Source organism: Polyangium sorediatum (assembly GCF_029946465.1).
Lineage (GTDB): Bacteria > Myxococcota_A > Polyangia > Polyangiales > Polyangiaceae > Polyangium > Polyangium fumosum.
Genome location: NZ_JARZHI010000082.1, coordinates 1 through 42927, shown reverse-complemented (window position 1 = coordinate 42927; position 42927 = coordinate 1). Strand labels below are relative to the sequence as shown.

Below are 42927 nucleotides of genomic sequence, written 5' to 3'. Positions count from 1 at the left end.
GCGCGGGTGCGCGGCGCCGTCCCCGTCGCGTCGCAGAGCCAGGAGGCCGCGCGCTCCGCCCGCACGACCGCCGCCGCGGCCCCCGAGAGGCCCGGCGCGAGCGCGACCGCCGCGAGGCCGAGGGCGAGCGCGCCGATCGACGTGTCCGCATCGAGATCGTGTCCGCGGGCGGCGAGCGGGAGGATGAGCCCGGCGAGCGCCGCGAGCGCGAGCGCGCGCCCGAGGACCGCAGGTTCGCCGCGCAGGACGCCGAGCAGGTACGTCGAGGCGAGCGCGCCCAGCGGGGATCGGCCCCAAAACCCGCGGGCCGCCCCGGCCGACACCTCGGGCGCGCGGCGGAAAGCGGCCGGGACGGCCAGGCACGCCGCAACGAGGGCCGCCCCGAACGCGAGCGGCGGGAGGTGTCCAAAGACGGCGAGGCCCACGCCGGCCGCCGCCAGCGCCTCCGGCGCGCCCCACGGCCGCGTGGCGGCGAGCGCGTGCCCCGCGAGGGCCGCGAGCCCGGCCGTGGAGGCCGAGAGGAGGCCCTCGCCGCGCCCGAACAGGAGCATCCACGGCGCCTCGACGACGAGCGCGCACACGCCGCCCGCGAGGTGAAACACGAGGCGCGGCGCGGGCAACCATCGGAGATACGTCGCCGACGAAGGAACGAGCGCCGCGCGCGCGGCGGGCAGGCCGAGCACGAGCCACCCGGCCCAGAGGACGGTCATGAGCGTGGGGGAGGCGCGCATGACGGCGAGCGCCTCGGGCGGGCTCATCCCGTTCGGCCCGAAGAGGACGGTGGCGACGAGGAAGATGCCGAGCAGGAGCGGAGCGGCGAGGGGATAGGCCGCGCGCATCGAGAGGACGACGAGGATCTTCGCGAGAGCGAGGTGTCGCATTCGCACGCCCCTTCCGTGTGCGCGTGGGGGCAGGATACCGGGGAGCGCCGGGCGGGAGAAGCGCGGAGGCTCCGGGGTTCCGTTCGTCCGAGGATGCCGAGGGGGAGAGCGCCGGCCGCGCGGAGAGCGCGGCCGGCTTGGCGAGGTGGGATCAGGGGTTCGTGCAGAGGATCAGGGCCCAGTTCTGGAGCGGGCCGGTGATGGCGCCCGCGTCGTCCACGGCGTTGAGCTTCCAGTTGCCCTGCATGGACGTCCCGACGAGCGACGCGAAGGAGGCCTCGGGCGCGAAGCACCCGGTGTACGGCGGCGAGAAGCTCGTGTTCGTGATCAAGTTGGGGCAGGTCGAGTCGAAGACCGTGTTGATGAGGTCGTCGTTGCTGCTGCCGTTGTCGCTCGTCACGTCGAACGTGGTGTTGCCTGGCGAGATCAACGAGAGGTCCACGTCCGCCATGAAGTCGTGGTCCATGTTGACCAGGATCGCCGCGCGCGCGATCGTCCCCGTGGCGCCGACGTTGATGATGCTCGTGACGCCCGTGGTGTTGTTGTCCGGGATGCTGAGCGGGGTGTCGATCGACCGGTAGACGTGCAGCCTCTGCCCGGCGGCGCACGCGGGGAAGTAGGCCGGCAGCGTGCAGTTGGGATCCGCGGCGTCGATGAACCCGTTGCTGTTGTTGTCGATGCCGTCGTTGCAGAGCGTCTCGAAGGCGACGCACACGCTCGGGCTGCCGGTGCACTTGTACCCGGACTCCACGACGCAGGTCGACGAGCAGCCGTCGCCGCCGACCGTGTTGCCGTCGTCGCACGCGTCGACGCCGTCGACGACGCCGTTGCCGCAGCTCAGCGCGCAGACGCTGGGCGCGCCCGTGCACTTGTAGCCCTGCTCGACGACACAACTCGACGAGCAGCCGTCGCCGCTGTTCGTGTTGCCGTCGTCGCACGTCTCGCTGCCCGTGATCACGCCGTTGCCGCAGAGCGCGGTGAACGTCACCTGGAGCTGGTAGGCGCTGATGGCCGCGTTGTTTTGATATTCCTCCACGCGGACGTAGTACGTGCCCGGGGCGAGCTTGCGCGCCGCCGTGTCGGTCGTCGTCGTCGGATCGATCAGGGAGCAGCTATTGAGGCCGTCGTCGTCGTCCGTCATGATGATCGTCGTGCAGTTCGCCGCCCGGAGCTCGATGACCGTGTCGTTGCCCGTCGTGCAGGTGCCCACCGACGGGACGAAGGTCTCGATCCTCACGTCCGCGACTGCAGGCACGGTGAACGCGTAGTAGTCCTGGTCGCCGGCGGGGCTGATCTTGCCGGTGATCGCGAAGGGCGGCTTGAGCGGGCCGCTCGCGCTCGCGCACGCGGCGTTCGGCTCGGTCTCGACGAGGACGCAGGTGCTCGGCGTGCCGAAGCACACGTAGAACGGCTCGGATTGGCAGGTGGCGTTGCAGCCGTCGCCGGGCGTGTGGTTCCCGTCGTCGCAGGTCTCGGTCGCCACGTTCACGTAGCCGTCGCCGCAGGTCGCCACGATGCAGCCCGGGAGGCAGGCGTCGTCGTCGTTCATGTTGCCGTCGTCGCACGCCTCGGTGCCGGCCGGGATGCCGTCGCCGCAGACCGTCTTGCAGGCGCTCGGCTGGCCGGTGCACACGTACCCGAGCTCGGCCTTGCAGGTCGCGCTGCAGCCGTCGCCGGGGTTCGTGTTGCCGTCGTCGCAGGTCTCGGCGCCCTTCAGGACGCCGTCGCCGCAGTTCGGGGTGCAGGTGTTCGGCGTGCCCGTGCAGGCCCAGCCCACCTCGAGCGCGCACGCGGCGTCGCAGCCGTCGCCGGCCACGGCGTTGCCGTCGTCGCAGGTCTCGGCGCCCGTGAGGATGCCGTCGCCGCAAAGCGAGAGGACGCAGACGTTCCCCGCGCAGATGTTGCTCGTGCAGTCGCCGTTCGCGAGGCACGCCTTGCCGAGGTCGCAGGTCGGGCAGGTGCCGCCGCCGCAATCTGCGTCCGTCTCGGCTCCGTTCTTCACGGTATCCGTGCACGTCGGCACCTGGCAGAGGTTGCCCGTGCAGATGCCGCTCTGGCAATCGGTCGGCTGATTGCAGGCGAGGCCGTCGCCGCAGGGGCTGCAATCCGCGCCGCCGCAGTCGACGGCGGTCTCGGTCCCGTTCTGGACCTGGTCGGTGCAGTTCGAGGGCTGGCAGATGCCCGCCGTGCAGACCGTGCTCGCGCAATCCGAGTTCACCGCGCAAATGAGGCCGGCGGCGCAGGGCGAGCAGTTCGGGCCGCCGCAGTCGACGTCCGTCTCGTTGCGGTTCGTGACCTCGTCCGTGCAGGTCGGGAGGCAAATCGAGCCCGAGCAGGAGTCGCCCACGCAGTCGCTGTCCTGCGCGCAGCCGAGGCCGGGGCCGCAGGCGTTGCACGTCGCGCCGCCGCAATCGACGTCCGTCTCCTCGCCATTCTCGACGGTATCCGTGCACGTGGGCGCCTGGCAGACGCCGGCGTCGCACACGCTGCTCTGGCAATCGGAGACCGCCGCGCAGACGAGGCCGTCGGCGCAGGGGGCGCAGGTGCCGCCGCCGCAGTCGACGTCCGTCTCGGCGCCGTTCTTCACGGTGTCGCCGCACTCGGCGGGGACGCACATGTTGTTCGCGCAGACGTTTTCAGGGCAGTCGGCGGGCGCGAGGCACTCCACGCACGTGCCCGCGCCGTCGCAGAGCTTGCCCTCGTTCGAGGCGCAGGCGGCGCCGGCCGCGAGCGGATTGTTCCCAGGCTGCCCCGCATTGCAGACGTCCTCGGTGCAATCGTTCTGATCGTCGAGGACGTCGGTGTCGTCGTTCTCGAGCGTGAGCTTCCCTTGGCCGTCGCAAATTTCCCGGGCGCAGTCACCGGCCGTCTGCGCGTCGCTCGGGGTGCCCATGGGGGTGAGCTCTTCGCCGCAGACGCCCGCCGTGCAGGTGCGCGTCCGGCAGGCGGTGTCGGCGCCGGGGCAATCCTCGGGCGTCGTGCACGCGCCCATGCCGCCCGTCCCACCCGTCCCACCCGCACCGCCGGTGGACTGGTTGATGTCCGAGCGATCAGGCCGCGAGATAATCTCGCAGCCCGCGGAGGCGCTCATGCACGCCGCGAGGAGCGCGAAGGTCGCCGCGGCGTACCTCTTGATTCCCAAGCTTCTCCATCGACTCATGGGCGACATGCCCTTTCTCCCGATCGGCGCCATGCCGGCGCGAGGGACCACACGGCCCGCAGCCCCCGGGGACGCCGGCCTTTCCGGTTTGCCAACCCGAGACCTCACCACAGGCGAAAAACCCGGTCAAGGGGTAGATCGGCCCGGAAGCACCCTCGGACAGGCGTTTTCGGGGCTATGGCCGGCCTCGCCTTCGGGCGCATGCTCCCGCTTCGCGTCGACTCTGCGGTCTGCCCTACGCAACCCCGCGGTCTCGGTGGGGGAACACGCGCGTCGGATCAAGGCCGCGCGGGGGCGCCGGATTGTTTCTGCTTCAGGTAGAAGAAGTCCCGAGGTGCGGGCTTCGATACATATCCGGTCTTCGTGTATTCGACCTTTTCGATGAGCGTCGAGACGACCGCGGGCGGGGTCGAATGGTCGTACAGGAGGAACCGTGTATACGACCAGTTGATGTCGAGCTCCGCGGCGGACGCGGCGCCGGCCGATTTCATCGCCGCCGCGAGGTCACGCGCCCATACCCACTCGCCGATCGCGAAGAGCAGCGTCGTGCCGTCCTCGTGCAGGCCGATCGCCGTGCGGCGAATCTCGCGATCGCCGCCCTCGGCCGCGCCCCAGAGCCGCGCCGTGTCCTCGGCCGAAAGCCGCGGGTGCAGCGCGCCGCCCTCGATCAGGCAGGGCGGCGTCTGCCGGTAGGACCGGATCTCCGCGGTCAAGGGCGCGAGCGCCGGGAAGCTCGCGATGCGCACGGACCCGTCCCCGAGAAGCGCCACCGTGCAGCCGTCCTCCCGCGGCGCCAGAAAAACGTCGCCGTCGACCATCATCCCCCATTGGCCGTGCTTCGCCATGAACCCGCCATTGAACACCGCAATCAGCGAAGGCAGATCCGCCGCGGGGACGAGGCCGGGACGTCGATCTTTTGACACCCCCGTGGACGTGGGCTCTTCCGTGCCTGCGACGAGGCGCAGATCGACCCGGCGCAGATCGATCGCCACGAGGACGACGGAGGGGTGGGGTTTGATCCGGTGGGGGTGGACCGTGGCGCGCGCGAGCGCGCCGGTCCCGCGCGCGGCGCCCTCCTCGATCCGCGTGAAGACGCCGTCGCCGGGTTTGGCGGTGCGTGCGTGGGGCGGCGGGAACGCGGGGGGTGGAAAAGGAGGACCCGAATTCGTGGGAGCAGGAACCTTTGGTGCAGCAGCGGTCTCCGGAGGGCTCGGTTCCGCAGGCTTCGGCGGCGGCGCCATGACGGGCGGCGCCGCGGGGATCGCCGTGGATCGCGGCGGCGGCGCCGCAGGATCGAGGGGAGGGGGCGTCCCGCCGCACCCGCAGGCGAGGACCGAAAGGAACCACGGGAAGAACCGACGTACCATGCCCGGCCGCCATTAGCACAAGTCGCGCGCCTGGCACCTGAACTGCGAAAGAAAAGAAGCGCGGTGGGAATTTCCAAGCCGCGGTCGACGGAATCTTGCATCATCGTCCGAATACGTGTGGAGGCGCGCGGCGGCCCTCGGAGAGGCCATAACGTTCCGCGCAAATGTGCTTCCCTCTTTCGCGATAACCGAGTACGCCTAGCCCTTGCCCGTCTCTTGCCCACTTCCCTTTCGAGGGGCGAGAGCGTCTCCGTTGGTGGAGGATTCGATGAAGCGCTCCGTTCGTTGTCTCACCATGCTCACGGCGCTGGTCGGGGCTTCCTTCGCGCATGCGAAGGAGCTGCCGAACTTCGATGCTTATTATCGTGCGCAGCCGACGCCCGCCGGCGCACCGCGCGTCTCGCGGTCCCCCATCGGCGGACACGTCACCTCGGTGCATCCGCACTCGGGGGCTCCCACGTTCTTCTGGGCCGCGCGGGATCAGGCCGGCACGCAGGCGCTCGTGGCTTCCACGAAGCCCGACCTGGCCGCGCGCAAGGCGCTCGTCTCCGCGGCCGAGATGCTGAAGGTCCCCGAAGCCGCCATCCAGGCCACGGTGGTGCGTGAAATTCACGATCGCGGCGCGGGCGGCGTCGTCGTGCGCCTCGGCCAGGAGATCGACGGCGTCGAGGTCTTCCGCGGCGGCGCGAACGTCATGCTCGATCGGAGCCACCGCCTCGTGGCGGCCGCGAACAACCTCCACCCGGCCGGGTTTGCGGGGAACAAGCGGGTCCCGCGCACCTTCGTCGTGACCCCCCAGGGCGCCCTCGCCAGCGCGTTCCGGGATTTCCACGGGACCGACCTCGCCGCGGCGAACCTCGTCCCGCGCGGGGAAAAAGGCCGTTACCAGACCTTTGATCTCCTGCCCGCGCAGGGGCACGAGTTTGCCGGCCCTGCGCGCGTGAAAAAGGTGTATTTCCCGCTCCCGGATCGCCTCGTTCCCGCGTACTACCTCGAAATCCGCCCGCGCGAGGTGGGCCAGAAAGACGCGGGCCTTTACGCCTACGTGATCGCGGCCGACGACGGGCGTGTCCTCTCTCGGCAAAACCTTTCTCACGACGCGGTCTTCAATTACAGGGTATGGGCGGAAGCGAACGGCGACAAACGCCCCCTCGACGGCCCGCAGGCCGATTACACGCCGCACCCGACGGGCGAGCCCGACGGCTCCCAGCCCGACTTCATCGCGCCGGTGCTGGTGTCGATGGATGGATTCAACAAGAACCCCCAGGGCACGTTCGATCCGTGGCTGGCCTCCGGGGCGACCTCGACGTCGGGCAACAACGTCGACGCGTACGCCGACCACAACCAGCCGGACGGCTTCAACAATGGCGACACGCGCCCGAGCGTGACGGCGCCCGGCGTGTTCGATCGGACGTACGACGTGAACCTCGCGCCGACGGCGAACCCGAACCAGGTCATGGCCGCCGCCACGCAGCTCTTCTACGTGACGAACTGGCTGCACGATTACTGGTACGACTCGGGCTTCGACGAGGCCGCGGGCAACGCGCAGATGAGCAACTACGGCCGCGGCGGCCAGGAGGGCGATCCGATCCGCGCCGAGGCGCAGGACGACGCGTTCAACAACCAGAGCCGCAACAACGCGAACATGCAGACGCCTGCGGACGGCGAATCGCCGATCATGCAGATGTACCTCTGGTCGGGCGCGAGCGCGCGGAGCCTCACGACGAACCCCGGCGGCAAGAACCACAGCACCGACGTGGCCGAGTTCGGGCAGCAGACGTTCAACACGACCGGCGCCCTCTCGCTCGTCAACGACGAGTCCACGGCCACGACGAACGAGACGCCCGGCACGTTCGGTGATGGCTGCCAGGCCATCAAGAACAACGTGGCCGGAAAGATCGTCCTCATCGATCGCGGCTCCTGCACGTTCAAGCAGAAGGCCGTGAACGCGCAGGCCGCGGGCGCGATCGGCATGATCCTCGCGAACAACATCAACGAGCCGGCCCCGCCGTACATGCCGAACGGGCAGCCGAACGGGGCCGTGACGATCCCGGTCCTGTCCATCACGCTCGCGTCGGCCGCGGCGATCAAGCTGGCCATGGGCAGCGACGTGACGGCCACGATGGTCCGCTCGGCCGCGGGCGTCGAGCGCGATGGGACGATCGACAACCACATCGTCGCGCACGAGTGGGGCCACTACCTGCACAACCGGCTCGCGTACTGCGGCGCCAACATGTGCGGCGGCATGGGCGAGGGCTGGGGCGACACGGTCGCGCTCCACATGGCCCTGCGCGAGGGCGACGACCTCGACGGCGTCTTCGGCATGAGCGTCTACGCCACGGCGTCGCTCGGCGACAGCGGCTACTACGGCATCCGGCGTGTCCCGTACTCGACCGACATGACGAAGAACGGCCTGACCTACCGGCACATCGTGGACAACGAGGCGCTGCCGAGCCACCCGATGGCCGTGGTCCCCGCGCCGAACTCCGAGGTGCACAACGCCGGCGAGGTATGGGCGACGATGATGTTCGAGGCGACGATCGCGCTCCTCAAGCGCAGCCAGGAGCCGGGCGCCCCCTACGACTTCGAAGGGGCTCGCCGGCGCATGGCCGACTACATCGTCACGTCGCTGAAGATGGTCCCGCCGGACGCGACCTATCTCGAGCAGCGCGACGCGATCCTCATGGCCGCATCCTCGGTCGACCTGAAGGACATGGAGGTCCTCGCCAAGGCGTTCGCCAAGCGCGGCGCGGGCTCGTGCGCGGTCTCGCCGGAGCGCGACTCCGGCGACAACGTGGGCGTGGTCGAGAGCTTCGAGGTCAAGGCCTCGGTCTCCGATCTCGCGAGCGGGCTCGACGACGCCGTTCAGTCCTGCGACTCCGACGGGCGCCTCGACGCCCAGGAGTCGGGCCGCGTGACGATCGAGCTCCAGAACACGGGCGTCGCGCCGCTCACGGACGCGGTCGCGAGCGTGACGGCGCAGCAGGCGGGCATCTCGTTCCCGAAGGGCACGCAGGTGCAGTTCGGCACGGTCCCGCCCTTCGGGACGGCGAAGGCCACGATCGACGTGGCCCTCGACGGCTCGGTCGCCGGCATCAGCTCGGTGAAGCTCGACATCGCCGTGACGAGCGCGCAGACGTGCGAGCCCAAGTCGACGCTCGTCGAGGTGCCGTACATCAACTACGACAACGTGCCGGAATCGGCCACGATCGAGAGCGCCGAGAGCGACATCGAGACGTGGACGAAGTCGGGCGACGGCGCCGATCGGGTCTGGAGCCGCATCCAGAACGGCCCGCCGAACCACGTCTTCCACGGCGTGGACCTCGGCAGCATGAGCGACACCTCGTTCGAGTCGCCGCCGATCGTCGCGGGCCCGGGGCCGCTCACGATCACGATGAAGCACCGCCACGAGTTCGAGGTGGGCCCGTCGCCGCAGGGGGGCGGGAACGTCAACTACGACGGCGCGGTCCTCGAGATCTCGACGAACGGCGGGCAGAGCTGGCAGGACGCGAGCCAGTTCGTGAACGTGCCCTACACCGGCACGATCACGAACATCTCCGACAACCCGCTCGGCAACCGCCTGGGCTTCACGAACCGGAACGCGGCGTGGCCGGACTTCAGCACGATGACGCTGAACTTCGGCACCTCGCTCGCTGGCAAGACGTTCAAGCTGCGCTTCCGGATCGGCACCGATCCGGCGGCGGGCGCGTACGGCTGGGAGATCGACGACATCGACGTGCAGGGCGCGGCGAACAAGCCGTTCGCGTCGATCGTGGAGGACAGCACGAGCTGCGCGGGCCTGCCCGTGGCGAACGCCGGCGCGGACCTCGTGGTGTCGGGCGGGGAGCAGGTCGAGCTCGACGGTTCGAAGAGCAGCGATCCGGACGGCGACAAGCTCACGTTCAAGTGGACGCAGTCGGAAGGGCCCGAGGTCGCGCTCGTGGACGGCGACGGGCCGAAGCCGACGTTCGTCGCGCCGGACGTTCAGGCCGAGACGACGCTCACGTTCCAGCTCACCGTCTCCGACGGCAAGGGCCTGGCGAGCGACCTCGTGAAGGTGACCGTTCTGCCGGGCACGGGGAGCGGTGACAGCAGCGCGGGCGTCGGAGGGAACACGGGCGCCGGCCCGATCATCGTCGAAGACGGTGGTTGCGGCTGCGCGGTCGTGGGAGACGAGCAGAAGAGCCCGGCCCTGCCTGCGGCGGCGGCCCTCGGCCTGCTCGGCGCGGTGTTCGCGCGGCTGCGTCGCCGGAACCGCAACTGACCCGTCACGGGCTGGAGGCGGCGGCCCTCTGCGCTGCTGCCTCCAGCGCCTTCTGCCAGTCCCCCCGCATCGATGCGCTCACCGTATGCCCCACGCCGGGGTAGGTGGTGAGCTCCGCCGAAAAGCCCACCGCGACGAGCGCGCGTACGGTCTCGGTCGCGCCGGCGTGCGGCACCATCGTGTCCGCGTCGCCGTGGAACGCGTGGACGGGCGGGGCGACTTTCCCCATGGGCCACGCGCTCGGGTAGAGCGGCGGCGCGAGCAAGCCGGCGAGGGGGAGCGCTTCGCCGACGCGCTCGGGGTGTTTGACCGCGAGCGTGAAGCTCAGCATGCCTCCCTGGGAAAACCCCGTCACGATCGGCCGGCCGCGCGTCGGCCGTGTTCGTTCGAGCTCCTCCAGCATCGCCGCGAGCCCGTCGGCCGCGAGCGACGTGCCCTCCGCGAGTTTTGCCGGGTCGCGCCGCGCGAGCGGGAACCACGAGAAGCCGTCGCTGTAGGGCGAGGTCCCGTACGGAACGACGACCCGCATGCGGCCTTCGATCCGATCGAAGAGCCGAACGAACGACTCCGGACGATCGCCGAGCCCGTGGATCGCCACCACGAGCGGCAGCCGTTCGGTCGCGGCGGCGCCGCCCGTCACACGTTCGAGGTAGCGGATCCCGGCGGCTTCGGGCGGCCCGGATGTGGGCTTTGCCTCGGTCCGCGGGGCCGCGCTGCTCGGCGGGGGCTCCGGCGGCGTGTCTCGGCCGCACGCGGGCGCGAGCAACACGAGCGCGAGGAGGACGCGGCCCGTGGCGTGGATCATGCCGAGGCCAGGCGCGCGGCCCGCTCCCGTTCGAGCCGCGGCGGCGGCAGGATCGACGCGCCGAAGAGCACGCGCCGCGGCGCCTCGCCCGCGACCTCCTCGCGCCACGACAGGGCCCATTCGGCCCAGGGGATGTGCTGATCCCGGAACAGGATTTTTCGTAGATCGAGCGGCTTCGGGGGTGTCGCCGGGCGATCGCCGCGCACCGTCGGAGGTACGATCGGCCCGCTGAAGGCGGCGTCGAGCGGGTAGATCACCTCGGTCCGGTAGCCTTCGCCCGGCCAGAGCACGAGGCCCTCGTCGGCGATGTCGTACGGCACGTCGTCGCCGAGCGCGGCGCGGATCTGCTCGCGCACGAGATCCACGCCGGCCATGCGGTAAAATCCGGCGATCGCGTTCTCGAACAGGATCCGATCCGCGCCGTCGAGCGCGTCGACGAAGCCCGGCTCGGTCACGCTCGCCACGACGAGCCCGCTCTGCTCCTCGAACGCGATCACGGCCTTCGCCTTGGAGAGCGCGTCGCACGCGAGTTCGAGGCGCAGCCGGTTCGATCCGAGCTCGACGCTCTGCACGGTGATGGCGCCTGCGCGGAAGCGGGGGCAGGCGGCGAGCAGGCCACTCACCTCGCGATCGACGGCGCGACGCACGGTCTCGCGCAGATCGTCGAGCTGCTCCTGCAGGCCGCGCAACGAGCCGTGGCCGTGCTCGATGCCGCGGGACTCGTCGAGATCGGCGCGGCGCGCGGCGCGCCTCAGTTTTCCGTACAGCTTGGGCAACGTGCCCGAGTGAAAGCCGGGCCGCATCAGCGTGCCCACGGTCTCGCCCTGGTGGCCGATCGGCACGGGCCCCAGGTTTTTCGCGCGGTTCTCGCGGTAGAGGCGGAAGTTCTCCTTGAACTCCCACACGAGGAAGCCGAACACGCTCGGGAAGAGGAAGACCGTGGTCGCCGCGATCGTCCCGCCGATCACCGGGCCGAGCGGGGCGAGCGCGTGGTTCATGACCGTCAGCATCTCCGCGAGCTGCTGGATCAGCATCTTCTGCGCGACCGTGACCACCGGGAAGTGCTTCACCGGGTTGATCTCGGGCTCGATCAGCAGCGTGATGTAGAGCCGGATCACGTACGCCACCAAGAACCACACGAGCCCGAGAGCGGCCTTCAGCGGGATCGTGGCGCGCTTGTCGCCCTCCCGGAAGCGCAGGAATTCGTCGACCCGGTAGAGCGTGCGCTCCGAGAGTTCCAGCATCGCGCGGAAGATGCCCATCACGAGCCGCAAGAGCCCCGGCAGCGCGCGCCCCTTGAGCGCCTCCCAGCCGAGCGCGATCTGATCGAACACGACCTCCTGCGCGACGAGGCCCGCGCGTGTGTTGAGCAGGACGCTCGCCGCGACGAACACGCCGGCCGCGCCGAGGGGCCCGATCACGCCGGGCACGTCGCGCAGCGGCGTGGCCATGTAGAGGATCGCCGCGACCACGAGCGGCATCAGCACGTACCGCGCGAACGCCCGCGCGAGGCCGCTCTCCAGCACGCGCCGGATCGGCCCGAGGGAGAGGACCCACCGCGGCAGGCGCACGAAGACGGCGGCGAGCGCGTGGCCGAGCATCGACAGGAGCCGCATCACCCCCGCGCGCAGGGCCTCGCTGTGGATGAGCCCGAAGAGCACGGCGGTCATCACGAGCAGCGACGGCGTGCTCACGAGGTGCGGCGGCACGAAGCCGAGCGCCTTCGCGGCCGGCCCGACCATGTGCTGCAGGCCCTCCAGCACCACGAACGCGCCGCCGGCCGGCAGGATCACGAAGAGCGTGACGAGCCGACCGAGCTTCGTGCCGAAGAACACGCTCGACACCTTCTGCAGGGCGCGCAGGTACACCTCGCCGCGCCGGTAGACGCCGTCGAGCGCGACGTCGAGCGCGCGATCGGCGAGCAGCAGGGGATCGCCGCGCACGAGCTCGCGCGGGTGCGCGACGTCGCCCATCTTGAGCTGGTTCCGCGAGAGCGCGTCGCGGAGCTGCCCGATGCTCAAGAACCCGCGCGCCACCACCTGATCGCAGAGCTCCTCGACGAGCTTCTTGCGCGCCACGTGCTCGGGCACGCTCGCGGGCCGGAGCCCCACGCCGTCGAGCGTCCCTTCGATGACCGGCCGGAGCGTCTTCCGTACGTTCTCCTCGGCCCGCCGCACCGCCATCCGCAAGAGCCGCGCGATGAGCCGTCGATCCGCGGACGGCATCTCCACGTGCCGGAGCTTTTGCAGCGCGCTCCGCAGGTGCCGCGCGACCTTGAGCGCCCGCGTCGCCGGCAGCTTCCGCACGATCGGGCGCTTGCCGAGCGAGAGCGCCCACGTCACGAGATCAACCGCCGACGACCCGCGCTCGTGCGCCACGCAGGCCCGCTGCAGATCGTAGAGCAGCCGCGCCTCGACCGGATACCGGAGCGCCTGCCGTTCGCTCGCCGTCGCCGCGAGCGGCATGAGCGACGAGGTCCATGGCACCCGCGGCGCGCTCTCCGCGCTCTCGCCGGGGCCCACGAGCGCGCTGTCGAGCCGCGCCCCGAGCGCGTCGAGATCCCGCTGCACCTGGGCGCGCAGCTTGACCTGTTGGTCCTCGCCCGCGGCCGGCATCGCCGCGAGCAGCGAGAGCGCGGCCCGCACGTGGTTGCCCTCGGCGCGCGCCTTTTCGGCCTGGACCACGAGCTTCTGCGCCCCCGTGACCGTCGTCGCGCGCCGCGACAGGAACGCGGGCAACACGTCGAGCGCGGGGAGCGCCGAGTAGGTGGGCGTCGTCGACTCCCTGCTGAGCGGCGCGTCCGTCGGATCCGCCGCGCCCTCGGGCCGGCACGCCGCGAGCAAGGCGCGTGCGTCCACGTCTCCGCCGATCACCACGAGCGCCCGCGACGTGTCCCGCAGCGTCGGGAACGTCCTCGCCACGAGGCGCGGGGCGAAGTGGTGGAGCTCGAGGAGGAGCGCCGCGAACTCCGTGTACACCTCGGCGTCGTCGGCCGGGGGCAAGAGCAGATCGTCCGAGCGGAGCACCCGCCGGATCTCGTCGAACTCCGTCTGCCCGATCCGATCGATCCGCGCCCGGATCCCCGCCTCGTCGAGCGCGCCGCGGCGCCGCGCGGCTTCGAGCGCAAGGTGCACGTGCCCGTGGAACGCCCCGCGCCAGAGCCGCGTCAGCACCTCGGCCGGCGACGCAGCGAGGATCTCCGAGCCCTTCGGCCGGGGCAGGAGCACCACGTGCTCGGGCAGCTTCGCGCCGGCCTCGCCGAGCTCCGCGGCCGGCACGAGCGCGAGCAGGTCGTCGCGCCCGAGCGCGTAACACGACGCATGCGGCACCTGCAGCCCGATGCCCATGATCCGCCGGTGGCGCTTGATCACGCGGGCGACGAGGCGGCTGTCCACCACGAGCGTCCCTGTCTCCGCGCTTCGCAGGCTTCGCTCGATGGGGGTCGTGTCCATGCGCAAGGGCGGAGCGACGGATCCCGAGCGCCGCGCTCGGCCCCCCCTTACACCACGCAGCGTTGAGGCACAACGACGCGGGCGGAAAGCAATTTCCCGTCCGGGTCCCCCCGACGTCGGGAGACGGTAGGCCCGGCTCTCGGCGCGCGCCGCGGGGCCTCATGGGCAGGGGGGCGCTGGCGCGTGGATCTCGGCGATGGCCGAAGCGAGCGGGCGGCGCTTTTGAAGAGGAGACGACGCATGGCTCACGTATTCCATCGGTCCTTTGCCCGCGCCTTCACGTGGCTCGCGCTCGCGTCCGCGGGCGTGGCGGGCTGCGGCACGGACGCGGGGGAGAACCGTCCGCGTCAGGCCAGGGAGGAGCCCTCGGAGCCGCTCTCGCACGGACAGATCCTGGCCGTCGTGTCGACCGTCGATCAGAACGAGCTCACGAACGCGGAGACGGCGCGGCTCCGGGCCACGAGCGAAGGGGTCCGGTCCTACGCGGAGCGCGTCACCGCCGAGCATCAAGCGATCCAGACGCGCATCCTGGCGCTCCAGGAGAAGCTCCGGGTCAAGCAGGAGGGCAGCGAGATGCAGTCGAACCTCCGCCGCGACGCCGAGCGCGCGGCGGAGCTGCTCCGGACCGTGCCGGCCGCGGATTTCGACGTCACCTACCTGAACGCCCAGATCGGCGGGCACCAGCGCGCGATCACGCTGATCGACGCGCAGCTCATCCCGAACGCCGATTCGGCGGAGGTCGAGACCTTCCTGCGCGAGGTCCGCGCCACGCTCGCCCAGCACCTCGCCCAGGCGCGGCGCCTCCGCAGCCGCTTCCCGATGCTGCCGGGCGACAGGATTTGAGCGGGGGTCCCCCAGGCTGCTGCGCGGCTCGATGCGTCGGTCGGCCTCGCTCGACGTACAGGTGTACGCCTCGCTCGGCCTCTCTAGCCTCGAGCCGCTCGCGACGCCTGGGGAACACCCGCTCGGAATCGGCGCAGCGTTGATAAATACGGAAAAGATCCGGAGCGCTCGGATCGGACAGGGTACGTCCGATCTGGGCGTCGATTTCGGGCGGCCGTCCGCCATTGCATGATAATCTCGGCGATGGGTGGCGCCATGGACGGGGAGCCGGCGGCCGTCGGGCTCGCCCCGGCCGATCGTGGCCTCTCGTCCCACGCCCGGGGCCCGCCTTATTTCGGTCTTACCTGCGAAGGAATGGATGTCATGCTTGTCTTGACAAACAATCGCCTCGGCCTCGTCTCGCCGATCGTGCGACGGACGCGCCATGCCGCCGCTCGGTGATCGCCGGACGTATCTGCCGCGCGTCGTGGCCCCGCGCTGGGTGGTCTTCGCCGATTTCGACGAGACCTACCTCGCGCACGACGGCTCGCCCGAGCGACGCCGCGATCGGCGCTCGCTCGAGCAGCTCCTCCTCGAAGAGGCCTCCGCGCTCGGCCTCGTCTTCGGCTGGGTCGCCGACGGGCCCATCGACGTCGTCGCCGCCACGGTCGGCACCCACGGCCTTCGCGTCGTGCCCCATTTCATCGCGAGCTCCTGGGGCGCCGAGCTCGATTTTTTTTCCCGCGAGGAGGGCCGCCGCCCGGTCGCCGAGTGGGACGCGCGTGTCGCGCAGAGCGGCTTTTCGAGGGCCCGCGTCGCCGCCGCGCTCGACGATCTCCTCCGCCGCGGCATTCCCTTGGTCCGCCGCGAGCAAGCGGGCCGGCGCATCGACAGTTACATGTTCCAGCCGAGCGGGCGCGGCAGATCCCCCGAGATCCCCTCGACCCTCCACAAGGTCGCCGAGCGCCACGGGATCGGCGTCCACGTCTATCCCTGCCATCCCGCGCTCGGTGAGCCCGAGGGCACGTACGACGTGGATTTCGTGCCGCGGGGCGTCGGAAAACGCCAGGTCGTCGATTTCGTCCTCGATCGCCTCGGCATCCCGCGCGCCCGGGCCATGAGCTTCGGCGACGACGTGGGCGACGTCGACATGCTCTCCGCCGTCGAACACGGCTACCTCGTCGACAACGCCACCGACGACGCCCGCCGCCGCTTCTCCCGCACCGCCGGGGCCAGTTATGCCCGCGGGATCCTCGACGTGATCGAACGACGTATCGAGCGCATCCGCCTCTAATTCGGGCGGTGCCGCGACCGCCGCGACACCGCTGTCAGGGCCGCAGGGCGGGCCTCGGAGCAAGCTCCCTCCTCGAATGCCGGGAATACGTGCATGGCACATCGTTTGCTCGCCGTGCCCAGCCTTCGTTTTTCCCTCATCCAGGAGATGAAATGTCGATGGAACGACCTTTCGCGGCGCGTCGCGCGCTGCTGCACCCCCTGTGGCTCGGGTCCCTCGCCCTCCTCGCCCTGAATGACCACGTCCTCAAGGGCGCGGGCATTCTCCCCGGCGCGATCACGGGCAAATTGAGTGACTTCGCCGGGCTCGTGGTGGCGCCCGCGCTGCTCGCGGCGCTCCTCCGGCTCGGGAGCCGCCGGAGCCTCGTCCTCGCGCACCTCGCGACGGGCGCCGTCTTCGCCGCGATCAAGCTCTCGCCCGCGGCGGCGCGCGCCTTCGAGGCCCTCGCGGCGCTCACGCCTTTCCCCTGGCAGATCACCGTCGATCCCACCGATTTGATCGCCCTGCCCGCGCTCGCCCTCGCGTTCCGTGTCCTCGTCCCGGCCATGCAGCGCCCGCTCCCGGAGCGCCCCCTGGCCCAGCGCACGGCCGTCGTCTTCGGATCCCTCGCGTGTGCCGCGACCAGCGAGCCCACCGAGCCGCCGCCGGAGTGCGGCCCCGATTTCTGCGGCGTCACGCCCACCGAGAGCGGCGCGCTCTCCCTCGGCAATACCACGGAAGGCGAGCGCCTCGTGCGCCTGCGCCCGCTCAAGGACTCGGTCCAGGTCGATTGCCCGACGCTGCTCGCCGATCCCGAGTCCGCGCTCTCGCGTGAGCTCTTCGCCCCCGCCGAGGCGTGGCTCCTCCAGCCGGGCCGGGGTTTGCCCCTCGAGAACAATGATACGGCAGGCTGCGTCGCCTACCTCGTCGACGCCGACGGCCTCGCGCCCACGCTCCTCGCCTGGTCCTCGCAGAAGTTCCCGACCCAGCTCGTCTCCACAGCGACGAATTCGGACGATCGCCTCATGATCCCGCTCTCGCTCGATTCGAATGGCAAACTCTCGCTCGGCCCGCACGAGGCCGTCTTCAAGGCGCCCGCGCTCGAAGATCCGCCCGCCGCCCCCGGCTGCGCCTCGCCCGGCAAGACCGTCGGGGTCGAGTGGTCCACGCCCGTGCCCCTCCACGGACCTTACGTCCTGGAATCCGTCGTCTCGTCCCCCGACGATTGCCACGCGCTCGTGCTCCAGAACCAATCGACGATGTACGTCTGCGTGCCCGGCGCGGCCATGCCGTTCAAGGCCGGCGACAGCATCGCCATCGAAGCCTTCGAGATCGCCGGCGGCTCCTACCCCGAGACGAACGGCGAAGCGCCCGAGGGCAGGGCTCTCGTGCTCCGCAGCGACACGCACACCGTGCTCGCGGTGCGCGGCAATGTCCTCGCGCGGTACGAGTCCACGGACGCCGCCGAGCCGCTCACCGAGCCCGCTGTCGAGTCCGAGCTCGCCCAGGGCTGCGCCGGCGCGCACGACGAATGCGGCAGCCTGCTCGTCCCGCTCGAGGTCAGCTACCTCGGCGCTCACGTCCCCTCGATCACCTTCCTGCGCGCGGGCAAGAGCCTCGATCTCGCAGACGGCTACGGCACGCTGCACCTCGTGCGCGCCGATGCCATGCCCATCCGCGACACGGAATGTCCGCCCTTCGCTCGCAAGAGCCGTCATTACGAATCCGTACTCGTCGTCTCCGCGGCGCCTTGATTTCGGGAGGAAACCACCATGGACCATCGAATCGGTACAGCGCTCCTTTCGACCTTGCTCGCCTCGCTCGTGCTCACGGGCTGCGCGGCCGACGCCTCGGAATCGGGCGCCTTCGGCGGCAACGTAGATCCCGAGCCCGGCGCCACCGGCATCTCGCAAGGCGGCGCGCAGGACTTCGGCCTCTTCCGGAAGATCCTCGAAGACGGGAAGATCCCGGGCCCCGGCGCGCTCGACGACCTCGGCTTCTTCGCCGAGCACAAGCTCGATTACGCCCCGCCGAACTGCGGCAACAACATCTGCATGCACGGCCTGCTCGGCGTGATGGGCAACATGATCACCGGCTCGAATTGCACCCTCGTCCAGATCGGCATGAACTCGCCGATCGACGTCGGCAGCATGACGCGCCCGCCCCTGCACCTCGTCGTCGCCGTCGACGTGAGCGGTTCCATGGTCGGTGAGCCCATGGATTACGTGAAGGCGGGCCTCGTCGAGATGATCCCGGCGCTCGAGCCCACGGATCGGATCTCGCTCGTCACGTACTCGACGAGCGCCAACCTCGTCCTCGATCACGTGAGCGCGTCCAATACCCAGGCCCTCCAGAGCGCGTTCCAGGGCCTCTTCGCCGCAGGCTCGACGAACCTCTACGACGGCCTCTTCACCGCATTCTCCGTCGCCGACAAGTATTTCGATCCAGCGTACCAGAACCGCGTGCTTTACCTCTCGGACGGCATGGCCACGGCAGGCCTGACGAACCCGAGCAAGCTCACCTCGCTCGCCGAGGCCTACGCGAAGAAGGGCATCGGCGTGACCACGATCGGTGTCGGCGGGGACTTCGACGTCGAGGTGATGCGCGATCTCAGCGAGGTCGGCGCCGGCAATTTCTACTTCCTCGAAGACCCGAAGGCAGTCGTCGAGGTCTTCACCGACGAGGTAAAGACCTTCCTCGTGCCCGTCGCGCTCGACGTAAACATCGACGTCGCCGTCGGCGGCGGCTACATCGTGCGCGGGGTGTACGGGACGAACGGCTGGCAGACGGCCGAGGGCGGCGGGACGATCTCCATCCCGAGCCTCTTCCTCGCAGGCCGCACGAGCTCCGACGATCCCATCTCCGAGGGCCGGCGCGGCGGCGGCGGCGCCATGATCCTCGAGCTCGTGCCGCGCTCCGGCGCAATCAGCGTGCCCGATCCCTACGAGGTCGGCTCGCTGAATCTTTCGTACAGGGATCCGCTCACGGGCTTCACGAAGGCCCAGTCGACGAACATCAAGGCCCCGCACATGTACGAGGATCCCGAGACGTTCTTCACGGACGAGACCGTCGAGAAGGGGTTCGTCATGCTGAACATCTACGCCGGCTTCAAGCTCGCCGCCGAGCTCTCGGCCGACAGCGACCCGCGCACCGCGCGCCGCACACTGGAGGCAATGCGCCCGAACGTCGACACGTGGCTCGCCGACCACCCCGATCCGGACATCCAGGACGACCTCAAGTACATCGACCTCTTCATCGAAAACCTGAAGGTCGTCGAGGCAAACACCACGCCCTACGAGCCAGCCGATCCGCCGCCGCCCTGGCCCGCGGACTGACACGTCATGGGAGCTGCGGAGCCGGGGCGCCGCCCCGGTCCCCGCGGGGGGCTGTCCGCCCCCTCGACCCCGGACCAGCGAGGCGCTGGACCCAGGGTTGAAAAACTGCGCGGTGCGCAGTTTTTCAAACAGGCCGACGAAGAACTCAGGCTGCCAGCAGAACCCGCAGCGCGGCTGTCTCGGTTGGCAACGCCGCTGCTGGTCTTGACCCTGGCTGTTCGATGAACTGCGCATCGCGCAGTTCATCGAGCCTGGGTCCAGCCCCTGGCTGGTCCGGGTGCAGGGGCGGACAGCCCCTGCTGGGGCCTGGGGCAACGCCCCAGCTCCGCGCCCGTGCCTTCACGGGTCGGCCTCGTGCCTTCGTGACGGCAACGTCTGCCTCGGCGGAGGGACTGTGTGCATTTACACGTCGGCGCGCTGCATTCCTGCGGTCGGTGTTTGCATCCATGGGGTCGACGTGTGCCGCCACACGTCGAGGGTCTGCCTTGGGGGGGAGTGGGCGTGCCTTCGCGGGTGGAGGGGGTGCCTTCGCGGGTGGATGGCGTGCCTTGGCGGGGGTTGGGGATGCATCCGTGGGGGAGGGGGTTGCCGCGCGGGGGCGGGGGCGTGCAATCGAGTGCTTCGGACATTGTGCGTCTGAGCCGCGGACGATCGAGCTTGCCACCGCGTCGAGGCTTGTTGCAGAACGGACCGCCAGGAAGAACGCGGGCCCGCGCACAGCGCCACGGGGGTGGCTTGGTGTGGCCTGCATCCACGGAAGGCATTCCCATGGCCTGGTTGTCGAACCGTTTTGTTCGGCTTTGGCTCCTCGTGCTCGTCGCTTTTGGTGTCTCGATATGGCTCCTCGGGTGCGCCGCGACAGGCGCGCATACGCAGGCGTGGGCGCAGACGACGCCGAACGGAATCAGGTTGTTTCGCATATGCCGGCGCCATCCCCACGTCGGCCCGAATGCACGTTATTGGTACGACGTGGGGGACGGGACGCCTCGAACGACGTTCCTTTCGCTCGACGAACTCTTGGCGGGCCGAGAGGCCAAGGCCGTTTATATCCATGACGCCAACGCGCCCTCCGAGAGCCGGAAATTATTAGGAATTGCGTTCCAGCATCTCCCCTGCGACAAGCCGCCGCCGCCCCCGCCGGAGAAGAAGCTCGCGGCGAAGGAGAAGGAGGACGGAGAAAAAAAGGGCGAGGACCAGAGCGCCGAGCCGCCGACGTCGCGGCCGAAGCCGCTGCCGCGACCGATCGCGAGACCGCCGGAGCGGGAGCGGTGCACGGCGTATCGGGAGCCAGGCCAGACGCGGCAACGCCGCGGCGCGGGTTCACGTACGTGCACGAGGATTCTGGCCAAGCGGCCTGGCGAGGAGCCGGCCGTCGCGGAGAATCGACCCTACCCGGTCGAGGCGCCCGTGCCAAAGGACCCGAGCGAGGTGCAGCCGGGTGAAGTATGGAGGTATGAGGAGTGGAGCCAAACCCCGGAGGAGACCGCGCGGCTCGAGCGAGCCTACGAGTGCCTCGCGGGCGTTTGCCATGCGAGACACCAGAACTTCCAACCGAAGGGCGGGAAGAAGCCCGCCGGGAAGCACAATGGACAGTCCCTGTCAACGGGGAGTGGGAGCGGTGGGGGAGCGGGCGCGCCACGGCCCGCGCCGAAGACGACGGTCAAGACGACGACGAAGACGGTCGCGAAGCCGAACGGCGCGGCAGGGGGGAGTGCTGGCGGGCCGAGAGCTGGCAAGCCATTCACAGCAAAGGGTAAGGCAGAGATCGATGCGGCCAACGCTGCGCGAAATGGAGGCGTCAACGTGTGCGAGACATGCGGTTCCCGAGCTGTACCCGCTGAAAAGTCCCAGCGCGGAGTCACCCCACCAGGAAACGAGCGTCATCGTGACCACCAGATTCCTCGAAGCAAAGGTGGCAACGGTGACCCCTCCAATGGTCAGATCCTCTGCCGCGACTGCAACCTGGAGAAACGCGACAAGCCATGAACGATCAACAGCTTCCTGAGCACGTCAAGATTCTATTCGATGTCGAGAGCGAGGACGGGACCGTCGATCTCGAGAGTCTGTGGGCAATTCCCGTGTCAAACGGCTACAGGATAGACAACATCCCGTTCTACGCCCGAGGCGTGGCATGCAACGACATCGTGGCGGCCACTCCGGATGAAGGCGGCATGTTGCGCTTTTCCGGGCTGGTCACGGCATCCGGTCACAGCACCGTCCGCTTGTGGTTCGAAGATGAAGCGGATGTTCCCGTTGTGCGAGAGCAACTCCGACAAATGGGCTGCGAGTCCGAATTGGATTTGCCTCGACTCGTTGCCGTAGATATCCCGCCGGCTGTTTCTTACAAGGACGTGCGCAAGTTCCTGGAGCAACAGGAGGCCGCCAGGGTTTTCGAATACGAGGAGGGCTGCCTGGGCCATGCGCTCTAGACCACGAGTTCGGTCGGGCAGTGGTAGCGCCGCAGCTCGTCCAGGACAACGCGCGGCATGTCGAGCACGCGCGTGGTGGGCGTCATCGACGAGGCGACGCGGGCGGCGCTGGTAGAGCTGATCGACGATCTCCAGCAAAGCGTTGTCGACCTGCAAAACGAGCTCGCGAGCCTCGCCGCGGAGTTCGGCGCGCAGGCGGACGCGGTGGCGGACTTCCTGACGGCGGACGCGCGCGCGGGCGGGTTCCATCCGGAGGATCCGTTCAACTACGGGCTCGGCCCGAGCGGGACGCCCTCGGTCGACATCCCGGATCTTTCGGGTGTGCCGGGCGCGTTCGAGCCGGGGAAGGATCCTTATGCCGCGTATGCGGATGCGGTGATCGCGGCGCTCGAGGAGGACGTCTCGGGTGGCGAGGTCATCGATCGCGGCTCGTTCGTCGCGACGGTGCGCGCGTGGCGGGCGAACCAGGCGGCGATTGAAAAGGCGCTCTTGTCGGGATCGGGCGTGACGCAGGCCGAGATGAGCGCGTTCTTGAATGCGCAGAACAAGGTGACGAGCCACCTCGAGCAGTACATGGACGCCGCGGATTGGTTTTTGAATTCGCAGGTGCCGCCGGACGTGCGCGCGCAGGTGGACGGGGTCTTGAAGAACCTGTACGGCGCATACGCGGACGAGTTGAAGGACGCGCTCAATGCAATGGGGGTCGGCGACGGGGGCACGATCGATCTGGAGAAGACGCACCTCTTCCAGATGATCCGGGCGTTTTCCGCGGGGGTGTCGGAGCTCGGCGACGTCACGATGCCCTACGTCGACGTGATGGTGACGATGACGCACGCGGCGACGCGGATCGGGATCGGGTTCGTGCCGTACGTGGGGGCGGCGCTCGATTTGTGCGAGGCGGTGACGGGGAAGGAGTTTTGTTTGCCCGTCGGGAGGGATCTGTCGCTCGGCGAGCGGATCTTCTCGGCGGTCGGGACGGGCGTGGGGGCGGGCGTCGCGTTCCACAAGGGAATGAAGAATGCGCCCATCGGCGCGGTCGGGAAGGCGACGGCGCAGGGCGTCGTGGAGTTCGGGCCGGAACTCGTCGAAATGTTGCGCACGAGTCGGATCAAAAAGTGGAGAGTGCTCGAACGCGGTGGCTACAAGCTCAGCGAGAAGCTCGAGCACGTGTTCGAGCGAGATGTGGCGCTCTACTTGATCAAAAAGGAGGGCCACAAGATGCTCGCGCTCGGGGACGGCGAAGTGCGCAGATTGCTGGACATCGTCGAGAGCTCCCAGACGCGGGGCGTCTCCAGGGCTTGCGATTTCCTCACGGTCACGCCGACGAACGGGCTCGTCCTCAGCGATTCGAAGTTTGTCGGCCCGATGAGCGTCGTGAACGTGCCGAAGGCGCTCAGCCAGTTCAACAACGTCATGGCCGCGCTGGGGAAGAAAAACGTTGCCGGCTTCGTGGAACGGGTGCAGATTGTCGTGCCGAATGGGGCAAACCTCAAGGAAGGTTTCCTGAGGGTCGGAGATGGGACGATGAAAAATGCTGATGGAAGCCTCGTGAGGGTCACCGGAGCGAAGAACATCAGCCTCGTCGTCCACCTGGTGGAGATATGAGCGAGCCGAGAAGCTACTGCGAGCCGGACAGTGCCCCCCCTCCTGATAGCGATCCTTACTGGGATTTGGACTACGATCCGGAGAGCCAGCCTTCTGCACGCCTGCCGATAGCAAGTTTCTTCGCGTGGTGCCCGGACACGAACCGACTGGAGACCTTCCTGCGGCTCCTCTCCGCCTGGGTGCGACCGTCCGCAAAGCTCGAAATCAGCGACCGTCGGTCCGGAGACTCGGCGGACGTCATCCTGAGGATGGAGGAAGCGGCGCCTCACCTCCGCCGTGAGTATCGCGAGTATGGGTACGTGTTCGTGGACTTCGATTTCGACGTGCCCCCCGGTGTTACATTGCGCATGAGCGCAAGTTTGCGTGCCGATCACCTCCTTGGGGCTGATCGGGGGCCGCTCTGGGTGAGTTGCGATTTGTCCCCGCTGCCTGAGCAAATTCCCTACATGAAGCGTCTTGGTCCCTCCACCCTGGCGATCGAGTCGGCCCTTGCCTGGCAAATCGCGATGCAGCATATCCACGAGATTCTCGAGCGGATCTTCATGTCCATGGCGGGCTTCACGACCGGAGGCTGCATCGATTACTACAGTTGGCTCTCCCCCATCCGCATGGGCTCGACCTACCATGCCGACGGCAATCCCGCGCGGGATCTGGCGATGTCGTGGCTGCGCGAGCATCGTAACAAGATGGTAGAGCTCGGGCTCGTCGCGGGCTTACCTCTCGACGTATTGCGGGAGCGCGTCCAAGCTGCGGCGTATGGGGAGAGCATGTGGGTGATGGATGGTGAGCGGTTGACGCGCGAAGAGGTGATCGAAGCCATCTCCCTGCCCCCGGAAGCCTTGGTCGCAGCCCTCGAGGTTTGCGCTGCCAAGCGACATCCGGAATGGGAACACTTGGAGACGGAGCTCCCTCGCGTGATCGAAGAGCTGGAGAAAGCCGAGGCGGAGGATGTGGAGATGATCGCCGCGACGGACGACCACCTTGCCTTCATCCAGGAATGCTCGCCTGCATATGTGGAGCGGCTGGACAACGGCGGCATTCTCCTCTTCGCCCATCCTTGCCGCACGCTCTGGCCTCTCTGGTCGGATGCGCTCTCGCTGCTCGGGATTCGGCCGTAGGGAACTCTGCCTACCGTCTCGATGGGCCGAAGCGTCGCCGCTTTTGCCCTGGCCTGTTCGATGAGCTGCGCATCGCGCAGGTCATCGACTGCGGGTCCAGCCCCTGGCTGGTCCGGGGTGAAGGGGGCGGAGAGCCCCCTTCTGGGGCCTGGGGCAACGCCCCAGCGCTCACCTCGAAGGCCGTCGTTCGAGGGCTCGTGGCTCCTCCTTGCCCTGTCCCTTCGGGGCCTCGTCCTTCTCCAGGGTGACCTTGAACAAGCCGCCCGAGGCTGAGTGGATGATGACCACGCCCTCGGGCTGCATGAAGCCGGGCGCGGCGCGTGAACCCTCCTTGCGGAGAAGGGCCAGCGCCTTCTCGGTGACGGCGCGGATGTCCATTCCCTGCGCCAGCACTGGGACGACGCCGCAGCACGCCGGACGCTCCGCGTTGTCTCCCCAGCGTTGGGTGTCGAAGAGGCTGAAGCGCTTCTCCTGCAAGCCGTAGCGCCGCTGGATGCCTGCTCCCCACCACTCGCCGTAATGCAGGCCTGGCCCGAGGCCGTTGATGAGCTCTTCCCGATGTTCCTCGACCCAGCGCGCGAAGCCGTAGTTGTCGTCCTGCGGCGTGATCCACTTGGACCTGGACCCTGCGAGGAGGAGCGTTGGGTTCGGCGCACCGGTTTGGTGGGAGACGGGCTCGCCGATATAGATGCACCCATTCGTCCCGTCGATCTTCTCCGTTGCGATGCATAGCCGGTTGAGGCGCGGGATCTTGGGGAACTGCTCGAACGGCGGTCTGCCAATCTCGGTCATGAAGAACTCTTTACGGTCTGTCCCTGGTCGCGGGCCAGGAGAAAGCCCTTCCACCACGAAGCCTGTCACGGCCTGTTCGATGCGCTGCGCATCGCGCAGCTCATCGACCACGGGTCCAGCCCCTGGCTGGTCCGGGGTGGAGGGGGCGGACAGCCCCCTCCTGGGGCCTGGGGCGACGCCCCAGTGCGTCGTCGTCGCCGACACGCGCTTGACGCCGCTTCCCCTGCCGCGCGTGCGTGGGTATAACGGCGCCGCGCGCGTTTTGGGGGACAACCGAGAGGAGCACGTCCGTGGGCGACGATCGGAACGACGAGGGAGCCTTCGCCCCGGGCATGCACCACGACGACGCGCTGCCTGACCTCGATCCTGAGCCGCGATCCATCGCGCCGCCGAGCAGCATCCCGCTCTCGCCGGGCACCGTTGTCGCTGACAAGTTCGCGCTTCAGCGGGTGATCGCCTCGGGTGGCATGGGCACGGTGTTCGAGGCGTGGGACACGCTCATCGAGCGCAAGGTTGCGCTCAAGCTCATGCACCCGCACTACACCACTGATCCCTCGATGGTGGCCCGCTTCCGCCGCGAGGCGCAGGCTGCGGCGCGCGTGCAGCACCCGAACGTCGTGAACGTGCTCGAGGTGGGCCGCCGCCGTGACGGTGCGTTTTATCTCGTGCAGGAGCTGCTCGTCGGACAGACCTTGCGTGAGCACCTCGACGCGCGTGGGCCGCTCGAGCCTGACGAGGCGCTCGCGATCCTCGTGCCCGTGATGAGCGGCATCGCCGCTGCGCACGCGTCCGGCATCATTCACCGGGATCTCAAGCCCGAGAACGTCATCCTCGCGCGCTCGCCTTCGGGCGAGATCATCCCGAAGATCATCGACTTTGGCCTCGCCAAGCTCCATGAGCCGGGCAAGCAGAGCCTCACGCGCCTCGGCATGCTCCTCGGCACGCCGCAGTACATGGCCCCCGAGCAGGTCCTCGCCGAGAAGATCGACACGCGCGCTGACGTGTGGGCGATGGGCGTCGTCACGTTCGAGATGCTCTCGGGCGTGCAGCCCTTCGGGGCGGACGGCCTTGCCAGGCTGCTCGCGAAGATCGTCTCGTCGGATCCGCCGCCCTCGCTCGACTTTGTCGCGCCCAAGGCGGCCTGGCCCTTCGCGCCTGCCGTCGCGCGTGCGCTTGCGCGTGACCTCAAGGAGCGCTTCGCCACGATCCTCGATTTCCGCGACGCGCTCTGCGAGGCTCATGGCGGCACGCGCTTGCTCGTCGGGCATGCGGCGCCGAATCCGGGCCAGTTCGTGGGGCCGGGGCTCGCGGACGTCGTCCCGATCGAGGACCCGGTGCTCGACGCGCCGGTGCACGACCTGCCGGACGGCTTCGGCGCTCATCTGCCCGAGGACGGCGGTGGGTACGTCCGGGTCAACCGCCCTCCGCCTCCGCTGCCGCCGCGCCCCGGCACGCTTTTGCAGCGGCCGCGCGTGCCTGTCTTGACCCCGCTGCCGGCTTCGCGGACCGAGTGGGGCGGCTCCGAGAGCCACGGCCACACGGACGAGGAGGACCCCGTCAAGCTCGCCGAGGAGGCGCTCGACGTGAATGCCCTCGACGATGCGATCCGCTGGGCGCAGATCGCGCTCGAAATCCCTGGCGAGAGCGAGGACGTCCGCGGCAAGGCCTGGCTCGTGCTCACCATCGCGCAGCGCTGGCTCGGCCAGTACGGCGAGGCCGCGCGCGCGGCGCAGGAGGCGATGGCTCGCATGCCGCGCGGCTCGAACGGCTGGCATGCCGCGTTTGGACACCTCGTCATCGCGTACGGCTACCTCGGCCGCAAGGATCGGCTGCTCGCGCGCGTGGACGAGCTCGTCCAGCTCGAGGAGGAGGAGGGCGTCACGACCGAGGCGCACCTCGTGAGCGCGTGCCGGCTCGCGATCTTCGTCATTCGCGCGGGCGTCCCGCAGCTCGGCCGCAAGCTCGCGCGGGATGCCCACAGCCGCGTCGCGCGGGCGGGCGTCGTGGGCCCCTTCCTCCGGGCTTGGCTTGCCGCGGCCCGCGCCGAGATCGCCATCTTCGAGGGGGATCCGGCGGCGTACTTGCGCCGCGTCGAGGCTGCCGTGGATGGCTTCACCGAGGCGAGTGACATCCGCAACGCCTGCGTGCAGCGGACGAACGTCGGGCTCGCGTACATGCACCTCGGCGCTTACGATCGCGCCTGCTTTGGCTTGCGGCGGGCCGTCGCGGTGGCCGAGCCCATGCAGCTCGATTTCTTGCCGTTCGCCCAGGGCGCGCTCGGGTATTGCCTCGCGCACCTCGGACGGGACGCCGAGGGGCTGCCGATCATCGAGGCGGCCCTTCAGACGTCGCGCCAGCGAAACGATCGGCGCCGCGAGGCGGGGCTGCTCGTCTACGCGGCGCGGATCCGGGCGATGCAGGGCGATCACGGCGGCGCGGTGACGCTCGCGCGCACGGCGGCGGAGGAGGCCGAGGATCTGCCGCCCAAGCGGGCTTATGCGCTCGCGGTGCTGGCGGACGCGCTCCTCGCCGAGGGGCACGCGCTTGCCGCCCTGGCGCCCGCGAGCGAGGCGGCGAGCCACCTCGACCGGATCGGCGGCATCGAGGAAGGGGACGCTTTGACGCGCCTCGTGCAGGCCCTCGCCATGCACGCGACCGGCCAGGAGCCCGAGGCCAGGCGCCGCCTCGGCGAGGCGCGGCGGCGCCTCTTGGAGAAGGCCGACAAGATTGGCGATCGGCGCTTCCGGCGCAGCTTCCTCGAACAGGTGCCGGATCATCGGCGCCTGCTCGAAACCGCGTCGCAATGGCTCGGTCCGGCGTGAGGGGCACTTTGGCGTAGCGACCGCCACGGAGACACCCCCCTTGCCAGCTTGTCAGAGCGTGCTTCGGGCGGGTCGACATTTTGACCGGGAATAAAGCGTCTCCCCCTGTGAAACACGGGGAAATGGCGATGGTCTGCGCTGGCCCGGAGCTTGCGATGGACGTCTGGCATGAGCCGAGAAGCCCTTGCCAGAGAGGTCGAGAAGGATTCGCGTGGTGGTCGAACCGTGCTCGTGATCGGCGGCAGCGGGGGAATGTCGGACAGGTACCGTGACGTCGCCGAGAAGCACGGGTTTGCCCTTCGTCACTACGAGACGCGCGTGCCGAAAGGGGTGCGTCGCGACGTGGGGAAGGTCGCGCTCGTCATCATCATGGTGACCATGGTCTCGCATGCGCTCCGGGATCAGGTGCACAACCTCGGGATCAGCGACGCGCCCGTCGTGTACCTGCGGAGCGCGTCCGTCTCGGCGTTACGAGGCGCGCTCGAACAGTGGGAGGCGTGATAGGCTCCGCCCTCGAGCATGAGCACGAAACGGAACCCGTACGAAGAATTGCCCCGCACGAAGGCGAATTTCGCCCCGCTTTCGCCTGTCACGTTCCTGGAGCGCGCGGCGGCGGTGTACCCGGATCGCGTCGCCGTCGTGCACGGCCGCATCCGTTTGACCTGGTCCGAGGCGTACGAGCGCGCGCGGCGGCTCGCGTCGGCGCTCGCGCGACGCGGGATCGGCGTGGGGGACACGGTGGCCGTGCTCCTGCCGAACATCCCGGCCATGCTCGACGCCCATTTCGGCGTCCCGATGACGGGCGCGGTGCTGAACACGCTGAACACGCGCCTCGACGCGGCGACGATCGCGTTCATGTTCGATCACGCGGAGGCGAAGGTCCTCCTCGTCGATCGTGAGTTCTCGGGGACGGCGCGGCAGGCGCTCGCGCTCGCGCAATCGAAGCCGCTCCTCGTCGACGTGGACGATCCGATGTACGAGGGGCCGGGCGAGCGTCTCGGCGCGCTCGAATACGAGGCTTTCCTCGCGGAGGGGGATCCCGCGTTCACGGCACGCGTGCCGGAGGACGAGTGGGAGGCGATCTCGCTCAACTACACCTCGGGGACGACGGGGGATCCCAAGGGCGTCGTGTATCACCACCGCGGCGCGTACCTGAATGCCATCGGCAACATGGTCACGTGGAGCATGCCGAAGCACGCGACGTACCTCTGGACGCTCCCCATGTTCCACTGCAATGGCTGGTGTTTCACCTGGACCATGGCGGCGAACGCCGGGACGAACGTGTGCCTGCGCAAGGTCGACGCGCGCCACGTCTTCGAGGCGATCCGCGAGCACGGGGTGACGCATTATTGCGGCGCGCCGATCGTGCACGCCATGCTGGTGAACGCCGATCCCGCGCTCCGGGAGGGGATCCGGCACCGCGTGCACGCCATGGTGGCCGCGGCGGCGCCGCCGGCGGCGATGATCGAGGGCATGGAGCGGATGGGCTTCGATCTCACGCACGTCTATGGTTTGACCGAGACCTACGGGCCCGCGGCCGTCTGCGAGAAACACGAGGCCTGGGCGGAGCTCGACATCAGCCATCGGACGGAACGCATGGGCCGCCAGGGCGTGCGGTACCTCGTCGAGGAGGGGCTCACCGTGATGGATTCCGAAACGATGGAGCCCGTGCCCGCCAATGCGGACGTGATGGGCGAGGTCGTGTTTCGCGGGAACATCGTCATGAAGGGGTACCTGAAGAACCCGCGCGCCACCGAGGAGGCATTCCGGGGCGGCTGGTTCCATACGGGGGATCTCGCCGTCCTCCAGCCGGACGGGTACGTGAAGATCAAGGATCGCTCGAAGGACATCATCATCTCGGGCGGGGAAAACATCTCCTCGCTGGAGGTGGAGGACACGCTGTATCGCCACCCCGCCGTGCTCGCCGCGGCCGTCGTGGCCGCGCCGGATCCGAAATGGGGCGAGACCCCGCTCGCGTTTGTCGAGACGAAGGAAGGCGCTGCGATCACCGAGGCGGATCTCATCACGTTTTGCCGGACCCACCTCGCCCATTTCAAGGCGCCGCGCAAGATCGTCTTCGGCCCGCTCCCCAAGACCTCGACGGGCAAGATCCAGAAATTCTTGCTGCGCGAGCGTGCGCGTTCGACGGACGCGATCGAATAGAAAAATCAGGAACGGGCCGCGCGGGGGGGCCGGGAGGCGTGGGCGATCGCCTGCTTCAGGCTCGATCGCGTCCGGATGCGCGAGAGGTCCACGCCGAGCTCGATCACCGTGCGGGCCACGTCCGCGCGCAGGCCCGTGAGCTCGACGTCCGCGCCGAGCAGGCGGACGGCATGCGCCACCCGCAAGAGGTGCTCGGCCGTCTCCGCCGTCATCGCGTGAATGCCTGTCAAATCGATCACGACGTGCCGCGCCGACGAACGCCCGACCTCGTCGAGCAGCGCGTTCGTCATGGTCTCGGCGCGGCGCGCGTCGAGCTCGCCGATGAGCGGGAGCACGACCACGCCGTCGAGCACGTGGAGGATCGGCGTCGAGAGCGCGAGGATCGCCGCATCTTTTTCATCGAGCGCCGCCTCCGCCTCCTCGGCGCTCGCTTTTTGCATGTTCGCGAGCGTGGCGAGCCGCTCCTCGTTTCGCACCGCGCTCACCTCCAGATCCCGCACCGCGGCCTCGGCCGCGCGCGCCCTTTGTCCGAGCTTTCGCAGCGCCCGCGCGGCCTCGTGGTGGCGCGCGACGAGCCCGCGCACGATCGGCGAGGCGCCTTCGCCGAGGAGCGGGCATTCGTCGCAGCCCCCGAGCTGATCGAGGAAATCGTCGAGGGAATGCGCCGCGCCTTCGTGTTCGAGCACGCAGGAGGTGCAACGCATGGCCGTCAGCCCTCGAGCAGCGCGAGGGTGAAGGTCTCGTTGTGGCACATGCAGACGCCGTCGACGGGGGACAGCTCGCCGTGCGTGTAAAACCCGATCTTCGGGATCGACCCGAGCCGCGCCATCGGCTCTTTCAGCTCGTCGCGGTACCGCGTGCCGAGCACGAGCTTGCGCGCCATGCAATCGAAGAGGAGCGCGCACGAGGGGTTTGGCAAAGAACGCAAGGCCTGCGCTGTCGCCTCCTCGGCGGCGCGAATCACCTCGTCCCGCGTCCCCGTCGTCATGCGCACCAGCGTGCCCTCGGGCAAATCCCCGCCGAGGAGGAGGGCCTTGCGCTGCACGTCGATGCCCGCGACCGCCCGGAGCACCGCGATTTCCCCTTCGGCCGGCCGGCACGTGCCTTCGAGGCCACCCACGACCGCGAGGGGGAATTCGACGGCGAGCGAGGCCACGGCGGCCGCGCGGGGGCCGAGGTATTCCTGGTACAGCTCGAGCGCGGGGCGATCGTCGATCGTGAGGAGCACATTCCCCTTCTCGACCGCGGTGATCCGGTGCTCCCCGCCGACCGGGATCCAGCCGCTCCGCGCCGCCGTCGCGATCCGAATCGGGCCCGAGAACACGGCGATGGATGCGCCGCCCGTGATGACCTCGCCGTCCGCGATCTGATAGGCCCGGACGAACTCCCCGAGATCCCCGGCGCCTCCGCCGACCATGGGGAACGTCGCGCCGAGCGCGTCTTGCAAGCCGCGAAGGACGTGGGGCCCGTTGCAGCGCAAGCTGTCGTAGAACACGAGGATCAGGCTCGGATCGAGGGCCTGTGCGCGCTCGCCGAGGCGCCGCCCGAGGCCCCGATCGTCGCCGTCCCTCGACACATCGAGGAGCGTCGCCACGCGCAATGCGCTGCCGAGGCGGAACCCCATCGCCGTGACGGACTCCGTGAGGCCGCCCTTGCCGTCGATCTCGGCGAAGCTCGAACACCCCGCGATCCGCACGCCGCCGCCGAGGCGGCCGCGCAGGCCGTCGAGCACGGCGCGGCCTTCGTATTTCGCCGACGCGAAGAGCAGAACGAAATCGGGCCGGCCGCCCATCACGTCGACGAGCTCGTCCGCGGCGTCGCGGCCGGCGAGGCGGGCGTCGTCGTGGACGATGGATACCGTGGACGCCTCGATCATGGTCTCCCCTCCTCGAAATCATCCGATGGTGGAGGCATGTTCGCGGGCCTGTCAAGGCTCAGGCATCGCTTCGTCCTGCCTCCGGAGGCGAAAGAATGCCCCGGAGCGTTGCTTCCGATACGTTGCGTCCGGTAACGACATTCACAACCTTCGGCCGCGCCACACCGGTCCGCGCGAGATCGATCTTCCCGGCGAGCAGCGCGGCCGCGCCCACGGCGGCCGATCCCTCGACGACGAGGCGCTCCTCGCGCAGGAAATGGCGCATCGCCTCGGCGACCTCGGCCTCCGTGACGAGGACCATGTCGTCGAGGAAGCGCTGGCAGAGGTCGAACGTGATCGAGCCCGCCTCGATATTGCCCGACAAACCGTCCGCGAGGCTCGGCAGCTCCTCGGCCTCGGTGATGCGGCCCGCGGCGAGGCTTTTGTGCATGGCGGGTGAGGCCTCGCTTTGTACGCCGATGACACGGGTGCGAGGCGCGATTGATTTCACGTAGAGCGCGATGCCCGCGGCGAGCCCGCCGCCGCCGACCGGGACGAGGACGAGATCCACGTCGGGGAGGTCCGCGAGGATCTCGATCCCGACCGTGCCCGCGCCGGCGATGACGTCGGCGTCGTTGTAAGGCGAGACGAAGGTGAGCCCCCGCTCGGCCTCGATACGCCGGCCGTCGGCCTCCGCGACGTCGTAGTTGCCCACGGAGACGATGAGCTCGACGGGATACCGCCAGAGCGATTCGAGCTTGGCCGGAGAAACCGTGCGGGGCACGACGAGCGTCGCGCGCGCGGCGAGCGCGGCGGCGGCGTGCGCGACGCCGAGGCCGTGATTGCCTGCGGATGCGGCCACGAACCCGCGCCGAAAGACCTCCTGCTCCTCGTCGCGCAGTCGCAGGAGCTTGTTCGCCGCGCCGCGCACCTTGAACGATCCGGTGGGCTGGGAGAGCTCGAGCTTGTGGAAGACGTCGGCCGGGATCGTGGCCGAGAGCGGCAGGCTCGGATCGAGCGGCGTGGTTCGACTGAGGCCGCTCAGGGCGAGCCTCTTCGCCGCGGCGAGCACGTGCCGCGGCGAGACGGAGGGGAGGGGAGCGCTCATGGTAGAAAGGGTTTGTCAGGGGGTGGTGACGCCGAAGGGGCCGGGGGCGGGGCCCATCTCGAAGCGGAGGGTGCCGCCCTGGGCGAGGTCGCCGTGGAGGATTTCGGGTTGGTCGAGGGCCTTTCCGTTCCAGGTGACGGCCTGCACGTAGATGTTCTCGGCCGAGACGGCGGGGGCCTCGATGACGATCGTGCCGGCCTTCACGGTGATCTCCATGCGGGGGAAGAAGGGCGCGCCGAGGATGTACCGATCGGTGCCGGGGATCGGGTAGAAGCCGGCGGCGGTGAAGAGGTACCAAGAGGAGAGGGTGCCGCCGTCGTCGTTGCCGGCGAGGCCGCCGGGCTGGTCGGTGTAATGGGCGCGCGCCACCCAGCGGACGTATTTTTGCGTGAGGTCCGCGCGACCGACCTGCGCGAAGCCGTAGGCCGCGTGGATGTCCGGCTCGTTTCCGTGCCAGTAGGCATTGCGCGGCGCCGCCGACGCGAAGTTGTCCTCGATGGGGCGCTCTTCCAGGTCGGCGACGGATTCTTCGAAGAAGCGCTGGAGCTTCTCCACGAACGGCGCTTGCCCGCCGAGGAGCTCGGCGATCCCGGGGATGTCGTGCTGCGCCCACAGGCTGTGCCAGCCGTTCGCCTCGGCGTAATGGTCCGAGATGGAGTACGGGTTGTACGGGCTCTCGATGAAGGTCCCGCCCTCGTCCTTGGCGCGGAGGAAGCCCGTCACGGGGTCGAAGAGGTTTCTGTGGTTGTTCGCGCGCTCGGCGAACATGGCCGCGTCGTCCGCCTTGCCGAGCGCCTTCGCGAGGAGGCCGAGCGCGAGGTCGTCGTGCGCATATTCGAGCGTGTGCGAGACCGAGCGGCCGACGCTCGACGGCACGTAGCCGTACTCCATGTACGGCACGACGTCCCCGCGCCCGCCACGCCCGCCGGGCGGCTCGACCGAATCCACCGCGGCCCGCCGCGCGATGGTATAGGCGCCCTCGGCGTCGAAATCCGTGACGCCCTTGAGGTAGCTGTCGGCGAGCACCACGTCGGCGCTGGCCCCGATCATCGTGCCCGCCTCCCCGGTGGCGATGGGCCACTTCGGGAAGAAGCCGGAGATCTCGGCCATCGCGTGCAGCGATCGGACGGTGTCGCGCGCGGCCTCGGGCGCGACGAGCGAATAAAACGGGGTCACCGTGCGGTAGGTGTCCCACAGCGATTGATCGGTCAGGAAGGAAAAACCTTCCGCGGTGTGCTCCTCGCCGCCGTAGAGGTACTTTCCGTCGACGTCGCTCGACGCGGTGGGCATGAGGAACGCGCGGTAGAGCGACGAATAAAAAATACGCCGCTCGGTCTCGGTGCCGCCCCAGAGCTTCATGCGGCCGAGGAGGTCTCCCCAGGCTGCGGCCGTCTTCGCCCGCGTGCCGTCGAAATCCCAGTCCGGGATCTCGGCTTCGAGGTTTTTCGTGGCGTTCTCCAGCGAGACGAACGAGAGCCCGACCTTCAATTCGACGGCCCCGTCCGCGCCGAGGTCGAACGAGAGCGCGAAGCCGACCTTCGTGCCGCTGCCCGACGTCCCCTCCGCGGGCGCGTCGCCGTTCGACCAGACCTCGGCCGCTTTCCACGGCGCGCGCGTCCGGGCGTCGAAGAAGACGTCATACCCCCCGAACCCGCCCGACATCCCGCCCACGTGGTGCAGTTTGCCCCGGATACGTTGCGCCTCGGGCTCGAGCGTGAACTCGGCCTGCGTGACCTCGCCCCCGCTCAGGTGATGGTCGAGATCAAAGACGACGTGCCCTTCCTTCGTGCCCGCAGGATACCCGTGGCGGTGGTGCGCCGCGTGCCGCGTCGCCGTGAGCTCGCTGCGGATCGTGCCCCGATCGAGGGTGACCGCGTAATACCCGGGCGAGGCCGTCTCCGTCGCCTTGTCGAAGTGGGATTCGTAGCCGGGCGCCAAGAAGCGCGACGCCTCGAAGGCGTCGATCGGCATCACCCCGAGGACGCCGTAATCGGTCGCGCCCGTGCCGTGCAGGTGTAGGTGCGAAAACGCCCGGACCTGGTCGTCGCCGGCCCAGTAACCGGAATAATGCAAAAAATTGATGGTATCGTAGGGGCCTCGGGTATCGGGGCCGACCTTCGCGAGCCCGAACGGCGCCGCCGCGCCCGGGAAGGCGCTCCCATTCGCGAAGCCGAACCCGCCGCTGCCGACGCGCGGATCGGCGTAGATCAGCGGATCCTCGACGCGCGTGGGCTGCGCCGTGGGGACCTCCTGCGGATCGAGGGTGCACGCCGTTCCGCCGAGGACGTGCGTCACGCCGAGCAAGAGGAGGGGCGCGAGGGGGCGATCGAGGCGAGGGCGCATACGCGATGCGAACACGAAGAAGCCGGGGGCGTCAACCCGAGCCTTGCGACGACGCGCGAGATCCCTTAGCGTGGATTCCGCGCTCGGCATGAAGGACCTCATCGGCGGCCGATATCGGATCGAACGCAGGCTCGGCGCTGGCGGAATGGGGGCCGTCTACGAGGCCACCGATTCGCAGGGCGGCGCGCGGGTCGCGGTGAAGGTCGTGACCGCGGAGGTCGCGCGGAACGAGCTCTTGCTCTCGCGCTTCGAGCGCGAGGTGCGCGCGGCGCGGGCCCTCGACACGCCCCACGTGGTGCGCGCGATCGACGCAGGGCGCGACGGCGACGAGGGCCTGCCCTTCCTCGTGATGGAGGTGCTCGAAGGCGAGGACGTGCGGGCCGTCTTCAAGCGCCTCGGGCCGGTCCACCCCGATCTTGCGGTGCGGATCGTGGCCCAGGCCTCTCGCGGGCTCGAGGTCGCGCACGCGCAGGGCATCGTGCATCGCGACGTGAAGCCGGCGAACCTGTTCCTCACCCGCGGCCCGCAGCCCGGCGAGCGTACGGTCAAGATCCTGGATTTCGGCATCGCGAAGCTCGCCCCCGATCCGGAGAGCATGGCGCAGGCCGGTGAACTGACGAGCTTGACGCAGACCGGCAGCATGCTCGGCTCGCCGCTCTACATGGCGCCGGAGCAGGCGCGCGGGCACAAGCACATCGATGGCCGCGCGGATCTGTGGTCGCTCGGCGTGGTGCTCTACCAGGCCCTCACGGGCGTGACGCCGCACCGGGACAGCGGCGCGCTCGGCGATCTGATCATCGCGATCTGCACGGAGCCGGCCGAGCGCGTGGAGCGGCTCGCGCCGTGGGTGCCGCCCGCGGTGGCGGCGGTCGTGCATCGCGCCCTCGATCTCGATCCCACGCAGCGTTTCCAGAGCGCCGCCGAGATGCACGCGGCGCTCGTCGCGCTGCTGCCGCCGGGCGAGGCGAACGCCGGGATCCACGAGCGAATGCTGGTGCCGCTGCCCGAGCCCGAGCGCGCGCGCCTCTCGGCCCTGCCGCGCCCGCCGAGCGGGCCGCAGACGTTCTCCGAGACGCCTTCCCGTGGGGGAGCTCCGCCCGGACCCACCGAGCTTCGCTCCCAAGCGCCCGGGGTCCCGGCTGCAAGCGGCCCGTACGCGATGGTGGATCCCCCGACGACGCGCTGGTCGGGCGCGGCGCTCGGCATCTCGGCCGAGACGCCCGCGGCCATGCAGATCGGCGCGCCTTCGTCGGCGTTCGCGGCGGTCACGCAAGCGACGCCGCCGAAGCGCCGCTCGGGCGCGCTGCCCTTCGTCGTCATGGCGGCGCTCGCGCTCGTCGTGGGCGGGAGCGTCGCGTTCGTGGGGCTGCGGGCGCCGGAGGGGGCCGGACAGACCCCCGCCGGACAAACCAATCCGGGACAAACGGCGCCCGGGATGACGCCCACGAATACGCCGGTCGTGGAGCCTCCGGCGACGACGGCGCCGGCGCGCGCGTCGGCCGAGGCCGAGGTGCTGGCCGCGCCGAGCGCCGCGCCGGTCGCCGCGAGCGTGAGTGGCTCCGCCCGAGGCCTCGCGCCCTGGCCCCGCGCCTCGTCGCGCGGATCCGCCGCGCCGAAGCCCACGGGCAAGAGCGACATTTACCTGGGTCGGTGACGCGTGTCCCTGATGCGGCCTTCTCGTGTCCTCGGCCCCGTTCTCGCCGCCGCGCTCGTGTTCCTCGGCGCGCCGCGCGCCTCGGCCGACGGTCTCGCGGACGAGGCCGAGCTCCATTTCCAGCTCGGCGCCGCCGATTACCAGAAGGGCGAGTACACGAGCGCGCTCGAGCATTTTTTGCTGTCGAACCGGCTCGTCCCGAACCGGCGCGTGGTATTCAACATCGCGCGTTCGTTCGAGCAGCTCCGGCAATGGCCCGACGCGCACCGTTATTACGTCGACGCCCTCGCCGGGGAGACGGAGCCTGCGGCGATCGAGGCCTCGAAATCGGCCATCACGCGCCTCGCGCCGAACGTGGCGGTCCTCGACGTCGTGACGGATCCGCCCGGCGCCACGATTTACATCGATCGAAAGGACCTCGGCTCGCGGGGCCGCGCGCCGCGCCCGCTCGCGGTGAACGAGGGCAAATACCGCGTGATCGCGGAGTTCCCGGGCTACGAGCCCAGGGCGAGCGAGGAGGTCGTGGCCAAGCGCGGGAGCGAGACCCGCGTCTCGCTCTCGCTCACGCGGATCGTCGGCAAGGTGAAGGTGACGGTGACGGGCGCGGCGCGCGCGGCGGTGCGGGTCGACCAGGAGTCAGGGGAGCCCGCGTGCATCGCCCCCTGCGAGCTCGCGCTGTCGCCCGGCAAACACGAGCTTTACGCGACGACCGAGGGCGCGTCCGCGCCGGCGCGGACCGTGAACGTGGTGGCGCGCGAGACGACCGAAGTGAACGTGACGCTGCGGCCGCCGGTGGGGACCGTCGTCGTGGGGACGACGGAGCCGGGCGCGCTCGTGAGCATCGACGGGCGCGCGGCGGGCTTTTCTCCTGCGGTGCTCAGCGACGTGCCCGCGGGCGCGCGGAAGGTGCGCGTGAGTTTGCCCGGGCACGCGCCCGTGGTGCGCGACATCGTGGTGCGGCAGGGCGAGCAGGTGGATCTCGGCACGCTCGACCTCGTCCCGCTGCGCGAGGTGACGGCGGCGTCGCGGTTCGCCGAGCGGATCGAGGACGCGCCGAGCTCGGTCACGGTGATCGATCGGCGCGAGCTTGCGGCGTTCGGGTACCCGACGATCGCGGAGGCGCTGCGCGGCGTGCGCGGCATCGCGATGGCGAACGATCGGGCGTACGCGTCGGCCTCGATCCGCGCGATTGGCCAGCCAAACGATTATGGTAGCCGCGTGCTCGTGCTCTCGGACGGGCAGGCGCTCAATGACAACCTCCTGAACAGCTCGTACATCGGCTCCGACGGGCGGGGCGATTTGCACGACGTGGACCGCATCGAGATCGTGCGCGGCCCGGGATCGCTGCTGTACGGCGCCGGCGCATTCTCGGGCATCGTGAACCTCGTGACGCGCTCGCGCGAGGAGCCCACGGGCGTGCACGTGGGGGTCGGGAGCTACGACGGCGCGGTCCTGCGCGGGCGCGGCGGGTTTCACCTGCGGAAGGGGCAAGACAAGGGAATCTGGGCGAGCGGGTGGGGCGCGCAATCGGACGGTTTTGATCTGGAGGTGCCGATCACCGGCCAAACGGAGCCGCTCCGGGTGCGCGGGGTCGAGGCCTTCCAGGCGGGCGGCACGGCCGGGCGCGCATACTGGGGCCCGGCCACGTTGCAATGGCTCGTGCACCACCGAACGCAGGCGACGCCGGTGGGCGCGTACGCGACGCAGGCCGGCAATCCCCGGACCGCGTTCGCGGATACCCGCATGATGGTGGAGGCGCGCTTCGAGCCGCGCCTGACGCAATCCCTGCAATTGCTCGTGCGCGCGCACGCGAACCGCTACACGTACGACGGGGTGTATGCGTTCGACGGGGAGCTCGACAACATCGAGTCGTTCGCGGGGACGTGGATGGGCGGCGAGGCGCGGCTCGTGTATTCGCCGGGGCCGCGGCTCCGCGTCACGGTGGGCGGCGAGGGGCAATGGCACCCGGAGGCGACGCTCCAGGGCCGCGAAGACGTCAATCGCGTCACCACGGAGCGTTACCTCGACGAACGGCGTCCGTACCAGTTCGCCGCGGGATATGCGCTCGCGGAGGGCGCGCCGCTTCCGTGGCTCCGGCTCTCCGGCGGCCTGCGCATCGACGTGTACAGCACATTCGGCGCGGTCTTCGTGCCGCGGGCGGCGATCATCACGCGGCCCGTGCGAGGCGGCACGCTCAAGCTGATGGGCGGCCGCGCGTTCCGGGCGCCGAGCATTTACGAGCAGCTCTACAACGACAACGGCCAATCCCAGGAAAAACCCCTCCAAGCGCTCGACGCCGAGAAGATCTGGTCGGGCGAGGTCGAATACACGCAACGGTTCCTCGAAGATTGGGCGGCGCTCGTGGCCGTGCACGGCAGCCACATCGACGGGCTCATCTTCACGAAGCCGATCCCGGGCAGGCCCACGGTGGCCTACGCGAACAGCGAGACGGGCATGCTCGTGCTCGGCGCAGACGCCGAGATCCGGCGCGAATGGCGCAAAGGATGGATGCTCGCCGCGACGTACGGGTATCAACGCGCGACGTACCTCGACGATACGCTCGCCGATCCGCGGGTGCGAAACGTGCCGGAGCACCTGGCGGGTTTTCGCGGGGTGATCCCGGTGTTGCCCTCGATCGCGTCGCTCGGAGTCCGCATGACGCTGGAGGCGCCGCGCCTGCTCGTGGACGGCAGCTCGACGGGGACCCAGGTCGTGGCGGATTTGACGGTGTCGGGCGAGGTGAAGTCGTACGGGATCCGGTACGTCGTGGGGCTCTACAACCTCGCCGACCGCCGCGTGCTCGCGCCGGTGACGGACACATTCCGGAGCCGGACGATGCCCCAGAATGGGCGGACGTTCCTGGTCGACCTCGTCGGAACGTATTGATCAAGTCCGCGCGTCGAGCAGGACCTTGCCGAACGAGACATTCGACGCGACATAGCGGTGCGCCTCGGCCGCCTCCGCGAGCGGAAACACGCGATCGACGACGGGCCGCACGATGCCCCGCGAGAGCCACGGTCCCAGCGTGCGATCGAGCAGCTTCGCCGCCTCGATTTTCTCCTCGATCGGCCGCGACCGGAGCACCGTGCCGATGACCTCCAGCCGCTTTTGCAAGATCACGCCGAGCGGGACCTGCGCGCTCGCCCCCGCCGTCAGGCCCACGAGCACGATGCGGGCCCTTTTCGCGGCCGCGGCGAGCGTCTCCGGGACGTAGGCGCCGCCCACGAGGTCGAGCACGACATCCACGCCGGCCCCGCCCGTCCGCGCGAGGACCTCGGCCGCGAACACGCCACCCGGCGCGACGATCCCCTCGTCGAGGCCGAGCTCGCGGCATCGATCGAGTTTGTCCGCGGTGCGGCTCGTGCCGATTACGAAGCAGCCGAGCGCGTGGGCGATCTGCACGCCCGCCGTGCCGACGCCGCTGCCCGCCGCATGCACGAGGACCCGCTCGCCGGCCACGAGGCGGCCACGCACGACGAGCGCGTCGAGCGCGGTGAGAAACGCCTCGGGCACGGCCGCGGCGTCCTCGTCGGAGAGGTTCGCGGGCGCAGGGACGACCTCGCGCTCGTGCGCGACGAGGCGGTCGGCATACGCGCCGCCCGCGACGATGCCATAGACGCGCTCGCCGCCCGCATACCGGGTGACGCCGGGGCCGACGGCGTCGACGGTGCCGACATATTCGAGGCCGGGGATGTCGGCAGGGACGCCGGGCGGGGCAGGGTAGAAGCCGGCGCGCTGGAGGAGGTCGGCGCGGTTGACGCCGGCGAGGTGGACGCGGACGCGGACGTGGCCGAAGGGCGGCTCGGGATCGGGCAGGTCGCGGAGCTCGAGGACCTCGGGTCCCCCGGGAGAGCGAATGACGACAGCGCGCATGGCCGGCCTGTAAGCGGCCCGGGGCGGCGACGCAAGCCGCGTGGTGGCTCGATCAGGGAGGATCCTTGACCGTGACGGTGACGAAGTTGTCGTTCGACACGGCCCAGACCTCGATGCGGCCCGGGGCCTCGCCGGTCGCAGGGTCGAAATTGAGCGGGCCGGACGTGCCGGCGAGGTTGATGCTCCCGCCCGCGGAGAGCGTGCTTTTTCCCTTGGGCCAGGCGGTCGAGGTGATGTCGACGAGATCGCCCATGGCCAGGCGCCCCATGCCCTCGGCCACCTGCCGGCCGTCGTAGTCGGTCCCGTCGCGCGAGGCCCAGATGACCCCATACGCGCCGACGTACGTGGCGTCGTACGCCTGCGCGGTGAACGAGAAGTTGGCTGGATCCGTCTGGAACTGCGACTTCATGTTCGCGCGGAAGGTCTCGTAAATCTGCCCCGACGGGCTCGCGGGCGCAGTGCCCTGCGAGCCCGCGATCATCTGCTTCACCTCGGCAGCCAGGTTCGGATCGAGCAGCTTCGTCGCGTCCTTGGCGCCGTCCGTGAAGAAGAACTTCCGCCCCGCGACCGGCTTGCCCACCATCGCCTTCAGGATCTCGACGGTTTGTCCCGCTTGAACCGTGATCACGAGGACGCCAGCGGGGTTGTACGTGTCGACGTCGGCGGCGAGCGTGGCGAGCGCCCCGGTGTCGGCGAGCTTCGCCTCCTCGATGGGGAAGAGCTGAGATTTGTCGAGGCCATACGCCTCCCGGAAGACGGTGGCGAGGCCCTGGCCGTAGGCGTCGCTGACGTACACGACGGCGACGTTGCCGCCAGCGACGACCGGATCAAGCTCGATGACGTCGTCCGCCATGACAACGCCCTGGCGCGTGTCGCTGGGGCACGTGCGCCAGAAGAGGCCCGGCTCGCCCGCCGCAAGGCGATCGTCGGCGTCCGTGAGCGCCGGGCTCGTCGCCGAGGGCGAGATGATCACCGTGGGATACCCCTTCTCCTTGAGGCGCGCGATGAGGCGGAGCGAGTCCGACGAGGAGAGGGGCCCAACGATGTACGGGACGCCGAGCGTGCCCGCGAGGTAGTCGAGCGCAGCCTGGTTCAGCTCGTCGCGCGCCGCGCCCGTGGCCGTGTTGTTCTCACCGCCATTGTCGCAGACGACGACGGCCATGCGCTGGCCACGGTTGAGTTTGTCGCTCGCATTGATCTCCCGCACAGCGACGCGCACGGACTGCGTGAGGACCTCGTCCTTCGTCTCGCCAATCGAGAAGATGCTGCCGATGACGAGCGGCGCGTCCGGGCCAGCAAGGGGCCGGTCCGGCAGGTCCGCCGGCTCAAAGATCGTGCTGCACTGCGGGTGCTTCGGGAACGCCGAGACGCAGACGCCGTCGACACACGCGCCGCCGCCGCCGATCCTACGGCAATCATGGCCCGTGGAGCACGGAGGAGGATCGGTGCAGTACCCCTCGACGCAGGTGCTATTCGGCCCGATCGCGAGGACACACTCATCATTGCTCGTGCAGTCATCCTGCGTGACGTTGCCGAGCGAGCACGCGCCCGAGGCAACAAGGGTCCCGCCGGTCACAAGCAAACCAAGAAGGATTCCGGTTCCCCGGAGAAGTCGTGCAAGCATGGCAGACCCCAAGCGTACGACCCTTGAAGGTCGCCGAGAAGCCCGACGAAGAGGCCAAGTCTCATCACGGGCCGCCCGCGCCCGGGGCGCCGCCCCGGACCCCGCGGGGGGCTGTCCGCCCCCTCGACCCCGGACCAGCGAGGCGCTGGACCCAGGGTTGAAAAACTGCGCGGTGCGCAGTT

At 69.5% G+C, this 42927-nt stretch carries 26 protein-coding genes; 14 read left to right on the top strand and 12 right to left on the bottom strand.

The window, feature by feature from the left end; translation table 11 throughout:
• The 3 genes from QHF89_RS43575 to QHF89_RS43565 all read right to left on the bottom strand — a co-directional run.
• The coding region (locus QHF89_RS43575; protein ID WP_284721716.1) for a hypothetical protein at nucleotides 1-881 on the bottom strand (881 nt) is incomplete at its 3' end.
• A gap of 151 nt (nucleotides 882-1032) precedes the next feature.
• Nucleotides 1033-4023 (bottom strand): DVUA0089 family protein, encoded by a 2991-nt coding sequence (locus tag QHF89_RS43570; protein ID WP_284721715.1) that lies wholly within the window; start codon nucleotides 4021-4023, stop codon nucleotides 1033-1035.
• A 296-nt stretch (nucleotides 4024-4319) separates the two neighbouring features.
• A complete protein-coding gene (locus QHF89_RS43565) occupies nucleotides 4320-5408 on the bottom strand; it encodes a phosphodiester glycosidase family protein (protein WP_284721714.1) in 1089 nt (362 codons plus the stop codon).
• 268 nt (nucleotides 5409-5676) lie between these two features.
• On the opposite strand from QHF89_RS43565, the gene QHF89_RS43560 reads away from it, so the two are divergent.
• Nucleotides 5677-9672, top strand: a complete 3996-nt coding sequence (locus QHF89_RS43560) for a M36 family metallopeptidase (RefSeq protein ID WP_136971168.1) — start codon at nucleotides 5677-5679, stop codon at nucleotides 9670-9672.
• A 4-nt stretch (nucleotides 9673-9676) separates the two neighbouring features.
• On the opposite strand, the gene QHF89_RS43555 is transcribed toward QHF89_RS43560, so the two are convergent.
• Together QHF89_RS43555 and QHF89_RS43550 are read right to left on the bottom strand one after the other, a co-directional pair.
• Nucleotides 9677-10477: an alpha/beta hydrolase gene (locus QHF89_RS43555; RefSeq protein WP_284721713.1), complete on the bottom strand. Its 801-nt coding sequence runs from the start codon at nucleotides 10475-10477 to the stop codon at nucleotides 9677-9679.
• On the bottom strand, nucleotides 10474-13929 hold the full coding sequence (locus QHF89_RS43550) for a hypothetical protein (protein WP_284721712.1): 3456 nt from the start codon (nucleotides 13927-13929) through the stop codon (nucleotides 10474-10476). Before QHF89_RS43550 ends, QHF89_RS43555 begins: the two co-directional genes overlap by 4 nt.
• A gap of 240 nt (nucleotides 13930-14169) precedes the next feature.
• On the opposite strand from QHF89_RS43550, the gene QHF89_RS43545 reads away from it, so the two are divergent.
• From QHF89_RS43545 to QHF89_RS43510, 8 genes are all read left to right on the top strand, one after another.
• On the top strand, nucleotides 14170-14772 hold the full coding sequence (locus tag QHF89_RS43545) for a DUF4142 domain-containing protein (RefSeq protein ID WP_136971170.1): 603 nt from the start codon (nucleotides 14170-14172) through the stop codon (nucleotides 14770-14772).
• A 424-nt stretch (nucleotides 14773-15196) separates the two neighbouring features.
• The gene (locus QHF89_RS43540; RefSeq protein ID WP_136934893.1) at nucleotides 15197-16045 is read left to right on the top strand and encodes an HAD hydrolase family protein; all 849 of its coding nucleotides are present in this window, start codon (nucleotides 15197-15199) and stop codon (nucleotides 16043-16045) included.
• Between the two features lie 158 nt (nucleotides 16046-16203).
• Entirely contained in the window at nucleotides 16204-17778 is a 1575-nt protein-coding gene (locus tag QHF89_RS43535) for a hypothetical protein (protein ID WP_284721711.1), read from the top strand.
• A gap of 18 nt (nucleotides 17779-17796) precedes the next feature.
• A complete protein-coding gene (locus QHF89_RS43530; protein ID WP_136971171.1) occupies nucleotides 17797-19359 on the top strand; it encodes a vWA domain-containing protein in 1563 nt (520 codons plus the stop codon).
• A gap of 768 nt (nucleotides 19360-20127) precedes the next feature.
• Complete coding sequence (locus QHF89_RS43525; protein WP_136971172.1) at nucleotides 20128-21345, top strand: HNH endonuclease; 1218 nt, start codon at nucleotides 20128-20130, stop codon at nucleotides 21343-21345.
• Nucleotides 21342-21788, top strand: a complete 447-nt coding sequence (locus tag QHF89_RS43520) for a DUF4265 domain-containing protein (protein WP_136971173.1) — start codon at nucleotides 21342-21344, stop codon at nucleotides 21786-21788. Before QHF89_RS43525 ends, QHF89_RS43520 begins: the two co-directional genes overlap by 4 nt.
• 57 nt (nucleotides 21789-21845) lie before the next feature.
• Nucleotides 21846-23393 (top strand): hypothetical protein, encoded by a 1548-nt coding sequence (locus tag QHF89_RS43515; RefSeq protein ID WP_136971174.1) that lies wholly within the window; start codon nucleotides 21846-21848, stop codon nucleotides 23391-23393.
• Nucleotides 23390-24511, top strand: a complete 1122-nt coding sequence (locus QHF89_RS43510; RefSeq protein ID WP_136971175.1) for a hypothetical protein — start codon at nucleotides 23390-23392, stop codon at nucleotides 24509-24511. The genes QHF89_RS43515 and QHF89_RS43510 overlap by 4 nt, the downstream gene beginning before the upstream one ends.
• A 168-nt stretch (nucleotides 24512-24679) precedes the next feature.
• On the opposite strand, the gene QHF89_RS43505 is transcribed toward QHF89_RS43510, so the two are convergent.
• Nucleotides 24680-25414, bottom strand: a complete 735-nt coding sequence (locus QHF89_RS43505; RefSeq protein WP_284721710.1) for an RNA ligase family protein — start codon at nucleotides 25412-25414, stop codon at nucleotides 24680-24682.
• 179 nt (nucleotides 25415-25593) lie between these two features.
• Here QHF89_RS43505 and QHF89_RS43500 point away from each other — a divergent pair, with 179 nt between their 5' ends.
• From QHF89_RS43500 to QHF89_RS43490, 3 genes are all read left to right on the top strand, one after another.
• Nucleotides 25594-28125: a serine/threonine-protein kinase gene (locus QHF89_RS43500; protein WP_136971176.1), complete on the top strand. Its 2532-nt coding sequence runs from the start codon at nucleotides 25594-25596 to the stop codon at nucleotides 28123-28125.
• 168 nt (nucleotides 28126-28293) lie between these two features.
• Nucleotides 28294-28626, top strand: a complete 333-nt coding sequence (locus QHF89_RS43495) for a DUF2325 domain-containing protein (RefSeq protein WP_136935482.1) — start codon at nucleotides 28294-28296, stop codon at nucleotides 28624-28626.
• An 18-nt stretch (nucleotides 28627-28644) separates the two neighbouring features.
• The gene (locus QHF89_RS43490) at nucleotides 28645-30288 is read left to right on the top strand and encodes an acyl-CoA synthetase (RefSeq protein WP_136971177.1); all 1644 of its coding nucleotides are present in this window, start codon (nucleotides 28645-28647) and stop codon (nucleotides 30286-30288) included.
• Between the two features lie 5 nt (nucleotides 30289-30293).
• Here the strand turns inward: QHF89_RS43490 and QHF89_RS43485 are convergent, their stop codons facing one another.
• From QHF89_RS43485 to QHF89_RS43470, 4 genes are read right to left on the bottom strand one after another with little or no spacing between them, the layout of a single operon-like run.
• The gene (locus tag QHF89_RS43485) at nucleotides 30294-30992 is read right to left on the bottom strand and encodes an STAS domain-containing protein (protein ID WP_136971178.1); all 699 of its coding nucleotides are present in this window, start codon (nucleotides 30990-30992) and stop codon (nucleotides 30294-30296) included.
• Nucleotides 30993-30997: 5 nt separating this feature from the next.
• Complete coding sequence (locus tag QHF89_RS43480; protein WP_136971179.1) at nucleotides 30998-32164, bottom strand: FIST signal transduction protein; 1167 nt, start codon at nucleotides 32162-32164, stop codon at nucleotides 30998-31000.
• 58 nt (nucleotides 32165-32222) lie between these two features.
• The gene (locus QHF89_RS43475) at nucleotides 32223-33251 is read right to left on the bottom strand and encodes a threonine ammonia-lyase (protein WP_136971180.1); all 1029 of its coding nucleotides are present in this window, start codon (nucleotides 33249-33251) and stop codon (nucleotides 32223-32225) included.
• Nucleotides 33252-33266: 15 nt separating this feature from the next.
• A complete protein-coding gene (locus tag QHF89_RS43470) occupies nucleotides 33267-35594 on the bottom strand; it encodes a GH92 family glycosyl hydrolase (protein ID WP_284721709.1) in 2328 nt (775 codons plus the stop codon).
• Between the two features lie 70 nt (nucleotides 35595-35664).
• Here QHF89_RS43470 and QHF89_RS43465 point away from each other — a divergent pair, with 70 nt between their 5' ends.
• Together QHF89_RS43465 and QHF89_RS43460 are read left to right on the top strand one after the other, a co-directional pair.
• Entirely contained in the window at nucleotides 35665-37248 is a 1584-nt protein-coding gene (locus QHF89_RS43465) for a serine/threonine-protein kinase (protein WP_284721708.1), read from the top strand.
• A 12-nt stretch (nucleotides 37249-37260) separates the two neighbouring features.
• Nucleotides 37261-40134: a TonB-dependent receptor domain-containing protein gene (locus tag QHF89_RS43460; RefSeq protein ID WP_136971183.1), complete on the top strand. Its 2874-nt coding sequence runs from the start codon at nucleotides 37261-37263 to the stop codon at nucleotides 40132-40134.
• Here the strand turns inward: QHF89_RS43460 and QHF89_RS43455 are convergent, their stop codons facing one another.
• Both QHF89_RS43455 and QHF89_RS43450 read right to left on the bottom strand, forming a co-directional pair.
• Complete coding sequence (locus QHF89_RS43455; protein ID WP_136971184.1) at nucleotides 40135-41121, bottom strand: NAD(P)H-quinone oxidoreductase; 987 nt, start codon at nucleotides 41119-41121, stop codon at nucleotides 40135-40137.
• A 52-nt stretch (nucleotides 41122-41173) separates the two neighbouring features.
• Entirely contained in the window at nucleotides 41174-42745 is a 1572-nt protein-coding gene (locus tag QHF89_RS43450) for a type 1 periplasmic-binding domain-containing protein (RefSeq protein WP_284721707.1), read from the bottom strand.
• Between the last annotated feature and the right edge of the window lie 182 nt (nucleotides 42746-42927).

Coding starts and splice junctions, on each gene's coding strand:
- QHF89_RS43565 (WP_284721714.1), bottom strand. CDS start 5,408: ATGGTACGTCGGTTCTTCCCGTGGTTCCTTTCGGTCCTCGCCTGCGGG.
- QHF89_RS43560 (WP_136971168.1), top strand. CDS start 5,677: ATGAAGCGCTCCGTTCGTTGTCTCACCATGCTCACGGCGCTGGTCGGG.
- QHF89_RS43555 (WP_284721713.1), bottom strand. CDS start 10,477: ATGATCCACGCCACGGGCCGCGTCCTCCTCGCGCTCGTGTTGCTCGCG.
- QHF89_RS43550 (WP_284721712.1), bottom strand. CDS start 13,929: ATGGACACGACCCCCATCGAGCGAAGCCTGCGAAGCGCGGAGACAGGG.
- QHF89_RS43545 (WP_136971170.1), top strand. CDS start 14,170: ATGGCTCACGTATTCCATCGGTCCTTTGCCCGCGCCTTCACGTGGCTC.
- QHF89_RS43540 (WP_136934893.1), top strand. CDS start 15,197: ATGCCGCCGCTCGGTGATCGCCGGACGTATCTGCCGCGCGTCGTGGCC.
- QHF89_RS43535 (WP_284721711.1), top strand. CDS start 16,204: ATGGAACGACCTTTCGCGGCGCGTCGCGCGCTGCTGCACCCCCTGTGG.
- QHF89_RS43530 (WP_136971171.1), top strand. CDS start 17,797: ATGGACCATCGAATCGGTACAGCGCTCCTTTCGACCTTGCTCGCCTCG.
- QHF89_RS43525 (WP_136971172.1), top strand. CDS start 20,128: ATGGCCTGGTTGTCGAACCGTTTTGTTCGGCTTTGGCTCCTCGTGCTC.
- QHF89_RS43520 (WP_136971173.1), top strand. CDS start 21,342: ATGAACGATCAACAGCTTCCTGAGCACGTCAAGATTCTATTCGATGTC.
- QHF89_RS43515 (WP_136971174.1), top strand. CDS start 21,846: ATGTCGAGCACGCGCGTGGTGGGCGTCATCGACGAGGCGACGCGGGCG.
- QHF89_RS43510 (WP_136971175.1), top strand. CDS start 23,390: ATGAGCGAGCCGAGAAGCTACTGCGAGCCGGACAGTGCCCCCCCTCCT.
- QHF89_RS43495 (WP_136935482.1), top strand. CDS start 28,294: ATGAGCCGAGAAGCCCTTGCCAGAGAGGTCGAGAAGGATTCGCGTGGT.
- QHF89_RS43490 (WP_136971177.1), top strand. CDS start 28,645: ATGAGCACGAAACGGAACCCGTACGAAGAATTGCCCCGCACGAAGGCG.
- QHF89_RS43485 (WP_136971178.1), bottom strand. CDS start 30,992: ATGCGTTGCACCTCCTGCGTGCTCGAACACGAAGGCGCGGCGCATTCC.
- QHF89_RS43480 (WP_136971179.1), bottom strand. CDS start 32,164: ATGATCGAGGCGTCCACGGTATCCATCGTCCACGACGACGCCCGCCTC.
- QHF89_RS43475 (WP_136971180.1), bottom strand. CDS start 33,251: ATGAGCGCTCCCCTCCCCTCCGTCTCGCCGCGGCACGTGCTCGCCGCG.
- QHF89_RS43470 (WP_284721709.1), bottom strand. CDS start 35,594: ATGCGCCCTCGCCTCGATCGCCCCCTCGCGCCCCTCCTCTTGCTCGGC.
- QHF89_RS43460 (WP_136971183.1), top strand. CDS start 37,261: ATGCGGCCTTCTCGTGTCCTCGGCCCCGTTCTCGCCGCCGCGCTCGTG.
- QHF89_RS43455 (WP_136971184.1), bottom strand. CDS start 41,121: ATGCGCGCTGTCGTCATTCGCTCTCCCGGGGGACCCGAGGTCCTCGAG.
- QHF89_RS43450 (WP_284721707.1), bottom strand. CDS start 42,745: ATGCTTGCACGACTTCTCCGGGGAACCGGAATCCTTCTTGGTTTGCTT.